This is a genomic window from Paraburkholderia sp. J12 (assembly GCF_905220215.1).
Lineage (GTDB): Bacteria > Pseudomonadota > Gammaproteobacteria > Burkholderiales > Burkholderiaceae > Paraburkholderia.
This window is the reverse complement of sequence record NZ_CAJMZC010000006.1, coordinates 113,000-170,670: the sequence shown is the minus strand read 5'-3', so window position 1 is coordinate 170,670 and position 57,671 is coordinate 113,000. Positions and strand designations below refer to the sequence as shown.

Genomic DNA, 57,671 nt, shown 5'->3' with positions numbered 1-57,671 from the left:
ATCCAGTGCAGGCGGGCGCTGTCGACGATAAGCGGATTGCCCGAGGCGGTGTAAATGGCAGTGTGGAACGCCATGTCGGCCTCAATCATCGCCCGGACGTCGTCACCCTTTGAGACCTTGCGTCCGTTCGCGACGAGTGCCTTGTCAATCTTGATTTTCTTCCGGGCGGCCAGACGGGCGGCGAGGCTATCCAGCGCGCCGCGCAGTTCGTAGAGATGGCCGATACGCGTCGCATCCAGCGGCGTGACCTGCAAACCGCGGCCAGGCGCGTCTTCCACTAGCCCGTCTTTCTTCAGAAGACGGAACGCCTGCAGAACGGGCGAGCGAGACACCGCCAGTTGCTCGGCGATCTCCTCTTGAACGATTCGGGTCCCGGGCGCGATGGAGCCCTCGCTGATGGCATCGAGCAGCACTCGATAGACTTCGTCTACGTAGTCTGTACGTGCCTGAATTTTCAAGAGTTTTGCTGGCATGGCCGTGAGAACTGTGGATACAGAATCCCAATAGCTTACCAGCATTGACTGAAGCTGCTCAGCAGAGCACCGCGGCGAGATGATATGGCGCAAGCCGATAACGGATTGCAACGGGCCATGCTGGCTGACCAAAGACCGCAAACGATGGGCATTTACCTGAGAGCCGATTTATGCGGTTCAAAGCCAACAAGGTGGTCACGCTCCTGGCTGAGCCCGATGATCTCGACAATCAGCTTCTCCGGCCCAATCGCATAGGTCGAGTTAATGCCGTCCACGACGGGCCGCGTGAATCGATATCCATCCATCTGCAGAGCGCTCGCCAGGCGCAGAAAGTCGCGACGATCACGGTAGCCCACGGCGATATGGCTCAGCCCGAGATCGGAAACGCGTCGATTCCATTCGCGCGGACTGGGTGACTGGTACTCGCGAAGCTCGATGAACATCGTCCCTGCCTGCAGGATCGCCCGCCTGGACTTCGCGCCTTCGAGACCCCACATGGCGTCGGCATCCTCGTCGTGGATGATGTCTTCAGCGGCACGCGGCAGGTTCATGGTCCCTTCGAAGAACTTGAGAACCGCATCCAGATCATGCACGCTCGCAGCGACATAGACGACGCTCGGATCGACGTTGAACATCCGGTCCCGATAACCTCCGGGAAGATCTGCGCTTTCCTCCATGACCTCGATCACGCATCCCATATCCGGATCCCGGAACACGAAGCGGCGAACGCCCTTGTGAACCAACGGGCCGGCAAGGGTCTCGATTCCCACCGCCTCGAGCCTCGCTAACGTGGCATCGAAATCGGGAACGGCAAACCCAAATCGCACCCAACCATGATCGGCCGGCGTCCAGTCCTCCGGCTGCGAGCGAGGCACCGGATCGGTATGCTGAAAGAGTTCGAGCTGGAACAGGGACTGGCGAGAACAAAGCCACCAGATGGTTGCGCAGGCATCGTCCTGACCGAGTGCCTGGAGCGCCGCGAGTTTCGGTCCCCAAAGCAGGTCGCCGTGCCCGTCGGCAAACTTGAACACCTCCAGAAACCTGCGAATGGTCCGCGGCATATTTCGTGTCGACATCCCGATCTGGCAAAGGCTCGGCGGCCGGACGGCTTCGGTCATTTCGGACTCCCCAAGGTAAGACCGCCATCCACGACGATTTGCGCGCCGGTGATATAAGAGCTCAAGTCGGAGAGCAAAAAGAGAATGACCTCGGCGACCTCTTCCGCTTCGCCCATGCGGCCGGGGATCTGGAGCAGGCGGTCGATACCCGCCCGCTGTTGTGCGCTGTTGCGCGTCTGCATGGTCGTTGCGATGATCCCCGGGAGAACCACGTTCACCCGAATCTGCTGAACGAGATCTCGCGCAGCCGTCATGGTCATCGAAATGACCGCAGCTTTCGACGCGGCATAGGCCGTGCTGTCGGCTGAGCCACGAAGAGAATTGATGGACGAAAGATTGACGATTGAGCCCTTGCGATCGCCCATCAGCGCGATTGCGGCCTTGAGTCCGAGAAAGGTTCCGACCTGGTTGACGTCGATGACCTGGCGATATTCTTCGAGCCGGACATCCCGCAGGTTCCGCATTTTCGCGATGCCGGCGCAATTTGCCAGAAAGTCGATGCCGCCAAAGCGAGTCCGGACTGTCTCGACAAGATCGAGCCAGGAAGCCTCGGACGCCACGTCGAGTCCGATCGCGGTACCCCCCAGCCGATCCGCCGCTTCCCTGGCAAGGTCGATGTTGATATCGGCAATGATGACGTGGGTACCCTCGCCCGAGAGCCGCGTAGCCGTTGCCAACCCGATGCCGCTGGCACCGCCGGTGACGAGAGCCGTTTTACCGGCCAGGCCTGGAGATCGGCTCATCGAGCGCACCCCCTATTTTCGGTAGATGTGAAATGGCTGCACCCGTCATGCATCGACTCACAGAGCGGACTGGTTCCGGATGACGGGCGCGCGCTCTCGTATGTACGTAACACCATGATCGTTCCTTTTGATGGTTGATCTGCTCCTGCCTCGCGATGAAGCGACCCACGACGCCGCAAGCCGAGACAAGATGCCTAGATGAGAACTTCAGCTCCTCGCTTGTTCGAGGAGGTGAAGCAAGCCTGCCGGCCTGCAAGGCGCGAACGGCGAGGCGCGTCGCGCAATCGCTCGCGCTGCAGATCAGCACAGCTTCGATCGACGGATCATCGAGAATATCGCTCTCCGTCATGCGCTGTAGCCTGAAATGACGGAAGAACGCGCCCGCGCCTGGGCGACCCGAGTCGTCCGCACCCGAGATCAGCTCGACCTTCGCCGTGCGAAGCAGCGAACCGAGCCGTCCGAAGGTATGAGGGTGGGCAGCACCGAGAAGCCCCATCTTGATCGCGTTCACGAACCACTATCTCCCGTTGAACCTTCATCGACGGCAGCATTACGTTACCTGACTGGCGAAAAGCTTAGTTAACCTATTCATTGAATCGATTAAGTCGATGCGGAGGGCCGCGGCGAGCGCTCGGTCGTCTCCGAGCCAAAGGTCGATGCAGAGTCCGACGGCACACTGGAAGAATTGCGGGCACTGAACGCTTCAAGGTCGGAATCCATCTGGACGCTAACGGCTTCCGTCACACCTGGCCGCGAGGAGACGACGAAACAGATAAAACCGGCGAGCCCGAAAACCGCCACGATGGTCGAGACATACAGAACGCCGTTGCCTGTGAGGTGCATCATCGACGCAAGCGCGATCGGCGCGAGGCCGGCACCAATCATCGTGCCGAGCTGAAACCCCAATGATGAGCCGGTGTAGCGCGACCCGGTCTGGAACAGCTGCGCGAGATAACCTGGCGCTGGGCCATTGAGCGGCGAAAGAACGAAAATGTACATGATCAGATAGGCAACGAGAATGCAGGTCGTATTCCCGGTCCCGATCAATAGCATGAACGGATAGGCAAATAAGGCGCCCAGGATCAAACCGAAGCCCATGACCTTGCGATAGCCGATCCTGTCGGAGAGAGACCCCGACACGAGTTGGGCGATCATCGAGGACAACGCGCTGACCGACTGGATCGACAGGATCGTCGAAACCGAAATATTCAACGAATGCGCATAGGACAGCCCGATCGCGTTCGACAACGTCGAATAGGTCAGGAAAGAAGCCAAGGCGATTGTCGAAAGGATCAGATTGCGAGGATGCTTCAAGATCTCGACCAAAGGCGTCTTCACCTCGGTCTTGCTCTTCTCCTGGCGCTCGCGCTCCATCAGGAAAAGCGGAGACTCGTGAACCGATAGCCTGACCCAGAGACCCAGGCCGATAAGAAGAAAACTCATGAGAAAGGGGATACGCCAGCCCCAGCTTTCAAACTGGGGCGTGGGCATGAGCGCGCAAGCTCCCAATACGCCGGTGGCCACCATCGTTCCGGCGGGAGCGCCTGCGGACGAGAAACTGGCTGCAAATACCCGGTGCTTCTTCGGAGCATGCTCATAGGCCATGAGAGCGGCCCCGCCCCATTCTCCGCCTGCGGAGAAGCCTTGCACCACGCGCAGGAAAATCAGCGTGACGGGTGCCCAGATACCGATATGGGCAGGTTCGGGAATGCAGCCAATCAGGCCTGTGGCTGCACCCATCGTAGCGAGCGTAACGACCAGCACTTTTTTGCGGCCATATTTGTCGCCGAAGTGACCAAAAAACACCCCTCCGATCGGGCGACCGAGATAGCCCAGTGTCAGCGTCGCCATGGCGGCGAGGGAAGCCTCGGCGGGTGAGAGACCCGAAAAGAATATCTTGCCGAGAATGAGTGCCGCCGCCGCGTAATAGAGGAGCAGATCATAATATTCGACCGTGCTTCCCAGGAAGCAGGAGAAAAGCACTTTTCTTAGCTCGCGAGGCCGCTGAGCCGGCCTCACCATGTCCAGCTGCTGTCCGGAAAACATGTCTTGCTCCTCGTTGTGTTACCGCCTGTCATCCGACCTTGGATAGCCGTTTTTTGAGCGAAGCATTGCCGAAACTGACAAGCTGTTTCAGCCCGCATTTCTCATTCCACCTATTCCCGTCAAAACGTCAGAAACATATCGCCAGGCACCCAACCCGGGCTCCGGCCCGGTGGCCGTAACGTCCCAGCGTGCTTGCGTGTCCGATAGACCTGTAGAGGATAGGCGTCGGCGCATTCATGATTCCATTCGCGACCAGCCCAACATCCGCAGAACCATTCGGGCAGGCTGAATCCTCTTGATGAGGCCGCAGGTTGAAGATTGCCAATAGCTGAAGAGGTCGACCATCCGTGCAATACGCTATCGACAATCTGAAAATTATCGCGTATTTTTTGTCTTAGCGATATTTCAGGAATCGGCTCCCGAAAGCCCGGGACGGCATGAGTCGGTCACGAGACTCAGCGAACGATCCGCGCGGGTCGCAATGAGGATTTCGAGAGCATGGGGAAATCTGCCTCGCCCACCGAGGACAATCACAGACAGGTGAAGTTGGCCGGGCTCAGACAATATCGCTGCACAAGGCGCACCGGCATCGAATCATCACGACGTGACGGCACGCATTGCTTTTATGGAGGACTCCCTATATTTGCTTACGATTCGCCGGGGCTTCTTCAAGAGCGGCCCAAAAGTCGACGAGGACCCGTTCGACTTTCACGACGTAAGCGACAGGCATTGAAGCCCCTTCAACGTTCACACGGGGTAATACAGACCTCCGCGCCATGCCGACTTGAAGAATCGAAACACGCCTGGATGACACGCGCGACGTTCAGCGCGTCGCCCGCCTTTGCCGTGCATGTCTGGTCTCCCCGAATGGAATCGATAAATCCTTTAATCTCGATATCGAATTGTTCGGTGTTATTAACCACCCGAATCTCTGGGGAATACTCCGTTCTCTCACCAGACCATGCCACGTTGGTCTTTGCCTCGAACGGCACATGCCGCCCGGCTGGATAGCCGGCACGACCTTCCACAAGGTTGATCTCCAGCTTCGCGGGCAGCAATGACGCGTGCAGTTCGCCGTTAGTCCCATATGCAGAAATTGTCCAGCTTTCGTTCCAGGGGAACGGATCCCACGAATTGAAGTCGAGGGACACGACATAGTCCTCATAACTGAGAGTCGCACTGACGGCGTCTTCCCGGAACCTCGCCTCCTTGAAGCCCTGGAATTTAGGTGCTCGTGCGTTGACCGCGACAGGGACACCGAACGCGCATAGCACCACGTCCACAAAATGACCGCCGATGATCCAGAAAGCCCCGCCAAGCTCGCCTGGTGCATTGGCGAAATCCGATGCAGCTTCGTCGAACGAGCATCCACTGTGGAACCTCGCGTTGATCACTCGACCCAATATGCCGGATTTGATGATGTCGATGGCCGTGGCGACGATAGTCGAAACCCGCTTACCATAGCCGACCTGGCAAACTTTTCCCGACTGCTCGGCAGCATCGCGAAGCGCGAGCAAATCAAGGACTGTTTGACCCGCTGGCTTCTCGACGAGAACATGTTTCCCGCTTTTCAGTGCTCGAACTGAATCGCCGCTCATCCGATGGCTTGATCCGCAAACGAGTACGACGTCGATCTCCGGGTCGTCGAGAATCTCGTCGGCGGTTTTGCGGGGAATATTGAAGTGCCTTAAGAAGGCCGCGCCTGCCGCCGATTCATCTGCGCCGCCCACGGCTTCGAATAGCCCGGTCCGGAGCATGGCGAGCAGACGACCCGATGTATGGGGGTGGGTCACACCGACGAGACCCAGTCGTAATGGTTTCATGTTTCGCTCTTTCAAAAGAGGTTATTACCCTGGCGCCGGAGAAGTGCTGAACGACTGCGCCGGCACTCTGTGTCCCAGCCATCCCTACATCGGGACCATCAGACGTCGAATTGCCAGCAGGCACCGGAACTTCACCAGCGTGGTGGCATCCGGTACGTTCTCGCGCGTCAGATCGATGCCCGCGAATTGATCGGTGTTTCCCTAAGCGGGCACAACCCTCTGCCGTGCAGGGGCTATGCCCGGTCCGATAGCCCGCTTACTGCTCGCGAATCTCCAGTGCATTTTTCACCGACGTCACGCCTGGTACGCCTTGAGCGGTTTTTCCAGCGATATCGCTTTGCCCCTGATCGGACACACGACCTTCCAGCGTCACTGCACCGCCGCGTGCACGGACCGTGATGTTGCCAGCGGTCAAGCCCTTTGCCCGGGCCAGTGCTTTGAGCACCTTGCGTTGCAGCGCCCGGTTGGCAGCCCTGACCGCCTTGGCGCTCGGAGCCGCCGTCGCATCGGGAGCCGCCGCCGCATCGTTGCTTTGTGCATAGGCATTGAGAGAGGCCAGTACGATGAGCGTGCCACTGATGATCTTGACTGCCTGGAATGCTTTCATTGAATTATCTCCTGTTGTCATGAATCGTCACAGTTTCTCTTGAGTCTTATACCGACAAGGTTCGATCAGAACGAGTGTTCAATACCGGCATACACACCACTCTGACTGTGGCCCGGAAGCGGATTGTCCGCATTGCCCGGCAGGTTGGCTTCAAGGCTAAAGTCAGCATTTTTGCTGTTACGCACGGTAGCAACCTGAATGTCGAGCAAAGTGCGCTTCGAGAGGTTGTACGAACCGCCTACGGTGTAGATCGTCGCATTGCCGGCGCCGTTGTTCGCATTGACGTGATACACGGCTGCGATCAGCTGTGCGGCCGGCGTTGCATGCCATGTCACACCACCGTATTCCTGATTCGCTGTCGTCGGAATGCCTGTCGGGGCGCCGTTGATACCCGAACTACGCAGGCCGTCATACATGGCATTCAAGGTGACGGGTCCCAGGATCAGGTTACCACCCGCCATATATTCGCGCGAGGAACCCCACACACCGTTCGTCGTGTCGCCGAGGCCACCATTCACATTACGAACTTCGTCATACAAGACACGGAGCTGGACGAAGCTGTTGTTGTACTTCAATTCCACAGCATCCGAACGGCCTTCGTCGTTCAACTGACCACCGTTGCCCGTCGCGCCATTGTTAAAGCTCGTCTGGTTACCCAGTGAGTACTGGCCGCGCACCGAGAAGCCCCCGTAGTTCTGGGAATCATACGAAATATTGTTGCTCGAATCCTGCCAGTTTCGGCCACGTACCAGCGACCCGGACGACCACGAAGACTGGGCGAACGGGTCATATGCCCACAGATCGTCGCCGTCGAGGGTCAGCTCACGACCGAACAACAAGGTACCAAACTGGTTGCTCGAGAACCCAACCGTGGCATACCGATTCCAGATATCGCCATTGGCGCCGAGAGCGCCTGTCGCTGTGCTGAACGAACCTTCCAGACGAAATACGGCAGACAAACCACCTCCGAGGTCTTCCGTGCCCTTCAAGCCCCAGAAGCTGGTACCCCAGTCGCCACTTTCCAGACTGATTCGAGACGTGGAGCCACCGCCAGTCGTGCCAGGTATTCCACTCATATATGCGACGCCGACGTCCTGGCGACCATAAAGCGTCACGCTGCTTTGAGCATGCGAAATGACGCCAGTTGACATCAGCGCAGCGGCGAGTAAATATTTTTTCATCGTCTCCTCCATACCTCAGTAAATTAATAAATACTACTAATTATGTTCGGTAGCCAAAGATACCGAACGGACATCACATATCCAGCAAAACAGTCAGGTCTATCCAGATGCGTTGTGGCTGCGATTTAGCCCGGCGGCTATTTTTTCCTTACTTTTATCTCCACCCTATAATTGTCTTCCACGCCGCCCGGTAAACAACTTTCAATAGATTTGTGCTTCCTGCGCGCCTCTCGAATCGATATTTAAAATGAAGCAGTCTTCAGCCCAACCTCAACTGCGCTACGCTCCTTCTCGACATCATCAGCGATCGGGTTCAAATGCAGGAACGACGGCCTGGGCGTCATGAGTCTTCCGTAAAACCGCCGGGCCGACGCCCTCCACGGCTCCAACAATCACGGCGATATTGTTCGGAACAAGATCACCAATGGTCATGACATTTGAGTCTTTTCAGGTCAGGCACGCTCGAATGCCCGCACGCCGGCAACCGGTGGATAACGACGGCGGGAACTCCATGCTCCGGTCAGATCAGAACCATGCCGCCGTCAATCATGACCGTCTGGCCGGTCATGTAGTCGGACGCAGCCGACGCAAGGAAGCGCGTGGTGCCGACGACATCGGTGGGAGTGGCCGGGCGCCCGAGGATGATGGTCGAGGAGTAATCCTTGATGGCGGCGTTGGGCTCGGAGAAGACGCCCTTTTCGCGAAACTCGACGTCAAGCTCTTCCCACATTTCCGTGGCGACGATGCCCGGCCCGAAGCAATTGACGGTGATCTTGTGCTCGCCAAGTGCGCGCGCGCCCGCCTGGGTCAATGCTGCGACCGCGAACTTGCTCGCGTTGTAGGTCGCGAAGAGGGGATAGCCTTGCTTCCCGCCGATCGAGCTGGTGTTGATGATCTTGCCGCCATGGCCCTGCTTGATCATCTGCTGAGCGGCTTCCTGCATGCAGAGAAGCACACCGAAAGCGTTGATCTTCATCGTCCGGTCCCACTCGGCGTCGTCGATTTCAAGGAACGGTACGACCTTTGACACGCCCGCATTGTTGAAAATCACATCCAGTTTCCCGAACTCCGCGACGGTCTTTTCGATCATGCTTCGAACGCTATCCCGCCGCGAAACGTCGACCTCGACGGCGATCGCCTGGCCGCCCGCGTCGCGGATCGCCCCGGCAACGCGCTCGGCCTGATCGGCCTTTACATCGGCAATCACCAGCTTGCCGCCCTCGGCAGCGAGATCCTTCGCGATCGCAGCGCCAAGACCACGAGCCGCGCCGGTGACGATGATGACTTTATCTTCAACTGTACCCATTTATAAACTCCGGTTCGGTAAATTCGATCGACTCATTGCCATGAACGTCATTTGAGAATGTTCATGTAGTAGATATCCTCCGGCTCGATGAGCAGGCGGTCGGTAATTTCCTTCAAGCGCTGCAGCTTATCGGTTGCAATGTGAGCATCGATCGCCGCCTCGTCTTCCCAGCCTTCATAGAACACAAAAACGCCGGGACGATTGATTGCTTCATGAAGAATGTAGGTAATGCATCCTTCGTCCTGACGCGATGGGTCGACGAGCGCGAGAAGATGCTCGCGCAGCTCAGCCGCATTTTCAGGGCGTGTTTTCAGGATGGCGACGGTGCGAAAACGACTGTCACTTTGCGTTTGCATGATGGGAAATCTCCGAGGTGGGTTCTATTACGTTCGGCCGATCAGACCAGACGTGGCCTGTGATTGCGGCAATCAGGTTTTGTTCGGTAACGTCGTCGCCCGCGAACTCTCCACTGATCCGGCCTTCATACATGGTGAGTACGCGATGGCTGATGCCGATTACCTCCTCCATGTCGGAGGAGATCACAACGACTGCAAGGCCTGACTGTGCAAGCTCGGCTATGAGCGCGTGCACTTCGGCCTTGGCGCCCACATCGATGCCCCGCGTTGGCTCGTCGAGGATGAGTAGCCTGGCGTCCGTCGCCAGCCATTTCGCAATGACGATCTTCTGCTGATTGCCGCCGCTCAGCGTCAATGCCTGCTGCTGCGGGCTCGAAACCTTGATGGACAGACGCTTGCGATACCGCTCGAACAGCGACATTTCCTCGTCTTTCCTGATGAAAGAGAAGGACTGGATCTTGTTGAGGACGGTCAGGGAAAGATTCTCGGCCGCGGTCATCCCGAGCACCAGGCCCTGCCGCTTGCGGTCCTCCGGGACAAGGCCGATGCCGAGTTCCATGGCGGTCCGGCAACTGTCGATCGTAACCGGTCCCCGGTGCCAGAATATCTGGCCCGCTGACAGCTTGCGCATCCCAAAGATGGCCTCCATCATCTCCGAGCGCCCTGCACCGACGAGACCGTAAAGCCCGACTATCTCTCTCTGGTGCACCGAAAAACTTGCGTCCCGAACGTAGCCGCCAACCTCGAGCCCCTCCACGCGCAGCACCTCGGAACCGGGCGTCGCGTCGACTTTCGGAAAATACTTCTCGACGGATCGCCCTATCATGGCGCGCGTAACCTCGTCGCGATTGGTGTCGGCCGTTCGATAGGATCCGCCAAGGCGTCCGTCTCGCAGGACGGTGACGCGATCGGACAGCGCGAACACTTCGTCCAGACGGTGGGAGATGTAGATGATGGCGGTCCCGGCAGAGCGCAACTTCGCGATGACTTCGAACAAGGCCTCTGTTTCCCGGTCCGATAACGATGCCGTAGGCTCGTCGAAGATCACGATGGAGCTGGAGAAGGCCTGGGCGCGTGCGATCTCGACCAGTTGCTGCCTCGCAATCGAGAGCTCGCCAACAGGATCGGATGCCCGAAAATCGCAACGGAGATCGTCCAGCAGCCGGTTCGTATTCTCCATCAGCGCTTTGCGATCGACATGACCGAAACCATGCCGCGGCATGCTGCCGAGGTAGATGTTCTCTGCGACGCTGAGTCCCGGAACCAGGGACAACTCCTGATGGATAAGCAGAATGCCCTTGTTTTTAGCATCCAGAGGACCCGAGAAGTCCACTTCGCTGCCACGAAAAAACATCTTGCCGGAATCGGGGCGCTGCGACCCGGCAATAATTTTCACGAGAGTGGATTTCCCTGCTCCATTCTCGCCGCACAGCGCATGCACCTCGCCCGCCCGGAGCGTGAAATCAACGCCATTCAGGACCCGCACTCCGGGAAAGCTCTTGCCGATGCTACGCAGTTCGAGCAGTTCCGCTTCATTGATGGTGGCCATCGAGCCGATTTGATCTGTCATGTTGTCCTCCTCCGGGTCGATCCAGTTATTTTGACCAGTGGCCGCCGCGTTGCTCGAGCGGCCCTGGGGTTGCCCGGCTAGAAACCCGGCGCAGGGTATTCCTTATAATTGTCGCGGCCGACAAAAGGCGCATTCAGCGTGACTGTCTTCGGTACCGGTCGGCCCTCGGCAATCTGCACTGCTACCTTGAGCGCGTTCTTGCCATCGTCGATGGGCGACTGCATCACTGCACCGCAATAGTCGCCCTGTGCGATCGCCTCGTAACCGGAGTTGTAAAGCGTCGCGCTCGTCAACTCAATCGAATGCGGCTTGATCTTCCCTTGCGACACCGCCGCGCGAATGGTTGAAAGCGCACCCATCGAGCCGTTGTCATCCGCACCGAAGACGCCGTCGATCTTGCCGCCGAAGCGCGTGATATACGCTTCCATCAGGTTTTGCGCCTTTGCCAGATCCCAGTCGTAAGGCTGGTCATCGAGTAGCTTGATGGCCGGATGAGACTTCACGGCATCGAGGAATCCCTTCTGCCGGGCGATCGACGTACCGTTGCCGGGATTGCCCTCGAGTCCCACCACATTGCCCTTGCCGCCCATGCACTTGATGAGGTTTTCGGCCGCCAGGCGAGCCTGCGAATAGTCGTCAGGACCCGTGAACGCGACGGTATATTGTTCACCCGACGGATCCACCCGGCTGTTGGCAGTCAGGACGGGAATATGTGCCTTATAAGCCACCCTTAGCGAAGGGACGATGAGCTTGGCCTGGACGTTCCACACAACGATCACGTCCACCTTTTCGGTCATCAAGTCCTGCACCTGCGCCCATTGCCGCATTGCGTCGTTCTGTGCATCGAGATACACGACTTTCACGCCCAGTGCTTTCGCCTCGGCGAGAAAGGCGTCCTGATAAATCGATGTGTAGCTGCTGTTGCCGACGAACCGCTGGGTTACGCCAATCGTGATCTGGTTGATCGGCTTTTTTAGCGGTCCTTGCAGCCAATCCGGCAGTTCATCGGCCTGAGCGACCGAGGCCATTCCCATGGCTCCCAAAACAATGGCTGCTGCGGCCCACCTTCTATACTCGAGCAAGAATTTCATTTTCGTCTCCTGATAATCGTCTATAGGCCATGGTTCCGTGGCTTCATGCGCGACTGACTTTCCTGTCCAGGAGAAGGACGACAATCAGGCTCGAACCGATGATCAGCGACACGTAAAAGGGCTGAACGTGAAGCAGATCCATACCATTTCGCAGTACTGAGAAGGCCAGCACGCCACCAAGGGTTCCCCATAGATCGCCGGAGCCGCCTTGAAATCGGGTACCGCCAACCACTACGGCGATCACCGCCCACATTTCATAACCCTCACCCAGGGTCGGCGTCGCGCCTCCCAGTTGCGAGGCCATCGCGATTCCGCAGATAGCGGCCAATAGCCCGGAGATGACAAAGTTGACGACGATGTGGCGAGACACCCGGACGCCCGCGTTGATCGCCGCGGAACGATTCCCGCCGATCGCATAGGCTTCGCGTCCATGCACGGTCTTGGCAAGCACCCATTGCAACGCCACCAGAAGAACCAGAAAGACGATGGACACGAGCGCGACCGGCCCGACCATCATGGTCCCGATTTCGCTGAACACGTCGTACCTGGCCACCAGCGCGTCGTTGCCGGCGTAAAGAAACACAAGGCCCCGGATGCCGATCATGCCCGCCAGCGTCACGACGAACGAATTCACGCCGGTTCGCTCAATGATGAGACCATTGAGCAGGCCCAGTCCGGCGCCCGCGCCCAGCGTCAGCACCAGCGCCGGGATCAGGCCAAGCCACTGGAGCCCTGCAGCAAGGCAGCCGCACAGACCGATCACGGACCCTACGGTCAGATCGATCGTGCCATTGATCAGCACCAAGGTCAGCCCGATCGCAATGAACCCGACGAAAGAGCCCTGCAGAAGAATATTGGACAGGTTGGCAACCGACAGAAAATGCGGCGACGACGCACTGAAGACCACGGTTTCGAGGATCAGGAACACCCACACCGCGTGGCGCATCACCTGAGAAGCGAACTGGCCACGGGGAGCCCGGATAGCCGTGCTCGTCATGGGTGACGTTTTATTGCTCAATGAAGTCGCATTCATGCCCATACCCTTCCTCGACCAGAAGCAAGATCCACCCAGACGGCAACGATCAAGATCGCCCAGGTCACCAGCCATTGCGTGTAGTAAGGCAAACCAACCTGCAGCAAGCCGTTCTGAAGCAGCCCCAGCACGGCAACGCCGCAGACGGTCCGCCAAATGCCGCCGGCGCCGCCGAGGAGGCTTGTCCCGCCCAGGATGATCGCCGCAAACACGTTCATCTCGTATCCGCTGCCGATCTCAAGCTGGGCCGCCATAGTGCGGGAACCGAGAATGACGGCGGCAACGCCCGTCATGGCGCCCGACAGCAGGTAAGCGCCAAAAATGACTGCCTTTGAACGAAAGCCCGAAAATTCGCTGGCCGTTTCGTTGCCCCCGACAGCGAAGACACGACGCCCGAATGTCGTGCGGGTGAGAAACACGGAAAGCACCACGGCTGCACCGAGGAAGATGTAGACCGGGATCGGAATCCCGAAGACATACCCTCCCCCGAGTTGCGAGAACCATCCCGTGTCGGTGCTCATCGATGCGCTCTTGCCGCCGGTAACAATCCGGGTCACGCTCATGATGATCGACATCATCGCAAGCGTGACGAGCAGCGAATTCAGACGCCAATAGGCAACCAGAATGCCGTTGACGGCGCCAACCGCCAGCCCCACGCCCATGCATGCGGCGATCGCCCCGAGCGGGCCGAAACGGTCATGCAACCCGATCACGGTGACGGTGGTCAGTGACAGCAGCGCACCGACTGAAAGATCGAGGCGACCGCAAATCACCACGAAGGTAACGCCCAGCGCGATAAGGCCTGGTACGGAGATCTGCCGCAACACCTGCAGAATGTTGTCGATACCCAGAAACGAAGGCGATACCGCAGTAATGGCTCCGACAAATAGCAGGAAAGGAACCAGAAGAACCCATCTCGGGTTTGTGATCGCGCCGATAAGCGGACCGCGACGCAGCGATGCGCTCGCCATGTCCTTGGGACCGTCTATCGTCTTTTCTTTAGTTGAACTTTTCATTTAAGAATGTCTCCTCCTTTTTCGATCGTCACGCTTAGAACCGGCTACGAACGAAGGCGCTCAGACCTCATCGGCGATCGGATTACTCAGCGTGCCAATGCGTTCGATCTCGACCTCGCAGACGTCGCCCGGCTTCATCCACACTGGCGGATTGCGCTTCGCGCCCACACCGCCGGGTGTCCCTGTCACTATCACGTCGCCAGCGCACAACGGCACGATGGTCGAGAGATATTCGATCTGGCTCGCGATGCTGTGAATCATCATCGAGGTGGTCGCGCGCTGAAGTTCCACGCCGTTCAGGCGCGTCGTGAGCGTGAGATCGCTGTCGAAGGGGATCTCGTCGGCGGTGACGAGCCAGGGGCCGAACGCTCCCGTCCGCGCGAAGTTCTTGCCCGGCGCCCATTGGCTTGTGTGACGTTGCCAGTCGCGCAGACTGCCGTCGTTGTAGCAGGTATAACCTGCAATATGCGCGGCCGCGTCGGCCCGGGCAATCCGGCGCCCCGGCTTGCCGATCACCACGGCGATTTCCGCCTCATAGTCGAATTGCGTGGACTCCGGCGGACGCAGCATCGGCTCGCCGTGGCCGACCTGCGAGTCCGCCACGCGCAGGAAAAACATCGGCTTTTCCGGCACTTCGCGCTGCGTTTCGACTACATGATCATGATAGTTCAGGCCGCAGCACCAGATCTTGCCGGGGTTTGGAATCACGGGCAGAAAGCGGATGTCCGCGAGGCGATGAGTGGGCTTGCTATCTTTGACGGCGCGGCGCGCCGCTTCGACGCCGTTTTGTTCCAGGAGATCGCGCAGATCCGCATAGCGGTTTTCCAGCGCGACTCGCAGATCGACCACACCATCGCCGACGACGGCGCCAAACGTCGGCTGGCCTGACACTTCATAACTGATGAGCTTCATGATTTCCCTTCGATTTGGGCGGAGCGCTCCGAGTGCGATGGCGGAGCACGCCCCTGCGAACCGCTGCCGCATTAAAAAAGTGAGAAAAGCGTGCTTCGCTAGATGACCGCGAGCGCTGTGTGGCGCCCTTGCCTCATCGCGACGGGCCGGGCATGGCAATTGACCACGCCATGAGTAACAAGCCGTTGCCGAAGAAATGGGCGGGTAAATTCGTCTCGCTGCGGGACGTGATTCCTCTTGTATTCAAGACTGAAGCACCGCGCCAACGGTGGCGAAACCGGTGTTCCACTCTTTGATCGCCCAGTATTCGCGATGGAACAGTTCGTAGGGCCCGCACGCGCCCAGTGCCGCAAACGACGCGAGCCAGGTCCGGATCTCATGCGCCGAGTGGCCACCAGTCTGCTCGATCCAATCGTTCTTCCAGCCGTCCATCTCATTCAGTCGGCGCGAGGCAAGCGTGTCGAGCGTGAGCCGATCGAACTCGGGGTTGACAGGCAGTTGGGTCGCCTCGCCGAGCGCGTACGCACGGGCCGAGTCAATCACGCGGCGCTGCCGTGCCTCGCGCGCCTCGGGACTCAGGACGCGGCCGCCGCCCAGCAGCCGCTCTCGCACCTCGCTCGACGACTCGGCGAGGCGCGGCACCGGCGGATCGTGCGAAAGTCCGCCCGAACCGATCAGCAGCACGCGCTTGTTCCAACGCGCCACCTCTCGTCCGATGGCTTCGCCCAACAGTCGTATGCGCTGCATCGGCCCTAGCGGCAGCCCCACCGCGTTGATAAACACAGGCACGACCGGCACGCGCGTGAGATCGCCGAACAGAAATTCGAGTGGCTGCGCGATGCCATGATCGATGGAGAACCGTTCGGATTGCGCCACGTCGACGCCGGCTTCCAGCACAGCACCAGTCAGCCGGTGCGCGGCATCGGCGTCCACGTTGAGCGGGCCGGGCGTTGTGCCCCAATCACCGATCGAGTGTGCGGAGGCGCCGATACAAAAAGCCGGCATCATGTCGTAGAAGACGCCGTTGAAGTGATCTGGCCCGAACACGATCGCAAGTTCGGGGTCGAAACGTGTGGCGAAATCACGTAACGTCCCGAGCGACCGGTTGATTTCATCGAAGACCGCCTTGCCCGGATCGATCACCCCGTAGAGCGGCGAGTGGGAAAGACAGCAAAGGGCGAGTGTCACGTAGGCGTCTCCTTTTTGGACTCGCTCCGGTTAAGCGGCAGCTGCGGCAGAGAGCGCAGCCGGCTCCGGCGAGATGGGCGAATACTATCCCCGCGACAATGCACATGTCAACAAAGAATATATTCTTTTGAGAGTGATATAATTTCCGGCATGGCTAACCCTACCCAAGAATCGGCCGCGCAATCGGCCGTGCTCCAGCGCATTCGCCACGCCATCCTCGATGGCGAGTGGCCGCCGGAGCATCGCCTCGCGCCGGCGGCGCTCGCGACGCGCTTCGACACCAGCACGACCGTGGTGCGGGAGGCGCTTACCCGCCTGACCGGTGAGCATCTGGTGGAATCGCGTACGAACCGCGGTTTCTTCATTCCGCGCCTGGATCTGCGTGAATTCAGCGATCTCACTCAATTACGGATCGCAACGGAGACACTCGCACTCCGCCTTGCAATCGAGCGCGGCGACCTGCTCTGGGAGGAGTCACTCCTTGCAGCCCATCACCGCATGCTGCGCACTCCGCGTGAGTCGAAACCCGGCAAGCTTGAATTCAACGAAGAATGGCGCGTGGCGCACTGGTCGTTCCATCAGACCCTCCTGGCCGGCTGCGGCTGCGATGCGATGCTGCGCGTTGCGGCAATGCTCGCGCAATCGACGGACCTGTACCGCCGCTGGGCTGCGTCGGCGGTCATCGACGGGAAGCGGGACATCGAAGAAGAGCACCGCGAACTGCTCGAGGCCACGCTCGCGCGCGATACCGAACGGGCCGTGGCGCTGTTGCGCCATCACCTCGAGGAAACGGCGCGCATCGTAACGACGGGGGGGCTAGTGCTCGATCGGCGTAGCCAATTCGCGGAAGATAAATAATTTCGGAAGACGCGTTGACGCTTCGATTGACAACTTGGGGTAGCGACCCACAGTCGCTGCGCTTGCGGTCCCTCAGAAAAGTTGTCGCCTCACCCAAATAGATCAGTGGCTTGCACAACTTTTCTGTGACGACGCTATCGGTTTCGATGCGCCAGGAGCGCGTCGAACTTACAGCCTGAAAATGCCAACGCCGGTATGCAGCTTCTTCGCCTGATCGTCCAGCGACTGCGCCGCGGCTGCGGCCTGCTCCACTAGAGCTGCATTTTTCTGGGTCACTTCGTCCATCTGGGCGACCGCTTGCCCAACCTGATCGATTCCCTTGCTCTGCTCGTCCGACGCCGCCGAGATCTCGCCTACGATGTCCGTCACCCGTTTGATACTGGTCACGACCTCCGCTATGGTGCTGCCTGCCCGATCGACCAAGGCCTTCCCTGTTTCGATCTTGACCACGGAATTTTCAATCAGTATTTTGATTTCCTTTGCGGCTGCGGCCGAGCGTTGCGCCAACGTACGCACTTCGGTCGCGACCACCGCGAAACCTCGACCTTGTTCTCCTGCGCGTGCGGCTTCCACCGCGGCATTGAGCGCGAGAATATTGGTCTGAAAAGCAATACCGTCGATCACGCTGATGATGTCGGCAATCTTTCCCGAGCTCGCATTGATTTCCCCCATGGTCGCGACGACTTCGCCCACCACATCGCCCCCTCTGACTGCGATTGCGGCGGACGATTGCGCCAGTCCATTGGCTTGCCGGGCGTTCTCCGCATTCTGCCGCACCGTACCGGTGAGCTCCTCCATACTGGCAGCCGTCTGCTGAAGCGAAGCGGCCTGCTCTTCCGTGCGGCTCGACAGATCGATATTACCCGCGGCAATCTGCCTCGAAGCCGTGCTCACCGCTTCAGCCGAGTCCCGCACAGCGATCATAGCCTCGGTAATCCGCCCCATCAGATGATTGAAGGCACCCGCCGCCTGGCTGACCTCGTCCTTTCCCTGAACCGGCGCACGACTCGTCAGGTCGAGTGATTCGCTCGCCTGCTGCAGCGTACCCTGAATGCCGGCCAGTGCCCTCTGGATCGAGCGGGACAGCAGGAGAGTCCATGCGACGACGATTGCCACCGCAACCACCAACACCGTGATCACCGTCGTGACCGCATTCGTGCTGATGCGATCGGCGCGTTGCGCAGCTTGCTCGCCGCGACTCCCCGCTTCCGCGATGATCGTCTCGATCGACGCATCAAGCGGCTGAAAGTCGGAATGGTAAAGAACGGCAACCTGATCGTTGGCTGCCTTGGGATCCCGGGCGGCCAGTTCCATCAACTGGCGTGACTTCTGGTCATACGCATTCCAGCGGGCGCGCAATGATGCGAGTCGTGCCTGTTGTTCGGCGGAATTGAACAGCGGTGCAATGATCTCCGACCATTTGTCGATATTGCGTTCCGCGTCGGAAAAGATCTTTTGCGTATCGCCGGAAGTGGGATCAAGCTCGATCGTCGATAGCGCGCTCGCCTTGATTTCCGTCAGCCCGCGCACTTGCTTCTCCCGGCGATGCGAGGCCGCCTGCGCCTCGTTCACAGAGTCGAATCCGAATGCCGTCACAACGATGCCACCCCCGATAGCGATCAACGTAACGAATATCAAAATTCGGAGTTTTAACCTGATTGTCATACAAAGTCCTTTCGAAGCCCTGGTCAATGCCGTCCGGAAAATTCTCTCAACCCATACTCTCAATTACGGCATATGCAGTTCGCATCTTGAGTCGGTCACGCGTGGCGGCGGTCCCGAACGGCTGGCAACGAAAGCAGCCGTACCCGCCGATAAAGCGGTCAATCGCAGCCGATGAAGATCCGTTAGATGGGACGGACACGCCCGCACTACGCGCGCTTTAGATTTCCTGCCACGAATTCCGTTGGAGAGTGGCGCCTCAATGACGATCGCCGCCATCGTGAAAGAGGGGACCAATACCGCCTCGACCGGCAGTACAGCGCCAACAACGCGGCATCGGCGTGCAGAAAAGAATCCGTATTTTCCGCACTCAACCTTGAGCAGCATGTGCCGTTATAGCAGTCATGGAACGAGGCAACGGGACGATCGACTTGCCCCCGCGGCCACGGGCCATACCCTGTCCCATGTAATTGCAGTCAGGGACCACACGCAGAGCCAACCTTCAGCGCCGGAGGCTGTCCTCCGGCGCGCTTTTCTTTTGTGCCTGCCAAACGCGATACGGCGCACGATTCACTTCCCCTCGCCCGACGATGACGCCGCTTCGCCGGGCGACGAGCCATAAAACCAGCACAGCCGACTGGCTGCGGGCGCAGCGAAACGCAACCGGCACGTCATGTTCCATATCGACCTCGGCTCGCCACACCGTTCACGCGGTCTTCGAACGGATACTTCGCAATACTACTCAATCAGGTTTACCGTTTGCCTCCATCGTGCCTGGCAAGGCCGCACACCGGTCCCGTCCGCGCTCGACACCACCAGCGAAACGGCTAACCATGCGTCTGATCATCTGGCGTGGCGGCTCGCCAGCGGCATCGTTCATCACAGGCGCGGTGTTGCCGGCGGACGACGGATATCGGGTTGCGTAATACCGCAATCATGGCGCAGCGTCAGTGTTCGCACGCGCACGCTTGCGGCGCAGAAATTCCAGTCTCAATGCCGAGCGCAGCGCTTCCAGCGACGGCTTGCTGTCGCTGCGCGCTGCCGCGCGCTGGACCGTCTCGCCTGGGGTCCAGTAGCGCACGTGCGAAAGCAGCGTGCCGTCGAGACGCCTGCCCGTTGACGGCACCACGCTAATATCGCGGATACCGTTGCCCAGCACGCCATTGAGCGGCCCGCCGATCAGATCCCCAAAGATCAAACGCCGATAGGGAAAATACAGATTCGTCCAGCGGGTACAGCAGAACGGAGCGCCATGATGCGCGACCCGCACGCTGCGTATGAGCGTTTCGCCGCCCTGCTGGATACGGTAGCGCGTTTCGTAGCCCAGCGTGTCGTTGTCGCCCGGCGGGCAGCACGGATATTCGTGCTGCGCCTTCCTGCGCAGGAAGTCCGCTTCGTTGTCGGCCATGAGGAGCTGGGCATGCGTCAATGGCGAGCCGAGCGTGACGAAATCGGTCACGAGCCACGGCACGCCAACCGCGCGAAACTCCGACCATAACCGGTGCTGCGCTTGCTGAAACGCCTCGATCTCCGTGGGCGTAGGCTGCGCTGCATCGAGCCGCCCAGCCGCCTCTTCGAAGGACTTCAACTCAGGCTGCTTTTGCGGATGGGGCGTTTCCGGCTGCCGCAGGTCGCCCCACAGGTTGCGGATGATATCGAAGCCGATCACCGAACCAAGACTATGCCCCACGATGACGATGCGACTATATTTGCCCGACTCGTGCAGCGAGCGAACGAGCTTGATGCCTTCGCTGCGGATCTTGTTTCTCGCCTCGATGTTGCCCGGATTGGGCGTGAGGTAACGCGCGGCGTCCGCCACATAACCGAGCACGATGTAAGAGGCAATCGACTGCAGAATGAACGTGAGCACGCCACCCGCGAAAATCCACTTGCCCACCCAGTCGAACAGATGCGAGCCCGACGTGGCATCGACCCAGGACCCCGCAACGAGCAGAACGATCGCAAACACCAGCAAGCCCCAACTCGTGAACCACGCTGGCCGCAGCGCGCCCGGAATGGCCGAGGGGCGCCGAAACAGAAGCCACAGCATCCATCTGAACACATGGCTGTATTTCGAGCCTTCCATGTGGTGCGCCCAGTAGTACTCGTAAAAGTCCGTCTGGGGGCGCCCTTGCCTTTCTTTCGCCGGGGCCTGCAGGCGCCGCGTTTCCAGCAGGTCGCCCATGGCGTCGGGTTTGCTGCGGTACTTGGTGTCGTAGTCCGGGCTATCGGGGAGCACCGCATCGACGAAGCCGCGCAGCGTGTCCATGGGGCGCTGCTCGCCTATGCCGTGGATCACCACCACGGCCTGGCGGATGCGCCGCCCGTCGCCGGTCATCGCCCGCGCCTGCGCTTCGCCGCTGCCGCCCGTCGGCGCAGCCGTATCTGGAGATGGCTCCATGCCCTGCTCCCCGTGAGTCTTCCCGCCACCTGACATCTTCCCGTTCCTGAACTAGATTAAATACGAAAACGGCGTTCGCCGGCATCGTTAGGGGCTGTTCAGCCACGAGGTCTTCCGCCATGACGCAGGCACAGGTACCCGACCACACGATCCGCGACAGCAACGGGCGCGTGTTGCTCTTCAGTTGCGACGACTTCGTCAACGACATCTGCATCGGCGATTCCTGTTTTATCTGCGGCGCCGCGCCGGGAACCCGGGAGTTCAATAACGAGCACGTCGTGCCGCGCTGGGTGCTTCGGCATTACAAACTCTTCGACGCAGACATGACGCTGCCCAACGGCGAATTTCACCACTACGACAGTTACGGCGTGCCCTGCTGCAAGGACTGCAACAGCTTTCTGGGCGACAACGTGGAAACTCCCGTTTCGCGCCTGTTGAAGGGGCGTTTCGATCAGGTCGCCGCACGGCTCGACGACAAGGCCATGCTGCTGCTTTTCATCTGGTTCAATCTTCTCTTCATCAAGACTCACCTGAAAGACCGGTCGTTGCCGGTTCACCGGGACTCGCGCAAAGGAAGCGGCAAGATTGCAGACGCCTACGACTGGCCCGATCTTCATCACATCCACGCGGTTGCGCGGGCACCTTTCGTGGGCGCCGAAGTGGACCCCGCAGTCATCGGTTCGATTGCAATCTTTCCGGTCAACGACCCGCGAGCTGGTGAAACCTTCGACTGGATCGATCTCACAGCGGGAAAGACCGTGGCCATACGCGTGGGTGAAGTCGGCATCGTCGCGGTGCTCGACGACGCGAAGATGGCCCAACAGGCAATTGCCCACATTCTGTACAGCATCGACGGGCCATTGACCAGCACCCAGCTTCGCGAGTTGGCCGCCCGCATGGCGGTGGCCAATATGGATCTGCAGAACCGTCCCGTGTTCGGAACCGCGCTATCGCTCAAAGCGCCGCACAAGGTGCGGCTCTGGGCGGAGGTCGATCCGCAGCCGGTCTTCAACCCTTTCGATCCACCCAGGTTCGGCGAGATCATGGCGTTTGCGCTGCGCGATCTGCTTGATCGCCTGGAGATCGATGGCGACCGGGGCGCCGAGACGATACGCGCGCATCTGCTGACCGGCCGCGCTACCTTCATCGGCGACGAGCATGGCCGGTTCGTCTCGCGCGGCGGCACGCTGCTGCCCTAATACAGCAATGGCCGGCGCTCAGTGCACCTGCAAGAATAAGCTCGACGACATCGACGTCACGAGGCCCAGCGCCACCGCGCACATCAGCGCATAAGCACCCGCCAGGATAACCGCCCGTCCCAGTTGCGGCCGCCAGCGTCCGCCATAAACGCGCCTGAGCGCGACCACCAGCCAGACGAACAGCAGCGCGACCGAGCATGCCGCGTAAGAGCGCACGCCCGGCAGCAGGCAAACGAGAAACAGAATAAAAGCGAAGGCGTGCAGGTGCAGCGCAAATGGCAGGGCATGCGGGGCGTGCCTGGCGTGAGACATGAACTCACCTGAGCGGGAATAGGGACAGGGCGCATTCTGAAGGCGAAGACTCACGCGCGTCAACTTCGCGGCAGACTCCGGTGGACCGCTCCGTCCATGCGTAAACGCAAAATGCGGAAGCCGGTTCGCACCCGCTCCCGCATTGCATTCCTGCATGGCATCCGTCCGCTGGGCCGACCCGGCAGACGGACCCCGTCGTTTAACTCATGTGCAGGCCGCCGTTCAGCGAGAAGTCCGCACCGGTCGAGAAGCCCGATTCATCCGATGCGAGCCACGCGACGATCGAGGCGATTTCCTCGGGGGCACCCAGGCGCCGCACCGGAATGCTCGCCACGATCTTCTCCAGCACCTCGGGCTTCACCGCCTTCACCATGTCCGTACCGATGTAGCCCGGCGAAACGGTGTTGACCGTCACGCCCTTGGTGGCCACTTCCTGCGCGAGCGCCATCGTAAAACCGTGAATGCCGGCTTTGGCCGTCGAGTAGTTGGTCTGCCCGAACTGGCCTTTCTGTCCGTTCACCGACGAGATGTTGACGATACGGCCAAAGCCGCGCTCGACCATGCCGTCGATCACTTGTTTGGTGACGTTGAAGAGGCTCGTAAGATTGGTGTCGATGACGGTGGTCCAGTCTTCGTGCGTCATCTTGCGGAACACCACGTCGCGCGTGATGCCTGCGTTGTTGACGAGCACGTCGATTTCGCCGACGTCCTTCTTGACCTTCGCGAAAGCAGCGGCCGTGGAATCCCAGTCGGCCACGTTGCCTTCCGAGGCGATGAACTCATAACCGGCCGCCTTCTGGTCTTCGAGCCATTTCACGCGACGCTGCGAGTTCGGCCCACAACCGGCGACCACCGTATAGCCGTCCTTGAACAGCCGCTGGCAGATCGAGGTTCCAATGCCGCCCATACCACCGGTTACGTAGGCAATGCGCTTCGCCATAAAATCCTCCTTTCATTTATTGAGGGGTATAAGCCAGTCGACAAAAGCCAGGGAGGATGGAAGTCAGTTTGACGACCGCGCGCGCGCCGCACGATGGGCATAAACCCCTAAGTGAAAACGCGAAAGACGCCCGGTGTCAGGTGCGCGGCAGGCCCGTCGTTCAGACCGGCAGCACGCTGACCGCCACCTCAACCTGATGCTCGCCGCCGCCGAGAAGCGAGCCGCGCAAGAGCGACACGTCGCTATAGTCGCGGCCGGTGGCGAGCGTCACGTGATCAAGGTCGGCAAGGACGTCGTTGGTCGGATCGAGGTCGATCCAGCCGCTTGCCGGGCAGTGAACGGAAACCCACGCGTGCGAGGCATCCGCGCCGATGAGGCGCGGCTGGCCCGGCGGGGGGTCGTTGCGGAGATACCCGCTCACGTAGCGGGCGGGCAGGCCGAGCGAGCGCAGACAGCCGATCATCACCTGCGCGAAGTCCTGGCATACGCCGTTGCGCATCTCGAAGGCCCGCGCGGCGGGCGTGTCGAAATCCGTGGCCGAGGTCTCGTACTCGAAGTCCGCGTGGATGCGGTGCATCAGGTCGATCGCGCCCAGTGCAATCGGGGTGCCGGGCGTGAAGCTCGGCAAGGCGTAAGCGCGCAACTCGGGACTCGGAACGACGTTCGGCGATGCGAAACAAAATTCGGACTCCGGATAAAAAGGCGCGCCCACGCGATAACGCAGACGCTCGGCCACCTGCTCCCATGCGGGCGTCGTGGAGGCGTCGAGTGTATCCCAGCGCGGTGACAGCTCTACGACAGTCTCACTCGTCATGCATAACGTCTCGTGCGGGGTATCGAGCGAGAAGTAAAGCACATCATTACCGAAGGCGTCTATCCGACTCGTCCTATAGGCAGGATAAGGATCAATGTTTTCGGTGTGCGACACAATTTTTTGCCACACACACGCCTGCGGACGAATGGTCGCGAGATGCTGCGCCGTGGCCACCGTCATCGAATAATGGTAAGTCGTCTTATGCGAGACGCTTAGTATCGTGGGGCCGCTCATGCGCCTCCCGGTGCCGCGTGCGCGGCCGCATGGCTGAAATAGCGCGCGCTGATTTCGGTGGAAGCGGTCATCACGATCGCGCAGAGGCGGTCGCACAGTTCCACGAGTGCGGGATAGCCGCCGGATTGATCCGTTGTGCAAAGCTGTTCGAGCGTCGGCATCGTCGCGATATCGGGCATGAGCGCCGCGAACGGCTGGCGCGGCGCGCCGCCCGCCGCCTCTTCGATCTCCGCGAGTTTCTGGCGCAGCCGTGCATAGACGCCGTAGAGACCGCGAGGATTCATTTCGTCGATCACCAGGAGGTCCAGCAGGGCGGGCACCTCCAGGCGCCCCGGATACATCGAGCGATAGGTGAGCGTCGAATCGAACAGTTGCAGCAGCAGATCGAAGCCTTCGGGACTCGCGAGCAGCCCGTTCGCCGCCACTGTCCGCAGGAACGTAGCCATGGCCCACATGCGCTCGATATGGCGGCCCGCGAACAGGAGCCGCCAGGTTTCGTCGCGCGTCATGCGGTCGCCTTGTGCGCCGCTGATCGCCAGGAGTTGCGTCGCGAGATGTTCGAGCGCATCCATCAGCGCAACGCGGTCGTAGCGTTCGCCCGCGGCGGGAGGGGCGATGTGCACGAGGGCGTCGCGAAAGTCGTTGCGCGCCGCGAGGATCGTGCGCCAGTGGTCGCTCGAAAGCCGCCCGCGCACTTCGCCGCAAGCGCGCGCCTGGCTCGCGAGGCAATGGCCGATGCCCGGCACGCTCGCCTGTTCGCCGAGGCTCGCCACGAGCGCGTGCTCGAACGCGTACGGCGAGCCGCTCGCCACCGTATCCGTGCCCGTAATCAGGCCGCATAGCGAAGCGAGTTCGACGAAGGTCGTGAACGTCGTATCGACGTCGTTGCTTTCCAGCGAGCCGAGGATCAGCCGGCACAGGCGCACGCCGTTCTCGGCGCGCTCGCCATAGCGGCCCGACCAGAACAGGTTTTCGGCCGCGCGGCTCGACACCGTGCGGCGCGTGCGCGTGGCGAGGTCGCCGGGTTTCATCGGCGAAGGCAAAAGCGAGAACGGCGGGCTCGGCTGCTTCGAAAGCACCCACGTATCCACGCTGCTGCCGCCCAGTTGCATCGACTCCGTGGTCTGCCGTTCGGCCGCGAGGCGCGTGAAGCCGCCCGGCACCACGCGCCAGTTGCCGGTGAGGTCGGCGATGGCGTACACGCGCAGCACCGAAGGGCGGCCCGCCAGCGTGCCGTCCTCGTAACGCGGTGTGCAGGAATACGAGAGCGGCGCCTGGATCGTGAACGCATCCGCGGCATGCTCGATGCGCTCGCGCCATGCGGGCAGCGGCTGGCGTCCCGCCGCGAGACCCGGCGCGGGGCCCGTCCGGACGGACGGCCAGGTCGGCACCAGGAACGCTTCGTCCAGCTGACCGAATGCCGCCTCGCAGGCGGCTGCCTCGCCGCACCACCAGGTCGGCACGCTCAGCAATGCGAGCGTTTCACCCAGCAGCGCGCGCGCGAGTTCGGGCATGAAGCCATGCAGCGCGGGCGATTCGACGAAGCCGGAGCCCGGCACGTTCGAGACGATCACGTTGCCCGCGCGCATCACCTGCAGGAGACCCGGCACGCCGATGGTCGAATCGGCGCGCAGCTCCACCGGATCGCAGAACACGTCGTCGAGACGGCGCAGCACCGCATGCACGCGCTCGAGTCCCTTGAACGTCTTCAGGTAGAGCATGTCGTCGCGCACCGTGAGGTCCTTGCCCTCCACCAGCGTCACGCCCAGGTAGCGCGCGAGGAAAGCATGCTCGAAATAGGTCTCGCTGAAGGGCCCCGGCGTGAGGAGCGCGAGATGCGGCGCGGCACCGGCTTCGTCGCCGTGCAGCGTCGTGCGCGCGGCGTCGGCCAGCGTGGCGATCAGTTGCGAGTAGGCCGGGGCGAGCCGCCGCACGCGCATCGTGCGAAATGCATCGGCAAAGAGGCTGGAGACGATCAGGCGGTTTTCGAGCGCGTAGCCGAGGCCCGAAGGCGCCTCGGTGCGATGCGACATCACGGTCCATGCGCCCTCGGGCGAGCGCGCAAGGTCGATGGCGACGAGCTGCAGATAACCGCCGCCCGGCGGCGTGTAGCCCTTCACCGGCCGCAGATAGCCCGGATGCCCGAACACCAGCGCGGGCGGCACCAGGCCGCGCGCGAGCAGCGTCTGGGCGCCATAGGTATCGGCGACGATCGCTTCGAGCAGCCGCGCGCGCTGGATCACGCCCTGCTCGATCTGCGCCCATTCGGTGTCGTCGATCAGAAACGGCAGCAGGTCGAGCGCCCAGGGCCGCGACTCGCCCTTGTCGGCATAGACGTTGTAGCTGATGTCGTTGTCGCGTACCTGGCGCGCCACGGTTTCCCGCGACTGTTCGAGGGCCGCCGCGCCCTCCTCGCCGAGCAGCTCGAAGAACTGCCGCCACGGCTCGCGCAGCGCGCCGCTCTCGTCGCGCAGTTCGTCCCAGTGTCCGGCGCGCGGCGGCAGGAGACGCAAACGCGAGAGGGCGTGCGCATGGGACGCCGTGGCGTCGAGGGGCAGAATCGACTGAAAAGACAAGATCGTATCGGTGTTGGAATCAAGAGTCGGTCGGGTTCAGCCGCGCAAGTCCAGCGTAAAAGGAAACTCCAGGCTGCGTTCGAGCGGCGCGATCGCGACCGGCCCCGGTGTGTGGCCGATCGTGAAGAAGCGCGCCCGGCGGCGGCTTTCAGCTTCGTAGGCGTTGACCGGAAACATCTGATAATTGCGGCCACCCGGATGAGCCACATGATACTGGCATCCGCCGACCGAGCGGCCCGTCCAGCTGTCGATCACGTCGATCGTGAGCGGCGCGTGCACGCCAATGGTGGGATGCAAGGCGGATGCCTGGGCCCACGCGCGATAGCGCACGCCCGCCACGTACTCGCTCGCGCGGCCCGTGGGCTGCAGCGGCAGCGGCTCGCCGTTGACCGTCACGACGTGGCGGTTGTCGTTCATGCCCAGCACGCGAATTTCCAGGCGTTCCACGGAAGAATCGACATAACGCACCGTGCCGCCCTGGGCACCCTCCTCGCCCATGACGTGCCACGGCTCCAGCGCGTTGCGCACCACCAGCGAGAGGCCGCTTGCCTGCATTTCGCCCACCAGCGGGAAGCGGAATTCGAAGTGCGGCGCGAACCATTCGCGGTCGAAGGCATAGCCGGCTTCGCGCAGGTCCGCCAGCACGTCGTCGAAATCCGCCTGCACGAAGGTGCCGAGCATGAAACGGTCGTGCAGTTCGGTGCCCCAGCGCGTGAGACGCGTGGTGTACGGCGTGTGCCAGAAGTGCGCCACGAGCGCGCGCAGCAGCAGTTGCTGGACGAGGCTCATGCGCGCATGCGGCGGCATTTCGAAGCCGCGCAGCTCCAGCAGGCCGAGGCGGCCGGTGGGACCGTCCGGCGAATAGAGCTTGTCGATGCAGAATTCGGCGCGGTGCGTATTGCCGGTCACGTCGATCAGGATGTTGCGCAGCGTGCGGTCGATGAGCCAGGGCGGCACGCGGCCGTCGGCGCCGATCCCGGCGAGCAGGTCGAGCTGGCGCTGCAACTCCCGGAACGCGATCTCCAGTTCGTACACCTGATCGTTGCGCGCTTCGTCCACGCGCGGCGCCTGGCTCGTCGGGCCGATGAAAAGCCCGGAAAACAGGTAGGAGAGCGAGGGATGGTTGTGCCAGTAGGCAATCAGGCTCGCGAGCAGGTCCGGGCGGCGCAGGAAAGGACTCGCCTGCGCGGTCGCGCCGCCCAGCACGAGGTGATTGCCGCCGCCCGTGCCGGTATGGCGGCCGTCGAGCATGAACTTCTCGGTGCACAGGTACGACTCGTGCGCGGCCTGGTAAAGATATTCCGTGTGATCGACGAGTTCATCCCAGTTCGATGCAGGATGAATGTTCACTTCGATCACGCCCGGGTCCGGCGTGACCTGGAGCATCTTCAGGCGCGGGTCGCGCGGCGGCGGATAACCTTCGATGACGATCTTCAAACCGAGTTCGGCCGCAGTGGCTTCGACGGCCGCGAGCAGATCGAGGTAATCGTCGAGCGCGGCGAGCGGCGGCATGAAGACGTACAGCAGCTGGCATTCGGTGCCGATCGATTCATTTTCGACCTTCGGCCCGGCGGCCCGCGCGGGATTGCGCGCTTCCACGCACAGCGCCGTGCGCGTGATCCAGGAGGCCGACTCGCCGCGTGCGGGCAGACGATTCACATCGGAGTCATCACCCGATGTGGCGCGAGCCCCCGCACCTTGCGTGTGCCCCGCGCCTTCGCCCTGACCGCTATCCGACGTCGACGCATAGGCCGTTGCGGGCCGCCCTTCCTCGCGATACTGCATGCGCAGTTCGGCCGCACTGCGCAGCGGCACGGGCGGCGCGAACGGATCGTGTGCGTGCTGCCACGGGTAGTCGTTCGACGAAACCCACGGTAGCGAGTCGAGCGGCAGCCGATAGCCCATGGGCGAATCGCCGGGAATCAGGTACATGCGCTCGTCGCGGAAGAACCACGGGCCCGTCACCCAGCGCGCACCAGCCAGCGCGCCGGCCTGCTCGCGCGCGAGCGGCAGCACGTAGCCCGTCACCGCGGAAAGGCCCGCGTCGAACACGCGGCGCAACCGCACGCGTTCGAGTTCGTCGTCGAGGCGAGAGTCGAACGGATCGACGTTTACGGGCAGGCGGCGCTCACGCCATAAGTAGTACCAGGTGTCCTCGTAGCCCGCCTGAACGTATTGATCGTCCAGCCCCAGCTTGCCCGCGAGATGGCGGACGAAACGGCTCGCGTCGTCGGCCGTGCAGGTGGCGGGGTCGCGTTCGTCGGCGAAGAGCGACGGGTCGTGCCAGCACGGCTCGCCATCCGCGCGCCAGTAGAGCGACATGGCCCAGCGCGGCAACTGTTCGCCCGGATACCACTTGCCCTGCCCCACGTGGAGAAAGCCGTTCGCGCCGTAGCGCGCGCGCAGCTTGCTCATCAGCGCCGCCGCATAGCCACGCTTGGTGGGCCCGAGTGCATCCGTGTTCCATTCGGGCGCGTCGCGGTCGCGCACCGCCACGAAGGTCGGCTCGCCACCCATCGTGAGCCGCACGTCCATCTGCTCGAGCTGCGCGTCCACCTGCTCGCCCATGCTCAGTACGGCCGCCCACTGCTCCTCGGTATAAGGCCTCGTCACTCGCGGCGTTTCCAGTACGCGCGTGATCGCCATGGTGTGGCCGAACTCCACCTCGCATTCGTCCACGGCGCCCGAGATGGGCGCCGCGCTGCCGGGCTCGGGCGTGCACGCCACGGGAATGTGGCCTTCGCCCGCCAGCAGCCCGGACGTGGGATCGAGGCCGATCCAGCCCGCGCCCGGCAGATAGACCTCGCACCATGCGTGCAGGTCGGTGAAATCGATCTCAGTGCCGCTCGGGCCGTCCAACGCCTTCACGTCGGGCGCGAGCTGCAGCAGATAGCCCGACACGAAACGCGCCGCAAGACCGAGCTGACGCAGCGTTTCCACCAGCAGCCAGCCGGTGTCGCGGCACGACCCCGAAGCCAGTGCGAGTGTTTCCTCGGGCGTCTGCACGCCGGGCTCCATGCGGATCAGGTAGCGGATCTCGCGTTGCAGCCGCTGGTTGAGCTCGACGAGGAAATCGATGGTCACGCGCGGCGTGAGGTCGATGCTCTCGACGAAGCGCGCGAAGCGCGGCGTGGGCTCGCGCTTCACGAGGTAGGGCGCCAGCTCGCGCTGCAATTCGGCGGAATAGACGAACGGGAACTGCTCGGCATCCGGTTCGAGAAAAAAGTCGAACGGGTTGTAGACGGCCATTTCGGCCACCAGATCGACCGTCACCTTGAACTCGCGCGTCGGCTGCGGAAACACGAGCCGCGCCTGCCAGTTCGCAAAGGCGTCCTGCTGCCAGTTGATGAAGTGATCGGCAGGCTCGATCCGCAGCGAATACGAAAGGATCGGCGTGCGGCAATGCGGTGCGGGCCGCAGCCTCACGACTTGAGGCGAAAGCTGCACCAACCGGTCATAGCGGTAGTGCGTGACGTGATTCAGCGCGACTCGAATAGACACACAGGGCTCCTGATCAGATCGTGAACCGGCGTACTGCCCCAAGGCCTGTTCACGGCAGGAACGGACCCTGGCCTTCCCGCCTCCGGCGTAGCGTGCGTGGCGCGGCCACCTGGCCGAAAACGGCGAGGTAGCAGCAATCTTCGTGCCGAAATATGACAGTTCGCGGTGGAAGGCGTCTATGGGGGCCGATGGGCGATAGCGCGCACCCGTTCGGTGCGAAAAACCGGTGGCGCGCACCAACGCGGTACGGCGGGCATGACGTGAGACGGGCACGCTTCGCGGGATTCGCCAGCCATTGGCCAGCCATTGGCCAGCCATTGGCCAGCCATTAGCCAGCCGGCTCTCGCTGGGCGCGGCAGGCCAGGTGGGGCGGAAGGTGCAGGCGGGTGCCGGCAATCTACCGGGTGAGTGCGAATCGCCGCGATCCCGGCCTTTACTGACGAGCCGGCCTCAGACCCGCGCCAGCACGCCCGACCTTGCACCCGCCACCGCCTCGCGCAATTGCGCGAGCAGCGCATCGCCCGACCAGGAGGGGCGCGTTTTCGCCTGCTCGGCCTCGCGCACCAGCGCGCACAAACGCGCGTTGACCGGCGCCTTGCGCCCCAGCCGCTCGGCAAGGCGCGGCACCTCGCCGTTGATCCAGTCGATCTCGGTCTTGCGACCGGCGCCCAGATCGTCGGACATCGAGGAACGCGCAAGCGGATCGATCTTCAGCATGCGGCGGCCGAGCCGCTCGAACCAGGCATCCGGCAGTGCGAGCAGCCGTGGAATCCAGTGCGGCGGAAACGGCGTGAGCTGCGCGGGGCGAATGCCCGCAGCGTCCAGCAGCCCAAGCAACTCGCGCTGCGCCATGGCGAGGCAGCGCCGGTAGGCACGCTGCGAAAGCTCCTCTTTCAGCGGCCGGTTGGCAAGCGCATTGATGGCGTTGTTCAGGTTCAGCAGCAGCTTGGTGTGAACAAACAATACAGTTTGACACAACACGCACAATGGAATCATGCGCTTAGCGGCACCTATGATCGCACGGCGCACTATTAATGTTTGACACAAATGGCCCGTGGCCGAATTCGCGCCCCTATCTTGCGACAATAGAGTTTGACACAAGATGAGGCTCATGCACTGCCGCCGTCCTCCGCCGGTTAGCCACCCGGGGGGGGATCCCAACGTGACCCTTTGCCTACTCTTAGTGACCGGGGGAGTTCAGCGGGATCGGCGAGCGTTGCTGACTAGCGATGAACCGTTGCAGCCGCTCCCACGCCTGCAGGTAGCGGTGCTTCGGCATTCCGCCCAGCTGCTGGTCGTGCAGCACCAGCACCTGTTCGACGACCCCCAGTTCGTGATCCAGCATCAGGCAGGGCTCGTGCCGCTCCATGCGGGTAATGCACGCGTCCAGCGCCGCCTCGGCGCGACGGTACGGCTCGACACCGCCGCCACCGCCCATCTCCCCGCGCAGGTAATACGCGAGATACGCCACGCGCAGCAGGCAGCACATCTGGTCAAGATTGCCGTGCCCCGCGCGCACCGTCGCCAGCGCGAGATGGTTTTCCAGCGAGAGCGCACGTACCCTGGCCGCCGGCAGCGGCAACAGCATGTCCTTCGTGCGTGTCGGCCGTATCGGCCGGGACAAGGTCTGCTTTTTCATTCGTCGAAACTTTTCATGTCTGGATGCAGCCTGACGTCGTTGGATGCTTCGGGCGCCTTACGCCTCGCCACTTACGATATGCAACCAACCGTTCCGTTCGACCACCTCGTGCCGCATCGAGAACTGGCCTTGCACCTGGCTCACGAATCCCATAGCCGAGGTAGTCAGGCCGCTTGCCCTCGCTGAGCGGCTGTCCAATTCTTCTCGAACATCATGGGGCTGACGTAGTTCGATGTCGGCACTTGCCTGTGCCATCAGAACCCGGAATACCAGCATTGCCGTCGCTTCAGCGCAATTCGGTCACCGTCGCGCTCAGATTCGCGGCGATCTCGCGGGCGCGCTGTTTCTCGTCGTCGCCCATGCGTTCGGACAGTCTCGACTCGACGATCCGGATTGCAGCGGCGTACGCCGGCACGCCGCCACGCGCCTCGAAACCTGCCCGTGCGCGCGCGATCCATGCGGCGCCGAGCGCACGGTCGCGCGGCACGCCGTTACCGGTCAGAAAACGCATGCCGATGTCGTATTGCATGAGCGGATTGCCCAGCAATGCCTCGTTCAGGCATGACAAGCCATCCCAGCGCTGGCGCAGTTCGGCCACGGGCGCGAGCGAATCGTCGCGCCAAGGGTTCGAAGCCGCATCGGCTGGAATCAACCAACGTTGCTCGTTGCCGCCCAGCCCCGTTTCCATGCCGGTGGCCAACGCATGCAAGGCGAGTGCAATCTGCGACTGCTCGGCTCCGCCTCGCGCGCCTTGCCGATGCAACTGCATCGCCCGCGTGGGGTCGCGCATTGCGAGCGGCCCGATTTCGTACAGGGTAGCGAGATCGCTGGCGGCCCAGTCGTCGCCCGCGGCCATCGCCTTTTCGAGCCAGACGCGGCCCGCATCCGGATCGCGCCCAACGCCGCTCCCATAGGCGTAGGCAACGCCCACCATCCGGCTGGCTTCCGCTTCGACCGGCGCCGCCTTCGATGCCCACGTGAGCGCCTCGTAGTCGTCGACGCGGCCACCCAGGCCCGTGAACAGGTGCCATGCCAGCGAGGCTTGAGCGTAGGCGTTGCCTTGCTCCGCCGCGCGCCGGAACCAGTACGTCGCCGCCGACAGATCGGGGGCGACGCCGTCGCCGAGATCGTAGCTGTCGCCGAGCATGGACTGGTATTTCGGATCGCCCTGGTTCGCGACCTTCCACTGCCAGTAGACCCGGCTCGTGTCGCTGGCGATGCCGTTGCCTGAGTCGGCGAGAATTTTCATCGCAAGCACGTTGCCGCCGCGCGAAGCAGCCTGGCACCAGCGCGCCGCGTAATCGGAACGACGTTGCACACCCGAACTTCCATAGGCGTAGGCGCCGCAAAGCCATGCTTGCGACGCCGGATCGCCGAGTTGCGCGCCCTGCGAGAACCAGTTCAGCGCGACGCCCGCATCCTGCTTGCCCGCGACGCCGCGCGCGTACGTATAGCCGAGCGCGCCATAAGCGGCGGGAACACGGCGTTTCGCAGCGGCCTCGAGCCACTCGACGCCCGTCTTGCCCGCCAAAGACTGATGATGCTCAGTCAGATAAGCGCCGAGCGACACGCTGCTCGTGGAATCGCCCGCGTTTGTCGCGAGCGTCAGGTAGTGCAGGCCGAGCAACTCGTCACGCGGTATCGCGGTGCCCGCGAGATATTGATTGCCGATCCAGCGCGCGGCCTCGACGTTGCCGTGGTCCGCAGCGAAGCGGTACCAGCGCAGCGCCCGGACCCTGTCGACGGGCGTGCCTTGACCCTGCCACGCCATCGCGGCAGCGGTGAGCGCCGCGGCGTCGCTGCCGCGCTCGGCCCCCTCGCTGGCCAGCTTGAACGCCTTGGCGAGATCGACCGGCTCGCTTTCTCCGCGCAAGGCATACATCGCGAGATTGAGCGAGGCGACACCGAGCCCCTGCGCCTGCGCTTTCGCGAACCACTTGTACGCTTCGGCGGAATCCTTGTGCGTGCCCCAGCCTTCGCGGTACATCACGCCGAGGTCGTTCTGCGCCGTCGCCAGGCCGGCATCCGCCGCGCCGCGCGTCCAGCCGATGGCCGCCTCCAGATCGACCGGACCGCCGCGGCCGGTGCGATACAGGTTGGAAAGCGCTGCGCGCGCAATAGCATCGTCTTCGAGCGCCGCCTTCCGGTACCACGCGCGCGCCTCGACATCGTTCCTCGCGACACCCGTGCCGCTTGCATAAAGGTCGCCCAGCCTGCGCTGCGCGTAGACCAGGCCTGCCGTTGCCGCGCGCGACATCAGAACGAATCCGCGGCGCTCGTCACGCTGTACACCCACGCCCTCCAGATACGCATCGCCCAGCACCGCCCCGGCAGCAGTGTTGCCCTGGCGCATGGCTACGCGCAACCAAGCGACACCGTTTTCCGGATCGCGCGGCACACCTTCGCCGCGCAACAACGCGACGCCGAACAGGAATTGCGCGCCCGCGTCGCCGCCGGTTGCGCCGCGGATCATCCACGAAGCGGCGACCGCCGGATCTCGCGGCACGCCGCGCCCGAACGCAGCAAATTGCGCGGCGTTGGCCGCACCGTTTGCGGAGCCACCCTCCGCGGCCTGGACGAAGTACCGGTAAGCGGCGGCGTTATCGACCGGTTGGCCCTCTCCGTTTGCGCTCATGGCGCCGAGCACGTCGAACGATATGGCATCGCCTTGCGCCGCCGCCGACTCGAACCACTGGCGCGCCGCCTGGTAGTCCTGAGGAGTCGCGGTGCCGTCGCGATAGACGTTTCCGAGTATGCGGCGCGCGAGCAGCGAGCCGTCGAGCGCCGCCGACTTGAGGATCACGACGCCTCGACGGGTGTCAGGCCGACCGCCGTAGCCGTACGTCACCATCTGGCCGTAAATGGCCCGCGCGTAGAGATTGCCGTCCGCTGCCTCGTTCTCGCAGCGCGCGCGCTCGTCTTTCGGCTTGTCGAGCGGCGACACGCTCCAGTAGCGATAGTCGAATATCAGAGCGCAAGGCGTCGTCGGGTCCTCGGTCACCAACCGGGGCGCCACGGCATGAAACCGGGCGCTGGAAAGCAGCACGGTGGGGTCCGCATGCAGCGACGCGGGCAATGCGTTGGCCGCGACGGGCAGCCCTGCAAGCGCGGCAAGCAGCCATGCGCCGGCATGGCGAGGCGCGCCTTCGCGCGTCATGTATCGCACCTTCATGGCTGCTGGATCGTCACATTCTTCATGACGACGTCGGTGTGGCCGTCCTCGTCGTCATACGAAGTCCACCACGGGATGCCATAGTTCACGAGCAACGCGACGTTGACGCGCTCCGTGTTGCCGTCTTTCTTCACGAATTGGCAGTGCAGCTCAACCGCATTCCCATCGAGCGACTTGAACACCGTCGATGCGGGAACCACCTTGCCCACCTCGCATGTTTTGGAGGTCTCGCCCTCCTCCGACGGCAGAGGAACGGGGAATTCGATGTGGTTCCCTTCGAGAAGCGGCTGACTCGCGACGTCGACGGCCGTGCCGTCCTTCAGCGTGCCGAGCTGGGTCAGTTCACCTCCGACGTTTTGTGTCAGCAGGTCCGCGAAGCCGTAGCTCAAATAGAAGCCGGACCAGTCCGGCTTCGTGGAATCCCCGCCCGGCATGATCAGTTCGGCGACCACGCCGTTATTGCGGCGGTTGACGAACGTGTCCTTGAACGGCGACGGTTTGTCCGGCTTCGACTGATGCCGCCATTCGGCGTCGATCACGAGACGCGAGTACGGCAAAGGGTGGCTGCCGTTCTCCGGCAACTTCCGGCGAATCGAATCGGGCAGGCGCCGTTCGTCGAACATGTCGTCGAGGTAGGCGGACGGGTCGGCCAGCACCTTCGCGCGCGCCGACGGCCTGTTGGCCATGGTCTGAAAAAATTCGTAGGTCGCGCGCTGGCGCGATGCCGGTGGCATGGCATCGATCGCGTCCACACTGGCGCTCATGATTTCGCAGAGGTTCGGCGCACCCTTCGCGTTCAATTGCGGCGTCAGTTTTGATTCGAGCGCCGATTCGAGCTGTGCTTCGGCGTCGAGCAGTTCTGCGGTGGTGTATCGCTCGTCATACGAGTCGGGCATGCTGTTCCCGACCAAAATCTCCGTGATTTCCAGCACATCCTTGTAGCCTGGCGTGGAAAGCGTTTTTGCCATCAGAACGAAGTCGCTCCCGTGGGCGGAGAGCGCGGTGCAGTCGTCCTTCGGCCCTTGCGCCAGGTCTTTGAACAAGTGCAGCATTCGCATGCGATCGTCGGGCGATAGCTGCTCGTCGAACACCCCTCGCGATTGCGAAAACTTGATGAACTTGTTGCGGAACTCAGCGTCGGTTGCAACCCGCGTGAACAACTCCACCAGCAAACGCCCGTTGTCCGAATCGGGATCGAGTCCCGACTGGCTGAGGAATTGGCGGATACGCTCATTGGTCACAGCCGCGGGATTGAACGTCGCGGCAGGCTGGGCTACCGATGCGGGTGCGGCAGGCTGGCTACTGCGCATATCCAGTGCGTATGCACTTGCTACTGTGAAAAACAGCACTACCCCGTAGAAACTGCTCTTTAGCTTCATCTTGTTCAAATGTTCATCAGGCCATTAAACCAGCAAATCGACACCCAAGCTCACCGATTGATTCAAGCGGTTTGGGGTCCCAGTGATTCCCACAACGTTTAGATGCGTGGCTCCATCACTCCGTGCGCGTAATGCACTAATCCAGCGCCACATCGGCGCGACGGTACGGTTCGACACCCACGATTTCCGACACCTGCATGAGCGACAGTGGTAGCCCCAGATAGCGGGTGAATTCCGTCATGCGCCCGAATGTGCTCATCTTCGTGTTCACGAACGGCGTGCCGCTGCGCGGCTGCCCATTCGTTCTCCCGCTTCAAGTGCGACAGCAGCGAGATGAAAAAACAGAGCTTCTTGAGGTGGTTTTCGCTCAGCGGCGTGTCAACAGTACGGCCGAAGTAGCGCCCGCACGTCTGGCACTCGAACATCGGCAACCGGCCGCTCTGGCGCTTTTTGAATCCGGCACTCGTGATGTGATCGCCGCCACAGCGTGGGCAGCAAGGCCTCGGTTCGTGACTCCCGGACAGCAGCGCGGCGACCTGCGCGCTCAGGAAGGCGGTCAGTTCAGGGTCTTCGCCGGCGCCGCGCTTTCCGGCAGAGGACTGCGTGCGGAGTTGTGTTTGCATCCTCAGAATTGTGCCGTTACCTGAAAGCCCAGCGTCACACTCGGCGCGGGAAACCCGGATGGCGCATAGATCGGCGTCCCCGCAAACACATCGTAGCTATAGGTACCGAGACGCGACGGTATCGAGCCCTTTACGCCGATAGCCGCGCCCGCGAGCTGCGTACCGGCGAGGTAAGCGGCTGACGGTCCCCACAGGTGGCCGTAGTCGATACCCGCATAAAGAACCTGCCCCGACTGGCCAAGCGGATACTGGAGTTCGTTACGCCAGTAGAAACCCTTTTCCGCCGCAAGCATCGTCTGACCGCTAAAGCCGCGCACCGTATAGCGGCTCCCGATACTGAGGTCGTCGATATAGTTCAGCTCGTCATTGGTGAACTGGCCGTGAAACGTACCGACGTAACGCAGCGTCTGACCGGCGACCGCGAACGGGACCGAGAGGTTCGCGTCGAGCGTCGCCATGTGAAAGTAGTAGGTCGGGCCACCGGACGTATCCGGCATCGCGCCGAGCGCGCCAATGCCCTGTCGATAAGCGAGCGTTCCGTCGAACTGCGCCGCGCCGAAGTAATGGCGATTGGTCAGGCCCGCCTCGATAAACGTATTGTCGCGGTACTGCTGCGGTATGGAGGTATCCGCAATAAAGCTCTCGCCCCACCGCTTGATGAGCTGGAACTCGACGCCCGATACGTCGCTCTGGCTACGGTAAATGACCCGCTCCAGCTTGAGGCCCGCCGTCTCCGAGTTGCCGCTCGCGACGAAAATCTGGCTGGCCTGCGCGACCTGCTGGTAGTACGTATTCGTGTAGCCGTAGAGCGTACCGGTCCAGTAGCCCCATGGCACCGCATACGAGGCATTCCAGCCATGCGTACCGAGGTCGTGATTACCGAACTGGAGATCCTGATTGAAGCCGCCGGAGAGGACGTCATTCAGGCCGAGGACGTTGTATAGCGCGAGCGATGCGTTACCGATATAGCGGCCCGTCTCGTCAGTACCCGAGTTGTCTGTCGAGAGGACAAGCGACCACGGCTTTGTCCGCTTGACGGTTACAACGACGTCGCTCTCGCCGGGCGACGTACCGGGTTCAATCTGCATCGTCGCGTCCTGGTTCGGTACGCGCTTCATCTGTTCGAGACCCTGCTCAAGGTCACGCAACTGGAGAACATCGCCGTCCCGCGCCGGAAAGGCAGATTTGAGCGTACCGCGCGTATTGGCGTCGGCGAACTTCAGATTGCGGATAGTGCCCGGTATGAGGGCGAACCGGAGTGTCCCTTTTGAGAGGTCCTGCGCCGGCAGGAGGACGCGCGTCGTGATATAGCCCCGGCTTAGAATGACGCCTTGCAAACCCCTGGTCAGGAGGTCGAGGCCCTGTTTGCCGACGCATTGGCCCTGGTAATGCAGCAGCCAGTCATGCAGGAATGCGAACGGGTCCATCGGGAGCGCCGACGCGCCTTTGACGCGGACGGCGTCGGGCAACGTTTCCGGCACCTCGACGTCGAACGAGTCGATACGGAAACAAGGCGTCTCGACCGGCAATACCGGCCATTCCCCGGGCGCGGGCGCCGCCGAGCGCACAACGGGCGCGGCGACCGCTGCCGCGCGCTGCTCCGTGGTGCGTCTTTGCTCGATTTGCTGTTGCTGCTCGGCATTCGTACGGGCCGCAAAGTCGGGCGACGACTGCTGCGAGTGCGCGAGAGATACTAGGGCTGCAAGCGGTAGAGCCGCCAGCCTCTTTCGGATTTCCATGAATGCACGTATGGTCGTAATTAGGGCGATCGAAAGTCACCCTATATTTTCTCGCAGATCTATCAGATTTATTTATCTTCGTGCCTTATGGATTGCAACTCACGAATTTCCCAAAAGAAGGGCAAGGCTATTGAAATCAGAATGCAAATAAAAAACGGGAAAAATAAAGCCAACCCATCGGGATTTCTTAAGCGCATTGCAAGGTACACAGCCGACAAAATGTAGGCAATGAACACCATTCCAACGGCAATAAGAAATCGTTTCCACAATTGACTGCTATCCAAATTCTTCCTACCCGTAACAACTCGCCATCCTTTGTAAATCTCGAAAAAAATACAAAGAGAAGACCTATTGCCACAAAAGCTATCTTTATGAAAATAGCCCTCCATCCCTCATCACGAAAAAGTGACACTGCAACGAGGAAAATAGCTATGTAGAAAAAGAACCGTCTCCTTCTAGAGGCTCCCGCGACTGCATGTTCAAGCGCTTCGATCATCTATTGCCCCTCTTATCTGTGTCACCGTTTTTCCTAAGTTGACGAAGCTCCCGCAGCATCGCATAGGTAACCAAGACAAAGAGCGAGACATACATCGGCATTCCAGCCAACGCTGGGTGCCAACCGGCACCGCGTAGCTCTGAAATCGCAACTACGACCGCCACTACAGCAAAGACGGAAAAATAGGCCTTCGCGTAACGGATAACGAACTTACGTCTCGTTTGTCTTTCCACGGTCATTTCGTTATTTATCTTCTTCGTCACCCTTCGTTTCGTAGCTCTCGCGGGCCTTTTTGTAGCTGTTGTCGAAGGGTTTAATATGCAGCATATGGGCACGGCTAGAAAAACCACCCAGAGCCATCATTCCGAATCCCAGCACGAAACCGACCATCCTTGTCCATCGTGGCAACCAATCGGACGCTAGGCTACCTCCAAAGACTACAAGCCCTAGTACGAACAAGGTTACACGTACCCAACCGGAGAAATTGCCCTCTTCAATCAGCTTCATTGTTTTTCCCCACTCGGATTAAAAATCGAATTTGATTTCTGAGTTATCCAATTTTGAATTGTGGTCGCAACTGGAACATTGTTAATAACGGAAGTAGCCCCGTTAACGACCAATGATCCCGCTGGATTTAAGTTCCCGGCGACTAGCCCACCGAGGGATACCGCTCCCTGATATGTGTATTGACCGACATTTGGTTGTGCCAATTGCGTCACTGCGTCAGCAGCAGTGCCAACGACAGTAGCGCCAAAGGCAATTTCACCAAATGCAGGAGCGAGAGGAGACGGAGTTGCGGCTCCCGTAGCCGCAGCGGAACCGACCCATCCGGCAGTATTGGAAACCATCGAACTCGCGTTTGCTGCGGTGGTCCGCACGTAGTTAAGATCTGATTGATCGAAATTGGTAAACGGGCCAGTCACGTTGATTGAGCCGCCAGTGCCGCTCGATGGATACGTAAATTCACTGGGAACCTGTCCAGGCGAAACACTGTTGTAGTTCGCTAGGATATAGCTCTGCAATGCGGAACTGGATGGCGCCGTGATCTGAGTCAGGATCGGTTGACCGTTTGCCGTGGTTCCGCCAGATATCCACTGCGCGCCGGAGTCGGTCGGCGTCTGACCGACCAAGGTAGCGGGTGCCCCCGACACCGTTGTTCCGCTGTTGCTCATATCCATCTGACGCAACTGGTTCTCAATCTGTGCCACGGTATATTGTCCACCGCTTGCATCAGCTAACTGCTGCGCGAGGGTTTTCTCCTTCGGATCTAGTTGACGATTATAGAGGTCTACGCTCGTCCCAGTTGCAGCGCCTGCCGTGCCGCCAACCAGCGCACCACCGACTCCCGCCGCTACGTTCGCCGCCAGATTGCCGAGCAAGGTCGAACCAGTCCCAGACGCGACATCATTCCCCAAGCTTGCCAGTTCAGGCGCGTATTTCGAGGTCAAACCCGCACCGAGCCCGCCGCCCACTGCCGTAAAAACGCTGCCGCCACCGAGACCACCGATAAGCGCTCCACCGGCCGCCTGTGCTATCGCGCGGCTGTTCCCACCTTCGTCCCACGTTTGCGCCTGGGCCACATCCGCCGCGTAAGCGCTCCAGTCGCCGTTTGCAGCATCGATCTTGGCCTGATCGACCGCTGCCTGGCGCTTCGCGTCGGCATACGCCCCAATCCCTTGCGCCACCACCTGGCCTGCCGCCTGCGCGGCCTGCATCGTGTCGGCCTGCTGCGAGAGAATGTTACTGACATTTGGCGTATTCGAAACCGTACCGTTCGTGTTTGTCGTGTCGCGGCTCAGGCTCGCGACGTCCTGCGTCTGCGCGGACTGATTCGTAATGTCGATCGAGCCCGCGCTGATCGCGCTACGTGTCGTCGAGCTCTGGTCGCCGCTATCGTTCTGCGACATCATTGGCGATACGCCACCGGTGCCGCCAACCGAACCCGGCCCGAGCGCCTTGCCGGTCGTTCCGACGCCCACACCCGCGCTGATCCCATTGCTCGTCGCGTCGTAATGCGACTGGTTCTGAATATCGCTATACGTCAGCGTACCCGTCGTCAGGTTGTTCTGCGATGGATCGGCGGTACTCGAAATGACTGCGCCGGTCAGACCCGTATTGCCCTTGACGTCGATATCAAAGCCGCCGCTACCGGCGTTGATGCCCGCCTGTTCGTTGACCTGGGCGTAATTGCCATCGGCATGACCGTTCTGTGCGCTGAAACTCGCGGTGCCCCCAGCTTCGCTGATGCTGAAACCGCCACCCGAACTGCTCTGGTGCGCGGTGCTGACCGTCGTATCCTGGACGCTCTGGATATTCAGGTTGCCGCCGACTTGCGCGGTGACCTGGTTACCGTTGACCTGCGAGCCGATGATATTCGTGTCGCCGCCCGAAACGACGGTCACGCTGTTCGCGCCGTTGATGTTCGAGGCGTTCTGGATCGCCGCACTACTATTGCCGTCGCCGTGGGCGTTCTGCATGGAGGCCGAAACGCCGAAGCCATTCGTACCGAACGAGACACCGACGCTCGAACTCGACGACGAATTTGAGCTTTGCGTGACATCGGTATTCGTCGTATTGACGATGTTTACCTGGTTCTTTGCGGCGAGAACAACGTCGTTCGCGCTGACGTTCGAACCGGCGATAGTCAGGTTGCCGCTACCCGCCGTCCCGTTACCCGTTGCCACGAATGCCGCGGTTCCGCCCGCCTGAACATTCGAGCCGACCTGAGTCGCCTGATCCTCCGACGACTGGCTCTGGCTATGACTCGAACCAACACTGACCTGAACGCCGATACTCGGATTCGGCCCACCCAGCGATCCGCCCAGCACACTGGCCGTTGCAATCGCCGCGTCGCCAGCCGCCGCGATTGCATGCAGCGCCTCGGCACGACCGTTGCTGTTGCCGCTCGCGAGCGCCTGGCTCTGTGTATAGGCGCCGTTGATCGCGTCGCCGACGCTGCCCGAGAGGCCGATGGTTACGCCGCTACTGCTCGTCTGCTGGGTCTGGCTGGTATGGCTCGTATCGGTCGCGGAATCGATGATGACGTTCGCTGCTGTACCAGTCATGTTCTGCGCCGCGATGAGGTCGCTACCGGTGACATGCAGGGTATTGCCGGCCTGAATCGAGAGGTTCCCGTTCAGCGAACCGACGACACTACCGTTGTTCGTGACGCTCGACTCCTGGTCAGTCGTCGCGAGCTTGCTGGTCCCGACGGTGACGCTCAGGCCGCTCGTTCCCAGCCCGGAATCCTTCTCCTGATACGTACTCGACGACTGCTGCGTATTTTGCGTCGTCGTGATATTGACGTCGTGCCCCGCGCTCAAACTGACGTCGTTCGTCCCGACGACCGTACTGCCCGCAACGTTGATATCGTTCCCGCCTGAAATCGTCACGGCATCGGCAGAAACCGTACTACTCTGAGCGACCGTCGTCGTCGTATCGCTCGAACTCTTCACCTCCTTACCGCTGACCACGTTGCTGTGGCTGTGCTGCTCCTGCGAGTTGTCGACATAGGTCGCGGTGGCCGCACCGATATTGACGTTGTTCGTCGCCGCGAGCGTTGCCGTCCCCTTGTCGAGGTTGACCGTACTGCCGATAACGTTGATATCGTTGCCCGATGCGACGGTCAGCGAATTACCCGAATTGAGCGTCGTCGCACTCAGCGTATCGTCAGAGGTGTGGTACGACGACGAATAGCTGCCGTGGTGATCGCTGCCCGAACTGTTGCTGTCAACGGTGGAGGTCGCGGTTGCCGCCTGGAGCGTCACGTCGCCCTTCGCCGCAATCGTACCGCCGCCGCCAAGATCGATATTCGCGCCCGTCGCCGTAAGGTTGCCGCCCACGCCGATTTCGGACACGCCGCCGACCGTTATATTGCTGCCCGTCGTCTGGTTGATATCGGTGTTCGAGATGCCGTTCGCGCCCGCGACGACCTTATGCTCGCCAGTCTGCACCGAGCCGATGTCGTAGTTGCCGCCTACGGCCATGCCGAGGTTGCCGCCAACGCTCAGGTTGCCCGCGTTCTGTTCGAAGTTGCCGCCCGTCACGATCGATGCATCGTCCGTGACGTTGAGGTTCGCGATGGGCCCGAGCGTCGTGACGGTCCGGGTCGCCCCGGTAGCGCTGACCTGGTTGACGGTATTCGCTGCCGTATTCAGGATCAGGTTGCCGCCCGCGTTCAGCGCGAGGCTTCCCGCGTTCACGGTGGCCGAGGTGAAGTCGATATTGCCCGTCGTCGACAGCGACATCAGGCCGCCGCTTTGCAGCTTGCCGAACGCGTTGTCGATCTGCTGGCCCTGAATCGAGAGCGTATTGCTCGCCTGCACCGTCCCGCTGTTATTGAAGGTCTGCGCGTTCTGCAGGTCGATATTGGTCGCCGCGATCAGCGGTCCGTTCATGTCCTGCTGGCTCGCCTTCGCGAGATAGACGACCGGAACGAGGACGGACTGCCCGTCGACCACTTCGGTCTGCATGATGACGACGTTCGTCGTCAGCGCCGCGACCTGCTCAGGCGAAAGCGCCATACCAAGCGGCAGGTTCAGCGATTCGGCAAGCGACGCGCCCGCTGCCATGAGCGCTTCGTACATCGACTGGACGTCGGTATACGGGCCGAGCACGGCCTTGCCGGTCAGCGAGGTAAGCTGGTTCTGGACGAGCTGCTCCTCGTACAGGCCGTCTCCGAGACGCTTCTCCACGCTCTGCGGATTCAGGCCAAGCTGCTGGAGATAGTAGTTGCTGGAGATGAACGACGTCGCGCTCGTAAAAGCCGGGTTTGTCTCGATCAGGTACGGTGCGTTCGGCGCGATATCCGGCCTGAACAGGCCACCCTGGGGAATCGTCAGGTTGCTCAGGACATTGACCGCTGTGGCGCTCGCGATGACGGAATTCACCAGCCCCGGGCTGCCGTTGACCGAAGCGGCTGCGCCTTTCGAGCCGCCCGCGTTACCGGCGACGCCGCCAACGGTCACGCCGCCGAGCGACTGCCCCGGGACAAGACCGAGCGACGGAATACCCGCATTGCCCGCCGTATTGTTGATATTGACGCCCGTACCGGTGATCGTACCGCCCGCGACAAAGGTCGATTCGTAGCTGGGCAATGCGTAGGTGACGATATCCGCCGGAGCCACCTGGTAACCGCCCGGATTGGAGCCGGCAAACGGCACGTTGCCGAACGGCAAGGTCCAGTCCGCAATGCTGTGGTCATAGTTCGTGTAGTGGTAATACCCGGAGTACGTCACCTGCACTTGAGGTGCGGTCTGCCCCTGCCAGCTATCCTGGTCGAGCGTGCCCGGCATCGCGATATTGCCGGCCGCCGCGACCGCGCTCCAGTAGTTCTGGAACAGGCCGACCTTCGACGCGTCGAGGTTGCCGCCTACGATGATCTGTGCCTGCGGGCTGATGGAGGCGATCAGGTTCGCCACCGCTACGCCCGTATAGGTCGTGTACTGATAGCCACTGTTCCACTGGCCCCCGTTGGGCGGCACGGTGTACACCCCACCAATCATGGTCAGGAACGCCGGATTATCCGGGGTAGTCCAGCCAACGTAGGGATTACCTGCGGAGCAGGCGGTCATGTCGACAGCGGTACAGCCGGAGAGGCTGATGCCGAGCTGCGTCAGCAGGGCCGACGAGACCGGCTGGTTCAGGCCGGTCGTCGTCATCGTCGTACGCGTGTTGGTAACCTGATTCGCGTCGAGCGTCATGTTGCCGGCCGACTGGATCAGCGCGGACGAGTTGTCGATCAGGTTCGCATTCGTATAGTTGCCGTTCGCATCCTTGCCGCCTGCCAGCACGACCGCGCCCAGCCCGTAAATCGCGGTCGTTGCCTGCGTATCGGTCGCCGTGACGTTGTCGATGTTCTCAATGTCGGGCGCGAGCAGTTCGAGCAGGCCGTTACTGTCCGTCGCGCCGATCAGTGCAGTCGGGCCGCTGTTGGTGATGGATTGCGTCGCATTGAGCGAAACACTGCCGCCGACGATAGCGCCCGTATTCTCCAGCGTGTTCGAGTGCGTGGTGAGCGTGCCGCCTGCCATCATCGAGCCGCTGTTCTGGATATCGCTCGCGTTAATGTCGAGGTTGTCCGTCGCCTCAAGCGCCCCGCCATTCGCGAACGTACCGGGTAGCGTAAAGGAGAGGTCGTGACCGGCGTTGAACGAGAAAGCGGAGGTCGGCGCGAAGTCGCCCTGTACGCTGACCACGACGTCATTCGCCGCGCTGTAAGTCCCACCACCTGTCAGCGTTGCTGCGTTCACGGTGAGATCGTGGGTCGCGCCGATCTGCCCGTTCGTATTTGTAATCGCGCCGGACGTCGTGATCGCGACATCGCCGGTCGAACCGGTGAAACTGCCGATTTCGCCGTTGGTGTTGTCGACGGTATTCGCCTGGATACCAACGCTCCCGCCGCTGATCTGACCGCCCTGCGCGTTCGAGAGTGCCGAGGTACTGACGGCGACGTTTCCGTTGCCCGTCACGACGCCCCCGCTGTTGATAATCTGGCTTCCGCCCTGAACGGTGGTATTTCCCTTCCCGAGGTTGCCGACGAGACCGGCCGTATTGTCGATGGACGCGGCCTGAATGCCGAGCGTGCTCGCATCACCCGACGTACCCGTGCCGGACTGGATCTGACCGTTCGTATTCGTCAGCGCGCCACCGCTCACGAGCGAGAGAGACCCGAGCGAGCGTACCGAGCCCTGCGTATTGTCGATATTGCCCGCGACGTTTGCCGCAATATTGCCCTGCGCAGCGAATACGCCACCTGCGTTGTTGAGGCTCCCGGCCTGCGCCGCGATCTGCCCGGCCGTGATGATCTGCCCGCCGACGTTCGAGAGGGACCCCGAGCCGTTGCCCGGCGTGATCGTCAGCGTACCCGTTCCCGCATCGATAATCTTGCCCCCATCATTGTCGAGGGTCGCAGGCGTGAGCGAGAGATCAGTACTGTTCGTCTGGATCGTGCCGCCCGCCGAGTTATCGAGCGTATTGCTGACGTTAAGGTTCATCGGCGAGGAGCCATACTGCGTGATCGTCCCGCCGTGATTGAGGAGATCCGTCGCGCCGAGCGTGAGCTGGTTCGCCTCGATATCGCCGTTCGAATTGTCGAGCGTGGAGCCGATCGAGAGCGTGAGATCCGGCGCGACAATCGAGCCACCGCTATTGGTCATCGATCCGCTCTGGATCGTCCCGTTCGAGGCCGCACCGACCTCGCCGCCGTTGTTGTTCAGCGTGCCGCTCGCAAGGCTCAGGTTGGCGTTCGAGAGCAGTTTGCCGTTCGTATTGTTCAGCGCGCCGCCAACTGTTGCGGTCACGCCCGTCTGGCCGAGAACGAGGCCCTCCGCATTGTCGAACGCACTGGCCCCGGCGACGATGTTGCCGTTGCTCTTGATGGTCCCGTTCTCGTTCGAGAGGGTCCCCGCGCCGCTGCCGGCATCCAGTGTCAACGTACCGGTCCCGGCGTGAACAAGAGTCCCGCCGTCGTTGTCGAGCGTAGCGGGCGTCAGCGAGAGATCCGTGCTGTTCGTCTGGATCGTGCCGCCCGCCGAGTTGTCGAGCGTATTCGATACCGCGACGTTCATCGAACCGCTTCCCGTCTGGGTAATCGTGCCCGCGTGATTGACGAGGTTCGTCGCGTTGAGCGCGATCTGCGCGGCCTGCGTCGTGCCCGAGCTGTTGTCGAGCGTCGTCGCGCTCTCACTTACCGTCTGGCCTGCCGTAATCGAGCCACCGCTGTTTGTCAGCTGCGAACCGGCATTGACCGTCGTGTTGCCCGATGCGGCGAGCGAACCTCTGCTGTTGTCGACGGATTGCCCGATGACCTGAAGGTTCGTCTGTGCCGATACCGTGCCATGGTTCGCAATAGTGCCGCCTTGCAGCGTAACCGCGCCATTGCCGCCGATGACGCCGCCCTGTGCGCCGGTTGCGGTCGTACCTGCCGCGTTCGTAATCGCGCCCGTCGCCGTGACCGACAGGCCGTCGCCGTTGAGCGACGTGATGCGACCGGCGGTATTGTCTATGGACGTTCCGGCGACCTGCAAACCGGCAGCGCTCTGCATGGTCCCGGCGTTGTTCGCAATGGCGCCACCTTGAACCAGCATCGCGCCCTGCGAGACCATCGAACCGGCCTGATTGCTGATCTGGCCGGATGCCTGTGCGACGAGCGCGCCTTGCGACGAGATATCGCCGTTCTGGTTCGAGAGGTTACCGGCGGTCAGCGTTGCGCTACTGGCCGCCGTCAGCGAGCCGTTATCATTGTCGAGGGTACCCGCCGCATTCGCGACGACCGAGCCGCCCGCGCTCGTCGTCGCGCTTGCGAGGTGGAGGTCGCCCGCGCTCGCCGTCAGCGAGACGTTACCGTTTGCCGCCGTCTCGCTCCCGGCGAGATTGACGCCGCTGCCAGAGAGTATTGCATTGCCGCCCGCCACGTTCCTGCCGGTCGCCGTGAGCTGGCCCGTCGTCGAAACGTTGAGGTTGCCCGCGCCACCGAGCGAGCCGTCGTTATTCACGCCCGCGCCGAGAATACCGGTCGAGTCGAGGGACCCGGCATTGACGGTCGTGTTTTGCTGCGCCGCAAGGGTCCCGCTATTGGTCACCGCGCCCGTCGCGGCGATAGCAGTATTCTGCTGCCCGTAGACAGTCCCCGTATTGGCCAGGCTCGCCACGTTGATGCCGACGTTGCCGGTTGCGGTCATCGTGCCCAACTGGACGAGCTGGCCCGAGGCCGTAAGGGTGAGGTCGCCCGCCTGCGCGGAAATCGTCCCGGCATTCGCAACCCCGACACCATTCTCGTTGCTCGTCAGAACGATGCGGTTCGCGTACATGCCGCCGAGCTGCGACACGTCGATCGAGACGGCGGGGGGCGCTCCGCTCCCTGCGACCGGTGTCGGCGTCAGGCTCGCGTAGTCGATATTGTTCGCGCCCGTAGCCACGTTCAGGGTATTGGCATAAATCGCCGCGTTGACCTGGACGGCACGCGCCAGAAGATCAACCTCATCAATATTTGAGGCATTGAGACCCGCGCCCTGAACGGTAATCGTCCCGCCAGTTACGTTAAAACCGGTCAGGTTGCCGTTACCGTCGATCAGCGGATTGCCCGTAGTGAGAATACCCCGGGACGTATTGATAAAACCGCCGCCATCGACCACAATGCCTGAACCATTTGCGATGACGACAGCGGCCTTCTGGCCCGCGACCTCGACATAACCACGCAACTGGCTTGGATTGTTGCTATTAACCTGGTTGACAATGATTTTCGCAGCGTCGTTGGACCCGTAATTCGGATTGCCGGATATCATGCCCGCGAGTTGCGTATTCACATTAACGGGCGAATTGTTCAAAATCGCGCCGCTCGGGTTTACGTCGAATTGTGAATAGGTGTTAAGTGAAACGCCCGCGCCCGACGGCTTGTTCACGTTCACTTGAGGCAGGCCATTTGCCGTGGTAATGGCGCGGGGTGCATGTGCGCCCGACGGTACGATCTGCGCATCCGCGAGGACGGGGGCGAGCCCGAAGAGTGCCAGCGCGGCAAAGGCCGCGTGGCGCATGGCGAAAAGCGTAATCGGGCGAAGTGCGCGCGACGGCCCGGTTTCGCCTTGACCTGTCGTATGTCCGATGGCCGTTTCCGCGACGGCGACGAGCATTCCCCGAAGCTTGCTGAAGACAAGCCGGTAACAACGGTTATTCATTGCTTTTATCTGTAGTGCTGAATGAAACCCCGCTGGTTGCGGAGTGTTTTCCGAACGACTTACGGCGCAATACCACGACGGCAGGCACGCGCCGCTTTTTGATTCGATTTAAGCGTGTGGCTGACGAGGCTATCAGGCAGATCGGGAAATGAACATCAGGTAAGTCTGAACCAATGTCAATTTAACAATATTTGATAATGTGATTGACTGCCGTCAATGCGTGATGAATTAAACGTCACATAGTGACCGTTTCCGGCATCTCTTTTGAGGCCGGTTTGCGGGTGGGTGATAGAACCGGCTTGCGAGGCGGTTACCCATCCTTGGGCGGAAATATGCCCAGAACGATGAGTCCACAACGCCCTGGGTCGGGCGCTCGCCCCGATATGCATCAATGATGCGCTCAATTAACGTACTGGCCTCGTTGTCCCACCCGCCTGTCCCCGCTCGCATCGTCGGAAATACCGTGGTCCAGCAGAGAAGTGTCGTGTACGCCTCGCCTTACACGCTACGCCGATACGCACGCCCACCGATTGCTCTGCCTTGCAACGCGGGCGGTCCCTCCCAATTCGGCGTAATTTCTGCCTCGGACAGCCGAACAAAACCGTGCAATATAGCGACGTATTCGTTTGTGTCAAACTCTATTGTTCTGTGTCAAAGTTTATTGCTTTGTGTCGAACTCTATTGTCGGTTCACACTTGGCCCATTGCACGGGCAGCATGTCGTCGTGCTCGACGAGCGGCAGGCCCGCGCGGCTGAAATCGGCAAGAAAAGGCTGCAAGACCGCGGAACGCTGAACTTCGAGCTCACCGCCCGTGCCCTGATGGAACACGCCCAAGCCACGCTCGACCACGTTGAAGGGAACCATGCCCGCCAGCACCGGATTGTCCGGCAGCGCGGCGCGCAGCACCTCGGCATTGCGCACGCCGTTCTGGAAGCTGATGACGGGCACGCCGGCCGGCAGCACCGCGGCAAGCTCGGCGCCCGCTTCGGCGGTGGCCGCCGATTTCACGCTCACGAGCACGAGGTCCGCCGTTGCGGCTGCGGCAGCCTCGGTTGCATAGTCGATCCGGTGCGCCGCCGCTTCCCAGCGGCCGCCGTCGTAATGCGTGAGCACGACGCCATGCTCGCGCAACAGCCCGCCCATGCGCGCGCGACCGACGAACGCGATTTCGCTGCCGCCCGCGAGCAGCCGGCCGCCCAGATACACGCCGATCGAGCCGGCACCATACACACAGATCCTTGCCATTTCCCTACCTCGATGCGGCGCGTCGGGCGTTTTTGCCACAAATGTGCCGCGAATCTTCGCAGGGCATGCGAGCTGCATTCCTGCTCACCAATCCTGGCGAGCCACCGGGCGGCATGCAAACGCCGCCCCGTGTATCTCGCCGCTTTTTCTGCGTGTTTTCGCTTACTCCGCGTAACCGGGATTGGCCCGGTCCAGACGACGCAGCAAGCCCGGCCACACGAGCGCACCCGGGCTCATGCCGCGCGTCACCTCCGCGATCTGCTTCTTGATGCCGGCCAAGATCGGTTGCGGAATCTGGCGCAGCACACCGCCGCCGGACTGCGCGCGCACCTGGATCATGCAGGCGGCTTCGAAGAAGTACATCGCGACGAACGCATCGGCAGCCGACTTGCCCACCGTCAGCAAACCGTGATTGCGCAGCATCAGATACGTATTGGCGCCGAGGTCGGCAACGAGGCGCGGCTTCTCGTCCTCGTTCAGCGCAATGCCCTCGTAGTCGTGATAGCCCAGCGCCGCCAGCACGCCCAGCGACTGCTGCGAGATGGGCAGCAAGCCCTTGTCCTGCGCCGAAACGGCCACGCCGTTCACCGAATGCGTATGCATGACGCACAGCGCGTCCTCGCGCGCGGCATGCACGGCGCTGTGAATCGTGAAGCCGGCCGGGTTGATGTCATAGGGCGAGTCCACGACCTTGTTGCCGTGCAGATCGACCTTCACGAGCGACGAGGCCGTGATTTCGTCGAACATCATTCCGTACGGGTTGATGAGGAAGTGATGCTCGGGGCCCGGCACGCGCGCCGAGATATGCGTGAAGACCAGATCGTCCCAGCCGAACAGCGCGGTGAGCCGGTAGGCGGCGGCGAGATCGACTCGCGCGGTCCATTCGGCGGGGGAAACCATCGGCTTGAGGGTGGGTTGCGATGCGTTCACGGCGTGTCTCCGGGTGTGAGGTTGCGATGCGGGCAACGGGCGTGCGTTCTTGCCTGACGCCTTGTGTTGCGAGCCCTCATGATCGGCGGATTGGCGGGTGAAATCTGTCGGGTATACGACAACCCGCGACACCCCCCGATACCCTGCGACAACCCACGGTGCGCCCCGCGACATCGACGACAACCGTCGTCATCGTTACCAACCGTTACAGAAGCGACGCCGTCGTTTCACCTCTCGCCGGGCGGCCTTTCTAGAATTCGTCAGACCGTTGCGCGATGTCGCGCTTGGCAGGACGGTCCCGCGCAGAGCCGCGCCGCCCATGGCTCTGCCGGTGCATTCGATACCAATCACGTAGAAAGGAGCTCGTATGACTCGCCTCTCGCTGGCCTCGATCGTCACCACATCCGCCTTCGGCCTCTGCGCCGTTGCACTGGGCGCGCATGCCCAGACTCCTTCGGCACCTTCCGCGGCCGGTGCTCAAGAGCTCCATGCCGCCGACAAGACCTTCATCACCGACGGCACCCAGACCGTGGCCACCCAGCGCGATGCCGCACGCATCGCCGATTCGCGTTCGAGCGATCGCGACGTGAAGGCCTTCGCCGAAAAGCTGGTGGCCGACTACACGAAGCTCTCGGACTCGATGCGTGCGGCCAGCCCGCGCGGCGTGGACGTGCCGGCCAACGACGCCGACACTGCCGTGCTGGACGGCATCAAGAACTTGCGCGGAGCCGATTTCGACAAGACGTACATCGAACAGGTGGCGCTGGACGGCCAGCAGAAAACGCTTTCGGCATTCCAGGCGGAAATGGCTTCGGGCCGCGACGCCGGTTTGAAGAAGGCAGCGACAGCAGCGCTGCCGGTGATCCAGGCCGACTACGCCCAGGCGCAGGAACTCGCCAAACGCAAGCATCTGGCGGGCTGATACCGCCAGCCTTGTCCCGACCCGCCGGCGCGCCGGCGCGCGCGTATAGCGTGCGCCGGTGGTTCGCCCCCATCGCGGCGCACGTCCTATTTTGTGGTTGCTCGCCTGGCTTTCGACTTTGCACCCGAAGCATTGAGTTCGATGGCAGCGCGCACGAGCGCCTTGAATGCCTTCGCATCGATCTCCTCGCCTTCGCGGATGTCGATTGCGCGCCTGACCTTTCCATCGAGACTCGAATTGAAAAGCCCGGCTGGATCCGCCAGCGAAGCGCCCTTGGCAAAGGTCAGCTTCACTACCGCCTTGTACGATTCACCGGTGCAAAGAATGCCCTCGTGCGACCACACGGGCGTCCCCATCCACTTCCATTCCTCCACGACATCGGGATCGGTCTCGCGGATGAGCTGACGCATCCGGCTCAGAGTCTCGCCGCGCCAGTCTCCCAGTTCCGCGATCCGGTTGTCGATCAGCGCGGATGCCGATTCGCTTTCGGACGTTGCCGACTTCTTCATGCCGCTCTCCCGCAGGATGATTCAGAGTCCGAAACGCTTGGTATATTCGTCGTTCAGGCGCGGCCATTCGAATTTCATTGCCTCGCCGCCCACGATGCGCCCGATCGGGTGATCGCCAAGCAGGCGGTCGAGCACATCGAGGCAGATATGCCAGCCGGCGGCGCCCATGGCGATGAAATTGCGGTCGATGTTGTGCCACAGCGTGAGGCGCGTGCCGTCTCCAAGCGGCTCGAGTTCCCAGCGCAGATCGTTGTCGCCCCAACGGTATTCGAGCAGATGCGGTGCCTCGGCGCGCGTCACCTGCGTTTCCGAAACGTGCGGCGCCGGCGTGCCAACCGTCGATAGCTTGACCGGGCCAACGGCAGCGAGACTTCTGTCCGCATCGAACGGCGCCCACTCGCGCAGGCTGGCGGGATCGGTCAACCCCTGCCAGACTTTCTCCGGTGCATGCCGCAGATCGCGGACCAGAATCAGCGTCCACTTTTCTCCGTCCTTGCGAACCTCGGCGCCCGCGGCGGGGCCCGGCCTGTAGTCGTTGCGGTGACTCATCGTTTCTTCCCTTTGCGGCGTGCTGGAGGATCGATCTGGTCGAGATGACGTTCGAGCGCATCGACGTGCGCCGACCAGTAGCGGCGAAACTGGGCGAGCCACGCGTCGATCTCCATGAGCGGCTCCGGCCTGATGCGATAGAGGCGCCGCTGCGCATCGACGCGCGACTCCACGAAACCGGCTTCCCGAAGCACGCGGAGGTGCTTCGAGACCGAGGGCTGCGACAAATTCAACTGCTCCTCGATATCGCCCACGGATCGCTCGGCGTCGGCGAGCAAGGTCAGGATCGCGCGGCGGTTCGGCTCCGCGATGATGGCGAAAGTGGATTCCATGACAAATATATACTTGTTGAGGCATATACATGTCAAGCCGCATTTTTTGCCCAAACCACGTGCTGTCCGCTCCATGAACCGGGCGGACCGACACGATTACTGCGTGTACATCGGCGCGCCGGGCGGCGGGGACGGCGGCGCATAACGATTACCCGCGTAGCCCGGATTGCCAGAATTGCCCATATAACCCGCGTTATCCGGGCGCGCGAACGTGACGATCTCCACGCGGCGGTCCGGTTGCAGGCAAGCGACGAGACGGTCCTGCGACTGATTGTCCGCGCAGTGCGTGATCGGGTCCTGCGAACCCATGCCGCGCGCGTCGATACGCTCGGCCGGAATGCCCTGCTGGACAAGCAGTGCCTTCACCGCATCCGCGCGGCGTTGCGACAGTTGCAGGTTATAGGCCGAGGATCCAAGACGATCCGTATAGCCCCGCACTTCGATATGGCCGAAACGCGTGCCCCTGAGCTTCGCCGCAATATCGCGGATATCCGCGCGGCCGCCCGGCAGCACGTCGGAGAGATCGCCGCGGTCGAACGCAAACAGCGCATCCGCCGAAAGGCGCATCACCTGCGCGACCGGCGCGGGCGGCGGAGGCGGCGGAACCGCCACGCCGCGCGCGACCGTGACCCAATGCCCCGGCACCCAGACATAGCGCCCATACTGCCAGGCCCAGTAGCCGCGCGCCCATGCGTAACCCACGCGCGGTGCGGGCGCGACTTCCACCATGGGAGTGGGCGGCGCGAGCACCACCACCTGTGCCGAAGCCGGCGAGATGCCGGCAAAGCAGGCGGCGGCAAACGCCGCGCCGGCCGCGAGGCCGATGACGAGACGGTGCGGGCTACGGGCGCGTTCGCGAGAGAGAGCGTGTTTCATGTCGTGTCGTGCAACCGGTGGATAAGGTGGTGCAAGACTAACGACTCGGCCGATGAAAAGTTTTTGCGGAGTGTAAGTAAAAATCGGTGCCGCAATCGTGCGGCGCCGTGCCCGAACGAGGCGGTTGGCGGGGCTCGGCGCCTTACCCGACCCGCCCTGGCAGCCGATGAAGTAACGGTGCGTAATGAACCGGCTGTAAGCCGGAAACACCTGTTAAACGAGTGTAAAACCGCTGCATGCGGTTCTGCGTGCGGTTCGATTGGCGCCCGGATGCGGCCTAAACCGCGATCTTCGGCCCGCGCAGATAGATGCCCAGCCGCACGAGCGCAATCACGGCATTCGACAACAACCGCATGTCGCGCGGCATATTGCGGCGGCGCACATCGAGCAGCAGCACGACACGCACCTCGTCGCTCGCGTTGCGCACTTCATGTTCGAACGTGTCGTCCCACAGCATGAATTCCCCGTTGTGCAGCCGATGTTCGTGGCCATCGACAGTGAGCGTCGCGGCAGGCCGGCCGTTGGCGTCGAGCGGCATCGAGAGGACGAGATAGCCGCGCAGGATGCCGCGAAACGGCCCGCGATGCGGCGGCACATGCTTGCCTGGCGCGAGAAACGAGAACGAAGCCGAAAGCACGTCAGGCGAAGCTTCGACGATCGAGGCAAGCGTCGGGCAGCGCGAAAGATTACGCGGAAATTGCACGCCGTAAGCCTGCATGATGTACATGCGCCAGTCGCGTCCGTCGTTGTCGGAGATCTCGGCCTGCTCGCGCATGATTTCGTGAAAGCGCGGCACGCGGCCAAGACCGGCCGCAACCTCGAGCGCCTCCGCGCGGATCGCCTGCCAGTTCGCGAGAAAGCGCTCGGCGTCGGGAAAATGGCGGCTCGCATCGAGCACCGGCGCATCGTGCAGCCGCCGGTCGTAAATGCGGCGCATGAGCCCCGTGCAACGTTCGTAGAGCCGATTCATCGCCGTCGTGACGACGGCCGCCTGAGTTTTGCCTGCCGGTGAGTCGTGGTTGTACATGTGCCAATCGGGATGAACCGGGATGATGCGTGAAAATACGTTCGACGATCAGGCGCGCGCCGCGTTGTGGCATAGCGTGCGCCTCTGGCTGTATTGTCGCGCGAACAGTTGACGGATTTACAACGCGCCCGCAATCTGACCGCCGATAAGGCGCGTGCGTTCCGGGCGCGTCGGTTGCGGTACATTTCGTCAGGCCGTCAACAAGCTTGCTGTAAGCACAGGTACCCCATGTTTCCCGCCATCGCCACCCTCGCTTTGCTCATCATCGGCTATGTCCATACCAGCCTGCCCCGCTACACGACGCCGGGCCGCAAGCGGATCATCGCGCACGCGGTGCTGCTGATCGTCGGCCTCGCATTCGGCGTGATCTGCGCGATGCTCGCCGGGCCGGCCGCGCCGCCGTGGGCCGTGATCGCAAGCGGCGCGGGCATCGTTCACGTGCCGGCGCTCTGCGTGCTCGTGCTCAAGCGCATCCGGCATTCCGGGCAAAGCTGATCGGTCGGCTTGCCTCCTCGCGAGCCGCTTATTTCTCGACCGGTTTCTCGAACACCTGTTGCACGTTGGCCGCTTCGATCGCTTTCTCGTCTTCCGGCAAGACCTGGCTGTTCAGGCCGAGGCTGTCGAAGAACTGCCATAGCGTCGGCGCCCAGGTTTCGTAGCCGCTCGCATGATGGAAGAACATGTGCGAGTCGCCTTCGGCAAACGCCCCTTCGTCGAAGTAGGCCGAGTTCGGATTGCCCGCGTGGTAGGCCTCGAAGAAGCGTTTCGAGAGCGTGCCGTCGCCCCAGTAGCTGTCGTTGTCGCCGTAGACGAACAGCGCCGGCACCTTCGAGTCGGCGCCGAATGCCTTGTAGTCGTCGACCAGGCCGTCCTGCCAGCCGCCGCATTTTTCGTCGCGGCTGCCGCCCGCGAAGTTGACGATGCCCAGCACGCCGGGCAGGTTGCGCTCGCCGAGCGCGACCGTCGTAATCCCACCCTGCGACTGGCCGATCACGACGATGCGCGTGGCGTCGATAAAAGGCAGCGTGCGTGCGTAATCGATCGCCACCTCCACGCTGTCGGCCCAGTGCCGCGCAGCCGATTCCACATCGCAGCCGTGAAAATAGACGCCGCCGGAGTTCGCGATGCCTTCGCGGTTCGGCACCAGCACCGCGTAGCCTCGCGCGATGAACTTCTTCGCCTGCCAGATGAACTTCGTGTCGGGCTGATGCGTGCCGCCAGGCGCCTTGCCATGATTCAGCACGACGAGCGGGAACGGCCCGGGGCCGGGCGGCGCATAGAGGTAAGTCGAAAGGTGGACGGTGAAGATGCCGTGCTTCACGGGCACCATCACATGCTCGTAGCGCAGAGGCGGATCGGCCTCGTCGTCGGCAAAAGCCGAAGTCGCACACAGCACGGCGGTGAGCATGGCGAGGATCAGGCGCTGCATGGTAGTTCTCCGGGGTGGCGGCGCGATTATCGCGTATGTGCGGCGTTGCTGGCGGAGCGTTGCTCGCGCGAAAAGTAACGCCCCGGCGATTCGCCAAAGGCCTTGCGAAACATCGCGATGAAATTGCTCGGCGTGGCGTAGCCCAGAGCATCCGCCACCTGAGCGACGC

46 protein-coding genes and 3 pseudogenes (2 of these 49 running past the window's edge) are annotated in these 57,671 nt (G+C 61.9%); 5 read left to right on the top strand and 44 right to left on the bottom strand.

Translation table 11 applies throughout. The annotated features are described in order from the left end of the window. The 18 genes and pseudogenes from U5760_RS15765 to U5760_RS15680 form a co-directional block, all read right to left on the bottom strand. Positions 1-473: the 5' portion of a GntR family transcriptional regulator gene (locus U5760_RS15765; RefSeq protein WP_322013254.1), read on the bottom strand. The gene continues 220 nt to the left of window position 1, outside the view; the window shows 473 of its 693 coding nt (coding positions 1-473); its start codon is at positions 471-473; its stop codon lies beyond the left edge, outside the window. 152 nt (positions 474-625) lie between these two features. After that, on the bottom strand, positions 626-1,591 hold the full coding sequence (locus U5760_RS15760) for a hypothetical protein (RefSeq protein ID WP_322013023.1): 966 nt from the start codon (positions 1,589-1,591) through the stop codon (positions 626-628). Further along, positions 1,588-2,334 (bottom strand): SDR family NAD(P)-dependent oxidoreductase, encoded by a 747-nt coding sequence (locus U5760_RS15755; RefSeq protein WP_322013022.1) that lies wholly within the window; start codon positions 2,332-2,334, stop codon positions 1,588-1,590. Before U5760_RS15755 ends, U5760_RS15760 begins: the two co-directional genes overlap by 4 nt. Beyond that, positions 2,306-2,845 carry a hypothetical protein gene (locus U5760_RS15750; protein WP_322013020.1) on the bottom strand — a complete coding sequence of 180 codons (540 nt, stop codon included), beginning with the start codon at positions 2,843-2,845 and terminating at the stop codon, positions 2,306-2,308. The genes U5760_RS15755 and U5760_RS15750 overlap by 29 nt, the downstream gene beginning before the upstream one ends. Before the next feature lie 89 nt (positions 2,846-2,934). Beyond that, positions 2,935-4,380 (bottom strand): MFS transporter, encoded by a 1,446-nt coding sequence (locus U5760_RS15745; RefSeq protein ID WP_322013019.1) that lies wholly within the window; start codon positions 4,378-4,380, stop codon positions 2,935-2,937. 740 nt (positions 4,381-5,120) lie between these two features. Further along, positions 5,121-6,203 (bottom strand): Gfo/Idh/MocA family oxidoreductase, encoded by a 1,083-nt coding sequence (locus U5760_RS15740; RefSeq protein ID WP_322013018.1) that lies wholly within the window; start codon positions 6,201-6,203, stop codon positions 5,121-5,123. A 99-nt stretch (positions 6,204-6,302) separates the two neighbouring features. Then, positions 6,303-6,389 (bottom strand): annotated as a pseudogene (locus U5760_RS15735) (transposase); the annotation flags it as partial. Between the two features lie 70 nt (positions 6,390-6,459). Further along, positions 6,460-6,810, bottom strand: a complete 351-nt coding sequence (locus U5760_RS15730) for a BON domain-containing protein (protein ID WP_322013016.1) — start codon at positions 6,808-6,810, stop codon at positions 6,460-6,462. Between the two features lie 65 nt (positions 6,811-6,875). Then, on the bottom strand, positions 6,876-7,991 hold the full coding sequence (locus U5760_RS15725) for a porin (RefSeq protein ID WP_322013015.1): 1,116 nt from the start codon (positions 7,989-7,991) through the stop codon (positions 6,876-6,878). Between the two features lie 300 nt (positions 7,992-8,291). Further along, a complete protein-coding gene (locus tag U5760_RS15720; RefSeq protein ID WP_322013014.1) occupies positions 8,292-8,423 on the bottom strand; it encodes a hypothetical protein in 132 nt (43 codons plus the stop codon). Between the two features lie 88 nt (positions 8,424-8,511). Further along, the gene (locus U5760_RS15715; RefSeq protein ID WP_322013012.1) at positions 8,512-9,297 is read right to left on the bottom strand and encodes a glucose 1-dehydrogenase; all 786 of its coding nucleotides are present in this window, start codon (positions 9,295-9,297) and stop codon (positions 8,512-8,514) included. A 47-nt stretch (positions 9,298-9,344) separates the two neighbouring features. Then, a complete protein-coding gene (locus U5760_RS15710; protein WP_322013011.1) occupies positions 9,345-9,653 on the bottom strand; it encodes a putative quinol monooxygenase in 309 nt (102 codons plus the stop codon). Beyond that, positions 9,637-11,223 (bottom strand): sugar ABC transporter ATP-binding protein, encoded by a 1,587-nt coding sequence (locus tag U5760_RS15705; RefSeq protein WP_322013009.1) that lies wholly within the window; start codon positions 11,221-11,223, stop codon positions 9,637-9,639. Before U5760_RS15705 ends, U5760_RS15710 begins: the two co-directional genes overlap by 17 nt. 77 nt (positions 11,224-11,300) lie before the next feature. Continuing rightward, positions 11,301-12,314, bottom strand: a complete 1,014-nt coding sequence (locus U5760_RS15700; protein WP_322013007.1) for a sugar ABC transporter substrate-binding protein — start codon at positions 12,312-12,314, stop codon at positions 11,301-11,303. A 43-nt stretch (positions 12,315-12,357) separates the two neighbouring features. Next, positions 12,358-13,347 carry an ABC transporter permease gene (locus U5760_RS15695; protein ID WP_322013005.1) on the bottom strand — a complete coding sequence of 330 codons (990 nt, stop codon included), beginning with the start codon at positions 13,345-13,347 and terminating at the stop codon, positions 12,358-12,360. Then, positions 13,344-14,363: an ABC transporter permease gene (locus U5760_RS15690; protein ID WP_322013003.1), complete on the bottom strand. Its 1,020-nt coding sequence runs from the start codon at positions 14,361-14,363 to the stop codon at positions 13,344-13,346. The genes U5760_RS15695 and U5760_RS15690 overlap by 4 nt, the downstream gene beginning before the upstream one ends. 60 nt (positions 14,364-14,423) lie before the next feature. Next, on the bottom strand, positions 14,424-15,275 hold the full coding sequence (locus U5760_RS15685; protein ID WP_322013252.1) for a fumarylacetoacetate hydrolase family protein: 852 nt from the start codon (positions 15,273-15,275) through the stop codon (positions 14,424-14,426). Between the two features lie 243 nt (positions 15,276-15,518). After that, the gene (locus U5760_RS15680) at positions 15,519-16,463 is read right to left on the bottom strand and encodes a 3-carboxyethylcatechol 2,3-dioxygenase (protein ID WP_322013002.1); all 945 of its coding nucleotides are present in this window, start codon (positions 16,461-16,463) and stop codon (positions 15,519-15,521) included. Positions 16,464-16,613: 150 nt separating this feature from the next. Here U5760_RS15680 and U5760_RS15675 point away from each other — a divergent pair, with 150 nt between their 5' ends. Continuing rightward, positions 16,614-17,321, top strand: coding sequence for a GntR family transcriptional regulator (locus U5760_RS15675; RefSeq protein ID WP_322013001.1), 708 nt, complete (start codon positions 16,614-16,616; stop codon positions 17,319-17,321). Positions 17,322-17,489: 168 nt separating this feature from the next. On the opposite strand, the gene U5760_RS15670 is transcribed toward U5760_RS15675, so the two are convergent. The 3 genes from U5760_RS15670 to U5760_RS15660 all read right to left on the bottom strand — a co-directional run bounded on the left by U5760_RS15670 (position 17,490) and on the right by U5760_RS15660 (position 21,384). After that, a complete protein-coding gene (locus tag U5760_RS15670; RefSeq protein WP_322012999.1) occupies positions 17,490-18,986 on the bottom strand; it encodes a methyl-accepting chemotaxis protein in 1,497 nt (498 codons plus the stop codon). A gap of 499 nt (positions 18,987-19,485) precedes the next feature. After that, positions 19,486-19,665, bottom strand: a complete 180-nt coding sequence (locus tag U5760_RS15665; RefSeq protein ID WP_322012998.1) for a hypothetical protein — start codon at positions 19,663-19,665, stop codon at positions 19,486-19,488. 252 nt (positions 19,666-19,917) lie between these two features. Further along, positions 19,918-21,384 carry a hypothetical protein gene (locus tag U5760_RS15660; RefSeq protein WP_322012997.1) on the bottom strand — a complete coding sequence of 489 codons (1,467 nt, stop codon included), beginning with the start codon at positions 21,382-21,384 and terminating at the stop codon, positions 19,918-19,920. 278 nt (positions 21,385-21,662) lie between these two features. Between U5760_RS15660 and U5760_RS15655 the strand changes: the two genes are divergently transcribed. Further along, the gene (locus U5760_RS15655; RefSeq protein WP_322012996.1) at positions 21,663-22,583 is read left to right on the top strand and encodes a hypothetical protein; all 921 of its coding nucleotides are present in this window, start codon (positions 21,663-21,665) and stop codon (positions 22,581-22,583) included. Between the two features lie 18 nt (positions 22,584-22,601). Here U5760_RS15655 and U5760_RS15650 read toward each other — a convergent pair whose 3' ends face one another. From U5760_RS15650 to U5760_RS15605, 10 genes and pseudogenes are all read right to left on the bottom strand, one after another. Continuing rightward, positions 22,602-22,895 carry a hypothetical protein gene (locus tag U5760_RS15650; RefSeq protein ID WP_322012995.1) on the bottom strand — a complete coding sequence of 98 codons (294 nt, stop codon included), beginning with the start codon at positions 22,893-22,895 and terminating at the stop codon, positions 22,602-22,604. A 199-nt stretch (positions 22,896-23,094) separates the two neighbouring features. After that, complete coding sequence (locus tag U5760_RS15645) at positions 23,095-23,835, bottom strand: 3-ketoacyl-ACP reductase (RefSeq protein WP_322012994.1); 741 nt, start codon at positions 23,833-23,835, stop codon at positions 23,095-23,097. 160 nt (positions 23,836-23,995) lie between these two features. Beyond that, the gene (locus U5760_RS15640) at positions 23,996-24,883 is read right to left on the bottom strand and encodes a transglutaminase family protein (protein WP_322012992.1); all 888 of its coding nucleotides are present in this window, start codon (positions 24,881-24,883) and stop codon (positions 23,996-23,998) included. Then, positions 24,880-27,459 (bottom strand): circularly permuted type 2 ATP-grasp protein, encoded by a 2,580-nt coding sequence (locus U5760_RS15635; RefSeq protein WP_322012990.1) that lies wholly within the window; start codon positions 27,457-27,459, stop codon positions 24,880-24,882. Before U5760_RS15635 ends, U5760_RS15640 begins: the two co-directional genes overlap by 4 nt. Before the next feature lie 36 nt (positions 27,460-27,495). After that, positions 27,496-30,960 (bottom strand): transglutaminase family protein, encoded by a 3,465-nt coding sequence (locus tag U5760_RS15630; protein ID WP_322012989.1) that lies wholly within the window; start codon positions 30,958-30,960, stop codon positions 27,496-27,498. A gap of 450 nt (positions 30,961-31,410) precedes the next feature. Next, a pseudogene (locus U5760_RS15625) lies at positions 31,411-31,989 on the bottom strand (ketopantoate reductase C-terminal domain-containing protein); the annotation flags it as partial. Between the two features lie 151 nt (positions 31,990-32,140). Further along, the gene (locus U5760_RS15620; protein WP_322012988.1) at positions 32,141-32,599 is read right to left on the bottom strand and encodes a hypothetical protein; all 459 of its coding nucleotides are present in this window, start codon (positions 32,597-32,599) and stop codon (positions 32,141-32,143) included. Positions 32,600-32,885: 286 nt separating this feature from the next. Further along, positions 32,886-35,771 carry an SEL1-like repeat protein gene (locus U5760_RS15615; protein WP_322012986.1) on the bottom strand — a complete coding sequence of 962 codons (2,886 nt, stop codon included), beginning with the start codon at positions 35,769-35,771 and terminating at the stop codon, positions 32,886-32,888. Beyond that, complete coding sequence (locus tag U5760_RS15610; RefSeq protein WP_322013250.1) at positions 35,768-37,150, bottom strand: hypothetical protein; 1,383 nt, start codon at positions 37,148-37,150, stop codon at positions 35,768-35,770. Before U5760_RS15610 ends, U5760_RS15615 begins: the two co-directional genes overlap by 4 nt. A 136-nt stretch (positions 37,151-37,286) precedes the next feature. After that, complete coding sequence (locus tag U5760_RS15605; RefSeq protein WP_322012984.1) at positions 37,287-37,409, bottom strand: DUF746 domain-containing protein; 123 nt, start codon at positions 37,407-37,409, stop codon at positions 37,287-37,289. Here U5760_RS15605 and U5760_RS15600 point away from each other — a divergent pair. Next, positions 37,402-37,797, top strand: coding sequence for a hypothetical protein (locus U5760_RS15600; protein ID WP_322012982.1), 396 nt, complete (start codon positions 37,402-37,404; stop codon positions 37,795-37,797). The genes U5760_RS15605 and U5760_RS15600 overlap by 8 nt on opposite strands. Here U5760_RS15600 and U5760_RS15595 read toward each other — a convergent pair. From U5760_RS15595 to U5760_RS15570, 6 genes and pseudogenes are all read right to left on the bottom strand, one after another. After that, positions 37,776-39,512 carry a ShlB/FhaC/HecB family hemolysin secretion/activation protein gene (locus U5760_RS15595; RefSeq protein WP_322012980.1) on the bottom strand — a complete coding sequence of 579 codons (1,737 nt, stop codon included), beginning with the start codon at positions 39,510-39,512 and terminating at the stop codon, positions 37,776-37,778. The two genes, U5760_RS15600 and U5760_RS15595, sit on opposite strands and share 22 nt — an antisense overlap. 492 nt (positions 39,513-40,004) lie before the next feature. Continuing rightward, complete coding sequence (locus U5760_RS15590; protein ID WP_322012978.1) at positions 40,005-40,271, bottom strand: hypothetical protein; 267 nt, start codon at positions 40,269-40,271, stop codon at positions 40,005-40,007. Further along, positions 40,252-40,515, bottom strand: a complete 264-nt coding sequence (locus U5760_RS15585) for a hypothetical protein (RefSeq protein ID WP_322012976.1) — start codon at positions 40,513-40,515, stop codon at positions 40,252-40,254. The genes U5760_RS15590 and U5760_RS15585 overlap by 20 nt, the downstream gene beginning before the upstream one ends. Next, positions 40,512-49,682: a hemagglutinin repeat-containing protein gene (locus U5760_RS15580; RefSeq protein WP_322012974.1), complete on the bottom strand. Its 9,171-nt coding sequence runs from the start codon at positions 49,680-49,682 to the stop codon at positions 40,512-40,514. The genes U5760_RS15585 and U5760_RS15580 overlap by 4 nt, the downstream gene beginning before the upstream one ends. Before the next feature lie 694 nt (positions 49,683-50,376). Then, a pseudogene (locus U5760_RS15575) lies at positions 50,377-50,928 on the bottom strand (2-dehydropantoate 2-reductase N-terminal domain-containing protein); the annotation flags it as partial. 162 nt (positions 50,929-51,090) lie between these two features. Then, positions 51,091-51,858, bottom strand: coding sequence for a class II aldolase/adducin family protein (locus U5760_RS15570; RefSeq protein WP_322012972.1), 768 nt, complete (start codon positions 51,856-51,858; stop codon positions 51,091-51,093). A gap of 367 nt (positions 51,859-52,225) precedes the next feature. Between U5760_RS15570 and U5760_RS15565 the strand changes: the two genes are divergently transcribed. Beyond that, entirely contained in the window at positions 52,226-52,780 is a 555-nt protein-coding gene (locus tag U5760_RS15565) for a DUF4142 domain-containing protein (RefSeq protein ID WP_322012970.1), read from the top strand. A gap of 86 nt (positions 52,781-52,866) precedes the next feature. Here the strand turns inward: U5760_RS15565 and U5760_RS15560 are convergent, their stop codons facing one another. The 5 genes from U5760_RS15560 to U5760_RS15540 form a co-directional block, all read right to left on the bottom strand. Then, positions 52,867-53,289, bottom strand: a complete 423-nt coding sequence (locus U5760_RS15560; RefSeq protein ID WP_322012969.1) for a DUF1801 domain-containing protein — start codon at positions 53,287-53,289, stop codon at positions 52,867-52,869. 21 nt (positions 53,290-53,310) lie between these two features. Continuing rightward, positions 53,311-53,838, bottom strand: coding sequence for an SRPBCC family protein (locus U5760_RS15555; RefSeq protein WP_322012968.1), 528 nt, complete (start codon positions 53,836-53,838; stop codon positions 53,311-53,313). Then, positions 53,835-54,170 carry a metalloregulator ArsR/SmtB family transcription factor gene (locus U5760_RS15550; protein WP_322012966.1) on the bottom strand — a complete coding sequence of 112 codons (336 nt, stop codon included), beginning with the start codon at positions 54,168-54,170 and terminating at the stop codon, positions 53,835-53,837. Before U5760_RS15550 ends, U5760_RS15555 begins: the two co-directional genes overlap by 4 nt. A gap of 96 nt (positions 54,171-54,266) precedes the next feature. Beyond that, on the bottom strand, positions 54,267-55,046 hold the full coding sequence (locus tag U5760_RS15545; RefSeq protein WP_322012965.1) for an OmpA family protein: 780 nt from the start codon (positions 55,044-55,046) through the stop codon (positions 54,267-54,269). 277 nt (positions 55,047-55,323) lie between these two features. Beyond that, a complete protein-coding gene (locus U5760_RS15540) occupies positions 55,324-56,016 on the bottom strand; it encodes an aspartyl/asparaginyl beta-hydroxylase domain-containing protein (RefSeq protein WP_322013249.1) in 693 nt (230 codons plus the stop codon). A gap of 285 nt (positions 56,017-56,301) precedes the next feature. Between U5760_RS15540 and U5760_RS15535 the strand changes: the two genes are divergently transcribed. Beyond that, positions 56,302-56,568, top strand: a complete 267-nt coding sequence (locus U5760_RS15535) for a hypothetical protein (RefSeq protein ID WP_322012964.1) — start codon at positions 56,302-56,304, stop codon at positions 56,566-56,568. Positions 56,569-56,596: 28 nt separating this feature from the next. Here U5760_RS15535 and U5760_RS15530 read toward each other — a convergent pair whose 3' ends face one another. Beyond that, a complete protein-coding gene (locus U5760_RS15530; protein WP_322012963.1) occupies positions 56,597-57,502 on the bottom strand; it encodes an alpha/beta hydrolase family protein in 906 nt (301 codons plus the stop codon). Between the two features lie 26 nt (positions 57,503-57,528). After that, positions 57,529-57,671: the end of a helix-turn-helix transcriptional regulator gene (locus U5760_RS15525; protein ID WP_322012960.1), read on the bottom strand. It continues 676 nt past the right edge of the window; 143 of the gene's 819 nt are visible here — the last part of the coding sequence; the start codon falls outside the window, past its right edge; the stop codon is at positions 57,529-57,531.

Excerpts from the sequence above, each read along its gene's own strand:
- U5760_RS15760 (WP_322013023.1), bottom strand. The coding sequence starts at position 1,591 with ATGACCGAAGCCGTCCGGCCGCCGAGCCTTTGCCAGATCGGGATGTCG.
- U5760_RS15755 (WP_322013022.1), bottom strand. The coding sequence starts at position 2,334 with ATGAGCCGATCTCCAGGCCTGGCCGGTAAAACGGCTCTCGTCACCGGC.
- U5760_RS15745 (WP_322013019.1), bottom strand. The coding sequence starts at position 4,380 with ATGTTTTCCGGACAGCAGCTGGACATGGTGAGGCCGGCTCAGCGGCCT.
- U5760_RS15740 (WP_322013018.1), bottom strand. The coding sequence starts at position 6,203 with ATGAAACCATTACGACTGGGTCTCGTCGGTGTGACCCACCCCCATACA.
- U5760_RS15730 (WP_322013016.1), bottom strand. The coding sequence starts at position 6,810 with ATGAAAGCATTCCAGGCAGTCAAGATCATCAGTGGCACGCTCATCGTA.
- U5760_RS15725 (WP_322013015.1), bottom strand. The coding sequence starts at position 7,991 with ATGAAAAAATATTTACTCGCCGCTGCGCTGATGTCAACTGGCGTCATT.
- U5760_RS15720 (WP_322013014.1), bottom strand. The coding sequence starts at position 8,423 with ATGACCATTGGTGATCTTGTTCCGAACAATATCGCCGTGATTGTTGGA.
- U5760_RS15715 (WP_322013012.1), bottom strand. The coding sequence starts at position 9,297 with ATGGGTACAGTTGAAGATAAAGTCATCATCGTCACCGGCGCGGCTCGT.
- U5760_RS15710 (WP_322013011.1), bottom strand. The coding sequence starts at position 9,653 with ATGCAAACGCAAAGTGACAGTCGTTTTCGCACCGTCGCCATCCTGAAA.
- U5760_RS15705 (WP_322013009.1), bottom strand. The coding sequence starts at position 11,223 with ATGACAGATCAAATCGGCTCGATGGCCACCATCAATGAAGCGGAACTG.
- U5760_RS15700 (WP_322013007.1), bottom strand. The coding sequence starts at position 12,314 with ATGAAATTCTTGCTCGAGTATAGAAGGTGGGCCGCAGCAGCCATTGTT.
- U5760_RS15695 (WP_322013005.1), bottom strand. The coding sequence starts at position 13,347 with ATGAATGCGACTTCATTGAGCAATAAAACGTCACCCATGACGAGCACG.
- U5760_RS15690 (WP_322013003.1), bottom strand. The coding sequence starts at position 14,363 with ATGAAAAGTTCAACTAAAGAAAAGACGATAGACGGTCCCAAGGACATG.
- U5760_RS15685 (WP_322013252.1), bottom strand. The coding sequence starts at position 15,275 with ATGAAGCTCATCAGTTATGAAGTGTCAGGCCAGCCGACGTTTGGCGCC.
- U5760_RS15675 (WP_322013001.1), top strand. The coding sequence starts at position 16,614 with ATGGCTAACCCTACCCAAGAATCGGCCGCGCAATCGGCCGTGCTCCAG.
- U5760_RS15670 (WP_322012999.1), bottom strand. The coding sequence starts at position 18,986 with ATGACAATCAGGTTAAAACTCCGAATTTTGATATTCGTTACGTTGATC.
- U5760_RS15665 (WP_322012998.1), bottom strand. The coding sequence starts at position 19,665 with ATGGAACATGACGTGCCGGTTGCGTTTCGCTGCGCCCGCAGCCAGTCG.
- U5760_RS15660 (WP_322012997.1), bottom strand. The coding sequence starts at position 21,384 with ATGGAGCCATCTCCAGATACGGCTGCGCCGACGGGCGGCAGCGGCGAA.
- U5760_RS15650 (WP_322012995.1), bottom strand. The coding sequence starts at position 22,895 with ATGTCTCACGCCAGGCACGCCCCGCATGCCCTGCCATTTGCGCTGCAC.
- U5760_RS15645 (WP_322012994.1), bottom strand. The coding sequence starts at position 23,835 with ATGGCGAAGCGCATTGCCTACGTAACCGGTGGTATGGGCGGCATTGGA.
- U5760_RS15640 (WP_322012992.1), bottom strand. The coding sequence starts at position 24,883 with ATGAGCGGCCCCACGATACTAAGCGTCTCGCATAAGACGACTTACCAT.
- U5760_RS15620 (WP_322012988.1), bottom strand. The coding sequence starts at position 32,599 with ATGAAAAAGCAGACCTTGTCCCGGCCGATACGGCCGACACGCACGAAG.
- U5760_RS15615 (WP_322012986.1), bottom strand. The coding sequence starts at position 35,771 with ATGAAGGTGCGATACATGACGCGCGAAGGCGCGCCTCGCCATGCCGGC.
- U5760_RS15610 (WP_322013250.1), bottom strand. The coding sequence starts at position 37,150 with ATGAAGCTAAAGAGCAGTTTCTACGGGGTAGTGCTGTTTTTCACAGTA.
- U5760_RS15605 (WP_322012984.1), bottom strand. The coding sequence starts at position 37,409 with ATGAGCACATTCGGGCGCATGACGGAATTCACCCGCTATCTGGGGCTA.
- U5760_RS15595 (WP_322012980.1), bottom strand. The coding sequence starts at position 39,512 with ATGGAAATCCGAAAGAGGCTGGCGGCTCTACCGCTTGCAGCCCTAGTA.
- U5760_RS15585 (WP_322012976.1), bottom strand. The coding sequence starts at position 40,515 with ATGAAGCTGATTGAAGAGGGCAATTTCTCCGGTTGGGTACGTGTAACC.
- U5760_RS15580 (WP_322012974.1), bottom strand. The coding sequence starts at position 49,682 with ATGAATAACCGTTGTTACCGGCTTGTCTTCAGCAAGCTTCGGGGAATG.
- U5760_RS15565 (WP_322012970.1), top strand. The coding sequence starts at position 52,226 with ATGACTCGCCTCTCGCTGGCCTCGATCGTCACCACATCCGCCTTCGGC.
- U5760_RS15560 (WP_322012969.1), bottom strand. The coding sequence starts at position 53,289 with ATGAAGAAGTCGGCAACGTCCGAAAGCGAATCGGCATCCGCGCTGATC.
- U5760_RS15555 (WP_322012968.1), bottom strand. The coding sequence starts at position 53,838 with ATGAGTCACCGCAACGACTACAGGCCGGGCCCCGCCGCGGGCGCCGAG.
- U5760_RS15550 (WP_322012966.1), bottom strand. The coding sequence starts at position 54,170 with ATGGAATCCACTTTCGCCATCATCGCGGAGCCGAACCGCCGCGCGATC.
- U5760_RS15545 (WP_322012965.1), bottom strand. The coding sequence starts at position 55,046 with ATGAAACACGCTCTCTCTCGCGAACGCGCCCGTAGCCCGCACCGTCTC.
- U5760_RS15540 (WP_322013249.1), bottom strand. The coding sequence starts at position 56,016 with ATGAATCGGCTCTACGAACGTTGCACGGGGCTCATGCGCCGCATTTAC.
- U5760_RS15535 (WP_322012964.1), top strand. The coding sequence starts at position 56,302 with ATGTTTCCCGCCATCGCCACCCTCGCTTTGCTCATCATCGGCTATGTC.
- U5760_RS15530 (WP_322012963.1), bottom strand. The coding sequence starts at position 57,502 with ATGCAGCGCCTGATCCTCGCCATGCTCACCGCCGTGCTGTGTGCGACT.